This window comes from Rathayibacter agropyri (assembly GCF_013249015.1).
Classification (GTDB): Bacteria; Actinomycetota; Actinomycetes; order Actinomycetales; family Microbacteriaceae; genus Rathayibacter; species Rathayibacter agropyri.
In genome coordinates this window covers 1-55827 of the sequence record NZ_JABRPL010000002.1, presented here as the reverse complement: position 1 = coordinate 55827, position 55827 = coordinate 1, and the positions used below count along the sequence as shown (strand labels likewise).

Sequence of the window (55827 nt, the reverse complement as noted above, 5' to 3'; positions counted from 1 at the left end):
CAGCACCCTCAATGACGACGCGAGGGGCCGGGGGAGGGCCGGGCTCAATCGTGCGCACCAGCACGGGGCGCAGCGCCGCGAGCACCTCATCGACGCGGGTGTCGGATGCTCCCGCGCGTCGTGCGATCAACCGGACGGTGCCCGCGCTCGTGCCGATCCGCAGGGCGTCGAGGAGCAGCTCCTCGGGATAGCCGACCCCCTCGAGGATCACGTGCGGCCGGTCGAGCCCGAGCTGCACCGAGTTCGCGGAGCGCCACAGCAGGGGGAGTCGGGGATCGAGTCGGAGCACCATCGCCCGATCATGGCGGACATCGGCCCGGCGCCGCGCGAGTTGTCCACAGGCGGGCGCCGGGCGCCGGATCAGACGGGACGGTCGCCGGTCGGCGCGGGACCCTGGTCGTCTCCCGGGTCGCCGGAAGCGCCCTCGCCGGGATCCTCCGCATCGCCCTCGTGCGGCATCGTGCCGTTGAGCAGATCCTCTAGAGCGCGATCCATCTCGTCCGGCTCCGGAGTCTCGCCGCGGGCCTCCGCGGTGAGTCGGGCGACCAGCGCGCTCGAGTCGTCGAGGTCATCCGACCCAGGCAGGAGGTCGGGATGCGACCACAGGGCGTCCCGCGCCTCCGGTCCGACCGCGTCGGTGACGGCCTGCCACATCGCGGCGGCCTCGCGCAGGCGCCGCGGCCGCAACTCCAGCCCGACCAGCGTCGCGAAGGCGGATTCGGCGGGCCCGCCGGACGCACGCCGGCGACGGACCGTCTCGGCAATCGCGCCGGCGCTGGGCAACCGGGTGGTCGCCGCGGCCGTCACCACGTCGACCCAGCCCTCGATCAGCGCGAGGACTGTCTCGAGGCGGCCGTGCGCGGCACGCTGCTCCTCCGTCTTTGGCGGGATCAGCGCGCCCGAGGTCATCGCGTCGCGCAGCTCCTCGGGGTTGGCCGGGTCGAAGGTCTCGGCCAGCTCCTCAAGGCGGGTGGTGTCGATGCTGATCCCTCGCGCAAAGTCGGTGATCTGCGAGATCAGGGCCAGTCGGAGCCACTTGCCGTGGCGGAACAGGCGCGCGTGCGCGAGTTCGCGCACCGCGAGGTAGAGCTGGACCTGATCGAGCGGAATGTCGAGACCCTCGCCGAACGCGGCAACGTTCTGCGGCACGATCGCCGCGTCGTTCTCCTCGAGCAGCGGAATGCCGATGTCGCCGCCCGAGACGACTTCGGCCGCCAACTGCCCGACGACCTGGCCGAGCTGCAAAGCGAACAGGGTGCCGCCGATCCCGCGCATCATGCCCTCGGCGCCGGCAATCATCGCCTGCATTTCCTCGGGCGCCTGGTCGCGCAGCACTCGGGTCAGCGCGTCCGAGATGCTCAGGGCGACCGGCTCGGCGAGTTGAGTCCATACGGGCATGGTCAGCGTGATCCACTCCAGCCGGCTGATCGAGCGCGGCGTGCGGCTCAACTCCGAGACGTAGGCGACCTCATCGAGCCAGAGCGCCGCGACGTGGAACGCACCGTCGAACGGTGCGCGGACGGAGTCGGACACCGGCGTGGACTCGGCGCGCGCCAACTGCTTTGCCTGCTCCAGCGAGAGCGTCCAGTTCACGCCTCCTGCACCGTTGTGCTGCATCGCGCTCTGGAGCTGCGCGAGCAGGTTCGCTAGCGCGGCAGGATCGTTCGGAAGACCCGCGGCCCCCGCGAGCTGCGCGGGATCGACCGGTCCGTTCCCCGAGAGGAACTGCCGCAGCATCTCCCGGAACTCGTCCTCGGAGCCGCCGCCCGCTCGGTCCGCACTGTCGCCATCGGCCATCGGATCAGCCCTCCGTCATTCGGTGGAATCGGTCCTCGCGCAGCCTCCGCCGCCCTGCATCGGGCGCTTGTTCCGGCGCGACTCCCAGTCGTGCAAGCTACGTTAGCCCGAGCGCCTCGGGCCGCGTCGTGCAGAGCGCCACCCGGGCCCAGCCCACTTCCGCCCGCCGCGAACATCCCGGTGGAGCCGCTTCACCCGCAGTCAGAAAGGCCCCCGTGTCGCTGTTTTCCGACGGCCCGCGCCCGTCGTCCTCCCCTCGCCGCGCGTGGGTGGGTCCGGTCGTCCTCCTCTCGGGAGTCGCGCTCGTCGTTGGTCTCGGCGTCACTCCCGCTCCCTATGTGATCGAGCAACCCGGCCCCGTCTTCGACACCCTGGGCACCAGCAAGGACATTCCCCTGATCTCGATCCCGGACGAGACGACCTATCCGACCGGCGGCACCCTCGACATGCTGACCGTCTCGGTCGTCGGCAATCCGCAGAGCCTTCCGAACTGGTTAGAGGTCGCGGGCGCCTGGTTCGACCGCACAAAGGCTGTTGTCCCGGTCGACGCGATCTTCCCGCCGTCGACCACGGTCGAAGAGCGCGACGAGATGAACCAGGCCGAGATGACCGACTCGCAGCAGGAGGCGATCGCGGCGGCGCTCACTGAACTCGGCTACGACGTCCAGCAGCGCGTCTCGGTGGTGCAGGTGCCGGAAGGATCTCCCGCCGAAGGTGTTCTGGAGCCGGGGGACGAGATTCTCGCCGTAGCAGGCACCGCGGTCGCTGATGCGGCCGCCCTGCGCTCGACGCTGCAGACGCTCGGCACCGGTGCACCGGTGCAGCTGAGCATCGAGCGCGGCGGAGCGCAGCAGGAGGTGCAGGTGACGCCCCGCGAGTCCAATGGCGCCGCCGTGATCGGAGTTCTCCCCGGGGCGGCATTCGACTTCCCCTTCCAGGTCGACATCCAGCTCGACGACGTCGGCGGACCCAGCGCGGGAATGATGTTCGCGCTCGGGATCATCGACAAGCTCACCGAGGGCGAGCTGAACGGCGGCCAGAACGTGGCGGGAACCGGGACGATCGACGCCGCGGGTGAGGTCGGCCCGATCGGCGGGATCCGGCAGAAGCTCTATGGAGCGAGGGGCGCCGGTGCGGCATATTTCCTCGCTCCGAGCAGCAACTGCACCGAAGTGGTCGGTCACATCCCCGACGGACTCGGCGTGCTGGCGGTTTCAACCCTCGACGACGCGCTCGCCGCCCTCAAGGCCGTCGCTGCCGGCGACACGTCCGGCCTCCCCACCTGCAGCAGCGCCACTCCGATCAACTGACGCCCGCCCTCGACCCACCGCCTTCCCACACTCCGGCACCCCCCACTGTCCAAAAGTTGTCGCACTCGGCGCCGAGTGCGACAACTTTTGAGTTCTCGACGGGGCCGGGGGCGGGGGACGGGGCGGGTGACGCTCAGGTGCCCCGGGCACACGTCGCATAGCATGGGTCTCTCCCCTCACATCTCGACAGCAAGAGGCCCCTACGTGAGTTCCACAGCAACCGAAACCCCGCAGCGGAAGAGACGGAGCGTCCTCGCCGTCACTGTCGTGGTGGTGGCCGTCCTGGTGGTGGCGTTCTTCGTCTTCGCCAGTTTGTACACCGACATCCTCTGGTATGACCAGCTCGGCTTCCTGTCCGTGCTCACGACGCAGTGGGCGGCCGCCGGCGGGCTCTTCATCATCGGTTTCGTCGCGATGGCCGTGCCGGTGTTCGTCAGCCTGATGCTCGCGTACCGCCTCCGGCCGGTCTACGCGAAGCTCAATCCGCAGATCGACCGCTACCAGCAGGTCGTGGAGCCGCTGCGGCGCCTGGCCACTTTCGGGATCCCCGCGGTGCTCGGCCTCTTCGCCGGCGTCTCCTCGGCCACCCGCTGGCAGACGAGTCTCACGTTCTGGAATCGCACGCCCTCGGGGGTCGCGGATCCGCAATTCGGCCTGGATACGTCGTTCTACCTCTTCGAACTGCCCTTCTATCAGAGCATTGTCGGATTTGCTTCGGCGGTTCTGCTCATCTCGGCGTTCGCGGCTCTCGCCACCGGCTATCTCTACGGAGCTATCCGGATCAACGGCCGCGAGATTCGCATCTCGAAGGCGTCGCGCGTCCAGCTCGCGATCACGGCGGCTCTGTATCTCGCCGTGCAGGCCGTCAGCTTCTGGCTCGACCAGTACGCCACGCTCGCGAAGCAGGGCCCGCGCATCACTGGAGCAACCTACTCGACCGTCAACGCGACAATCCCGGGCCTGCAGATTCTCGCCGGAATCGCCGCGCTGGTCGCAATCCTTTTCGTGGTTACCGCCTTCGTCGGCCGCTGGCGTCTCCCGGTCATCGGCACGGCGCTGCTGATCGTGTCAAGCCTGCTGGTGGGCTCCCTCTACCCGTGGATCGTGCAGAAGTTCCAGGTTGAGCCGAACGAGCGCACGCTCGAGCAGCCGTTTATCCAAAACAACATCGACATGACCCGGCAGGCGTACGGGGTGAACGACGTCCAGGTCATCCCGTATGACGCCACCACCGACGCCGAGCCGGGAGCGCTCCGCTCCGACGCGGAGACGACGGCGAACATCCGCATCCTTGATCCCGCTGTCGTTACCGACGCGTTCGCGCAGCTTCAGCAATTCCGCCAGTACTACAAGTTCGGCGACACGCAGAACGCCCTCGACGTCGACCGTTACTCCATCAACGGCTCCACTCAGGACGCCGTCGTCGGCGTTCGCGAGCTGAACCTCAACGGCCTCGGCACGAACCAGACCTGGTACAACCAGACGCTGGTCTACACCCACGGTTACGGCCTCGTCGCCGCGTACGGCAACCAGCGCTCGGCTGACGGCGAGCCCGTCTTCATCGAGTCGGGCGTCCCCACCACCGGAGACCTGGGCGACTACCAGCCGCGCATTTACTTCGGCGAGAACTCGCCGCCATACTCGATCGTCGGCGGCAACGACTCGCGCGACATCGAACTCGACTACCCGTCGGGCACCGATGGGGCGCAGCAGACGTATACGACCTTCGATGGCAAAGGCGGACCTTCGCTCGATAACGTCTTCAAGAAGCTCGTTTATGCGATCAAGTTCCAGTCCGAGCAGATCTTCCTCTCTGACGGCGTGAACGACGATTCCCAGATTCTTTACGACCGCGATCCCGTGCAACGTGTGCAGAAGGTCGCTCCCTACCTCAAGCTCGACTCCGACGCCTACCCGACCGTTGTCGATGGCCGCGTGGTGTGGGTCGTCGATGGGTACACCACCTCTGCCGACTACCCGTACTCGGAGGTGCAGAGCCTCTCGCAGGCGATCGCCGACACCAGCACGCAGCAGCAGTTCCCGGCCGATGACGTCAATTACATCCGCAATTCGGTGAAGGCTACCGTGGACGCTTACGACGGTAAGGTCACTCTCTACGCGTGGGACACCAAGGATCCGATTCTGCAGACCTGGGAAAAGATCTTCCCGACGACGGTTAAGCCGGTGAGCGACATGTCCGCGCAGCTACTCAGCCACGTCCGCTACCCGGAGGACCTCTTCAAGGTCCAGCGTGCGGTGCTCGGCACGTACCACGTGACCGACGCCGGATCGTTCTACTCCCGTGAGGACGCCTGGGCGACTCCCAACGACCCGACCAGCGGAGCCGCAACCACAGCCGCCGCATCAGGTGCCAGCCTGCAGCCGCCGTACTATCTGACGCTGCAGACTCCGGATCAGGGGGTGCCGTCCTACTCGCTCTACTCGACGTATATCCCGGCGAGCGTCCAGGGTGCGCAGGCGAGCCGTAACGTGCTGACCGGCTATCTCGTGGCCGATTCGGACGCCGGATCCCAAGCGGGCTCCGTGGCTGACGGCTACGGCACGCTCCGCCTGCTCGAGCTGCCCAAGGACGACACGGTCCCGGGCCCTGGCCAGGTGCAGAACGCGTTCACGACCGACCCCACAGTCGCCAACGAGCTCAACATCCTCTCGCGTGGTGATACGACCGTCACGAGGGGCAACCTGTTGACGTTGCCGGTCGGCGGCGGCCTGCTCTACGTCCAGCCGATCTATGTGCGCTCCAACGGCGACACGAGCTTCCCGCTCCTGCAGAAGGTCCTGGTCGCGTTCGGCGACGACATCGCCTTCGAGGACACCCTCGACGCGGCCCTCGACAGCCTCTTCGGCGGCGACTCGGGAGCGAACGCAGGCGACACCGGCACGCCGACGACTCCGGGCGCAGGCACGGGTACCGCTGGTGGAAACACCGGCGGTGACGCGGGCGGGACCGCGGGAGGCACCGGCGGCACCGGGACGGGTGACCAGAGCGCGCTGCAAAAGGCCCTGAGCGACGCTCGGACCGCGCTCACGGCTCGCGAGGCGGCTCTCAAGTCAGGCGATCTTTCCGCGTTTGCCACGGCGGACAAGCAGCTGACCGAGGCGCTCGCGCGGGCGCTCCAGGCCGAGGGGCAGTAGTCCGGATGGTCCAGGTCGACCGCGGCGAGCACCTGCGCTCGGGAGAGTGGCTCGACCTAAATCGCATGTACTGGGAGGAGCGCACCGGCGAGGGTGCGCTCCGACCGGCGCTAGTGGATGCTGTGCTCACCTCCACGGTCAGCCGACCGCGAGTTCTGCATCTCGGCTCCGGCGACGGCCTCGACGCGGGAGAACTTGCGGGGCGGGGCGCGCATGTCGTCGGAGTGGACTTTTCAATGCCGGCTGTACGCCGCGCCCGCGCTCGTGCTGCCGAGCGCGACCTGTCCGAGCGGACCCGCTTCGTCTGCGCGAACCTGTACGAGCTGCGGCACATGCTGCCCGAGCCGGACTCCTTCGACGTCGTGCTCACCTCCGAGGGCGTTGTCTCGTGGCTGCCTGACCTGGAGGAGTGGGCGCGGCTCACCGAATGGTTCGTGGCCCCCGGTGGCGTCGTTCTGGTGTGGCCTCACTCCGGCGGCTCGAGAGAGGCGGCGGACGTGCGCACCTGGGCTCGATCCTCGGCGGACCTCGCGGCGGCCCTGGCGGAGGTCGCTCTCCTTGTCGATCGGCGTGACGTGTTGCGCGCGACGAAGCCCGCCTGAACGGAGAACTCCACCCAGCCGAAGCGTCGATTTGCACCAGCTTCGCAACGCCTGTAGTGTCTTCTCTTGTGCCGCGGGGTGGAGCAGTTCGGTAGCTCGCTGGGCTCATAACCCAGAGGTCGTAGGTTCAAATCCTGCCCCCGCAACAGGAAAGCGAAAGCCGGTCCCGAAAGGGATCGGCTTTCGTCGTTTAAGCAGCTCTCTTCTGAGAGGGGTTGTCGCAGATCCCGCGCTTCTGGTCAACGCGATCCGGTCGTCGTCTCCGTCCTGCGCCGGGTGACCGCGGGCGATGCCGGGCACAATGTCGGCTCCGGGATGCTCCTCGCCGAGGTCTCGGACCGACCCGTGCTCGTGCTGTCGATGGGGGTTCCGGTACCGTGCGGTGACGGCGGGTGACGGGTTCAGCCCGTGCTGCGCGGGCTGTGTTTCCGTGCGCGAGCGGCTCGGACGCTGAGGACCCGTCATTTCGCGCCAGATGAGTTCGGCGTTCTTGGACCGCGTATCCTCCTGGTCACTGACATTCCGTCAGGTCGAGACAAAGGAGACAGCGATGACGATCACAGCGGTGAAGAAGAGCGGGGCGGCGGGGTCCGCGGCCTGGGCGAGAATCGCCCTGCTGGGTGTCGTGGCCACAGCGGCGATCACCGGGGCCGCACCGGCGGGCGCCGATACCTTTTCGGACGGCTGCGTGTACGTCTGCCTGTTCGAACACGACAATTTCGGGGGGAAGATGACCCAGCAGAATCCGAACCGAGAGTCGCTCGGTGGTGACTGGTGGAACGATCAGGCTTCCAGTGTGGCCACCAACAAATACCCCACGCGCTTCTACTCGGACAAGGACTACAGCGGGTGCAGCATGTTCCTCAGGGAACAGTCGTCCGAGCGATCCCTCCCCAGCCGGCTCTGTGACCGCGGGCCGCACGATCTGAATGACCAGATCACCAGCTGGAGGATCAACGGCTAATGCGCGGTGCTGTCCTAGGGTCGTGTGGAGTCGTCGTCGCCGGGATCTCGCTCGTGCTGGTCGGCTGTTCTCAGGAAGCCGTCGACGTCAGCGGGTCGCCTGCCCCGGAGTCGACTGAAGGCCAGGTTTATGAGCAGGTCGCTCCGGACGGTTCGGTGCATGCCGTTCTTCACGAGGAGCTGGAGTCGGTTCGTCTTCCCCTCGACGAGTTTCTGCCCTCCAACGCTGAGATGCTCCTGGTCACGCATGCGAATGACCTGCTCATACTTGACTGCCTGCAGCAGTCCGGTCGTGATTATTCGCCAGCGCATGTGGACTGGCAGGGGGGCTGGGATGAGCCGTCCAATCGGGAGTACGGCAGTTGGAGTGTGTCTCGGGCCGCAGCGTATGGCTATGGCGTCCCGGAGTCGCCGTATGAGAAGAGCGTGATGGCCGCGGTTGCCGCGGACGGGACGCCGTCGGCGGAGCAGATGGCTGCCGAGAGCCGGTGCAACAACTCGGTCGAGCGGATCCCGAATCTCACAGAAGACGCGGGCCACAGCGATAACCCCACCGAAGCGTTGATGGTGGTTGTCGATGAGGGTCGCCACGGGGGTGGGGTGGCGGCGGCGGAGAGTGAGGAGTTCCCGAAGGTTCGGGCGGCTCTTGCCGAGTGCTTCGCGACCAACGGGCTCTCGATGAGTGATAACCCGTCGTCGTTTGAAGTGACAGATAAGCCGGAGGATCCCGAGGGTCGGGTGAGGACGGCGGTTGCGGAGGCGAAGTGTCATCAGGAGGCGAAGGTGGAGCAGACTTTGTATGACATTCAGGCTCAGTATCAGGCCGGGTATATCGCGGCGCATGAGGCGGAGTTGGCGGCGGTGAAGCAGAAGCAGGCGGAGGTGCTCGAGCGAGCCAAGCAGGTGATCGCTGAGCATGGAAGCTGAGCCGGACGGCGACGACCTCGCCCGGCCTGGGCGTGTAGCGCGTCCCGCTCTGATCGGGGTCTTCGTCGCGGTCGTGCTGCTCGCCGCCGGCAGCGCGTTCTGGTGGGGCCGATCGATTCAGACTCCCGAGTCGGTGGCCGTCGATGCGTCCACCGCTGTCGTTCCGGTCGACGTCGCGATCGAATCACGGGTGGTTGCCGAATCCGCTCGCCTTCAGGGAGAGGTGGTCGCGGGCACGACTCTCCCAGTCGAAGCAGTCCGCCCGCGGTCTGCGGCTCGTGCTGTGGTGACCGCAGTTCACGTCGAGGTCGGGCAGGAGGTCGGCGCCGGGATGCTCCTCGCCGAGGTCTCGGACAGACCCGTGTTCGTGCTGTCGATGGACGTTCCCCCGTACCGCGCGCTCACAGCGGGCGACAAGGGGGAGGACGTCTCGCGCTTCCAGGACGCGCTCGCGGAAGCTGGCCTGGATGTCGTGGACAGCGGTGTCGTCGACGCGCAGACACAGCGGGGGATCCGCGACCTCTACGACCGGGCGGACGCGGAGCCGCCTGGGGGTATTGGGCCGGGAACGAGCGTTGACCTCGGCGAGCTTGTCATCCTTCCCGGCCCGAGTGCCATCGTCGCCTCGGTCGCCCCCGTCGGGACCGTCCTGCCGGAGGGCGGCTCCGGCGCAGGCTCTTCGCCCGCGTCCGCGGCTCCCGTCGAGCCTGGCGGGGGCACCGGGCACACGCTTGCCGAACTCCGCACCGCTCCCGACGCTGTCCGTGCGCGGGCGAGTGTCATCAGTGTGGAGGAGTTTAAGGTCGGCACGGCGGTAACCCTCACCGGGGAGGCGGGCGCATCCGCCACGGGAACCGTGTCGTCGATCGGAGCCTTTTCCACAGACTCCTCGTCTGGCGCCGGCTACGACGTGAACGTGACCTTCTCGCAGAGGCCGGACCAGGGTTTCGCGATCGGTCGTGCCGTCACCGTCGCGACCGGCCGGACGGGCGAGGAGGTTCCGGCCGTTCCTCTCGTTGCGGTGCTTCAGGAGGATGGGAAGACCTTCGTTCAGCCGACAGGCGACCCGAGCGCGCCGCCGCCGCGAATCGAGATCGGCTTGCGCGCACAGGCGGATGGCTGGGCGTCCTTTGATCCGACCGACGCGCTTCCCGTGGGCACGATGGTCCGGGTGCCGCAGTGACTCCGCTGCTCGAACTGCGCGATGTGGGACGCCGGTACGGGGACGGTGCGTCCGCGACGACCGCTCTGTCTGGGGTCGATTTGGTCATCGAACGCGGTGAGTTCGTGGCAGTGATCGGTCCCTCAGGAGCGGGCAAGTCGACTCTCCTCAACGTCCTCGGGCTCCTCGATCAGCCGACCTCGGGCAGCTACTGCATTGATGGCACTGACGTGAGTGCGTTGCGGGACCACCGTCGTGATCAGTTGCGGTCTCGAGTGTTCGGCTTCGTTTTCCAGGCGTCTCACGTGCTTCCCGATGATTCGGTCGAGCGCAATGCCGCGGTGCCGCTGCGCATCGGCGGCCGGAGCGCCGAGGAACAGAGCGAGCGCGTGACGAGGGCGCTCGCGCGCCTGGGCCTCTTGCACCGGCGCGGGGCTGCCGGAAGGTCGCTCTCGGGTGGGGAGCGTCAGCGGCTCGCGATCGCCCGCGCCGTCTGTACTGACCCGGAGGTCGTCCTCGCGGACGAGCCGACCGGCAACCTCGACTCGGCGAACGGTCTTGAAGTGATCCGGCTGCTGCAGGAGCTTCACGACGAGGGCAGGACGGTCGTAGTGGTCACCCACGACGAACGAGTGGCGCGCGCCGCGAGCCGGAGAATCGAGGTTGCCGACGGGACGGTCGTCGCCGATACAGGAGACAGCCGCTCTCGCCTCGCTCCTGCACAGCCAGCGGAGCGGCGCCCTGCCCGGCAGCGGGTGCGAGCGCTCCTCGGCATCGTGGGTGATGCGCTCTCCTCCATCACGCTGCGCCCAGGTCGAACGGCGCTCCTCCTCCTCGCCTTCCTCGTCGGTACCGGAGGTCTGGTCGCCGCAACGGGCCTCGCCGAGACGGCCTCCCACCAGATCTCGCAGCGCCTCGTCCGGGCGGCGCTCGACGAGGTGACTGTGTCGCTCCCGGAGGAGCGCAGAATGGCCGAGCGCGTGGACGCTGAGCAGGTCGCCGTCGAGCGGATCGACGCTCTCCCCGGAGTCGTCGGCGTCGCGCGTTCCATCTCCGTCTCTGCAGTGGACGCGGGCCTGGCCAGGTTCCGTCCCGGCTCCGTGGTCGTCCGCCAGAGCGCACCCCTGCGGGTCGTCGGTGGAGACTCTGCCCTGCTCGCGCTCAACGATGTGCGCACCCGGCCGTCGACGGCGCGCTCGTTTTTTCATCCGGCCGTGCCGGGTCGCTTCGCTGTGCTAGGCGCACAAGCCGCCACGACACTCGGCGTCTCCGCCGCCGCGCCGGGCGTCGAGGTCTGGGTCGGCGGCCAACCTGTCGAGGTCGTCGGTCTGATTGAGGACTCTGGCCGCGCGGATCTCGACTCCGCAGTCTTCGTCTCGGCGGCGGTCACGGACGATCTGCCCGGAGCCGATCACTCGCTCGTCGTGCGCACCGAGCCGGGTCGACCGGCCGCGGTTGCGGAGGCAATCCCCGTCGCCGTCGCTCCGGGTGCCCCCGGATCGGTGAACGTCGAGACGGTCGCCGATCTGCGGAACCTCCGCCGAGGGGTTGCAACCGACCTGAGCGCCCTGGTCGCCACGATCTCGCTCGTCCTGCTCGGGCTGGCGACGGTCAGCGCCGCCGCGATCCTGTTCGTCTCTGTCCAGTCCAGGGTCGCCGAGATCGGACTGCGCCGCGCCGTGGGTGCAAGTAGGGCGGCGACGGCTCTGCTCTTCCTCCTCGAGGGGGCGCTCGTCGGCGGCGCGGGCGGAGCGGCCGGGGCAGCGAGCGGTCTCCTGACGGTGTTGGCTGTCAGCGCTGGTCAAGGCTGGGAGCCGGTGCTCTCCTCTTCCGCACCGCTGCTCGGACTTGCGACGGGGCTCGTCACGGGGACGCTCGCGTCCGTCGCTCCTGCGGTGCGAGCGGCGTCAATCGACCCGGCTCGGGCGGTGCGGGCGTGACCTCGTCGTCAGTCGCCCTCGATCACGCTCAGCACGTTGCCCGCAGGGTCACGGAACCAGCAGATCGTCGGTCCGTGGCCGCGCATCACTCCGGTCGCGTCGGTCGGAAGGGCGGGATCGTCATAGATGGCCGTGACGACTCCCGCCGCGTTCAGCTCCGCCACGGCGGCATCGACGCTCTCGACCGCGAAGTTCAGAATCGTGAATCCTGCCGGCTCGTGCTCGGGCTTGGGGTAGGCAATCGCGCGTCCGCCGCCCGGCAGTTCGATCTCGAGGATGCCCATCGCGTTCACCGCGACCTCGAGTCCGAGCACGCCACCGTAGAACGCACACGCGCTCTCCACGTTGTCCACGCTGAAGCCGCTGAACGCGCGCTCGCTCCGGATCATGGCCGTCCTCCGTTCCGCGGCCGCTGCGTTGCTCCCGCTTTGTCACGGACGCTACTCCGGGCGGCGCCGCGAGTCATCATCGCGCGACGGCGCAGGTGCACCTCCGGCTCCGCCGCACCCGTGCCACTCGGTGTGTCGCCGGGCCGTGCGCGGTATCCTCGACCGCGATGTGAAGGGTGCCGGTGTGACGGACGAACAGGTGGGCGAGCTCTCGAACGACGGAGCCGGCGGCCACCCGACCCGCAGGAGCCTGCGTGAGGCGAGATCGGTTCCGCGGGCACTTCCGGCCGCACCTGTCGCCACTCCGATCCTGACCCCGATCCGCCCCGTTCGCGGTCGCTCGCGAAAGGTAGTCCGCACCGCCATTAGCATGATCGCTACCGCCGCGATCGCCGGGCTCGTCGCTGTCTCTGCTCTTCCGGCGTACTCATTCGATCCGGCTCCCGATTCGCAGGCCGCGATCGAGGCCGCCGCTCGTGTGCGAGCCCTGGGCAACCAAAAGCTCACGGTTGCGCCCGACGCCGCTCAGGAGCAGGTCATCCGCGATTCCTTTACCGCGCCGACCCAGGCGCAGCTTGACGAGGCCGCCGCCCAAGCGCGTGCTCTCGCCGCCGCCGAGCAGGCCGCCCGCGACGCCGAGGCGGCGCGTGTCGCCCAGGAGGCGCAGTCCGCCGCGACACCGAAGGGCGCTTCCGCAGGCGGCGCTGGCACGAGTACCTCGGTGACTCCGCGGCAAGAGGGCGACGACTACCCGTGGCGCGACCAGCTCACCGACGAGCAGGGCGGCGGGCTCTCGCCGCTGCGCTACTACTACCGCGAGTGCGTTGACTTCGTCGCCTGGCGCATCAACCGCGACCAGGGAGCCACGAGCGCCGCGTTCAAGTGGACCTGGGGCAATATGACCCCGGGAGGCGGCAGCGCCTACGCCTGGGCTGGCCAGTGGGCCTCGCACGGCTGGGTGACCAGCAGCACTCCTGTCCCGGGAGCGGTGGCCTGGTTCACCGGCAACCATGTGGCGTACGTTCAGGCCGTTAATGCCGACGGCACGGTCGCGCTCGAGGAGTACAACTGGGGCCACACCCACGCGTATCACACGCGGACCATCCCGGCCTCGCAGGTTGCCCTCTTCCTCTACCCGCCGAGCTGATGAGCGGCGCCGTCGGGATGGCGGTCGCGCAGTTCGCTCCGACCGCCGACCGCGAGCAGAACCTCACCACGATCGCTCGGCTGGTACGCATCGCGGCGGAGCGCGGTGCGACTCTGGTTGTCCTTCCCGAGTACAGCTCCGCCTTCACCGACCCGCTCGGGCCGGACATTGTCGCGGCGGGGGAGGCGCTCGACGGTCCCTTCGTGCAGGGGCTCGCGGCACTCGCGCGAGAGCGTCGGGTCCATCTCGTCGCCGGGATGGTCGAAGCGGTCGACGGTCGGCGGATCGCCAACACCCTTGTGGCGCTCGATCCCTCGGGGGCACTCGTCGCGCGCTACCGCAAGCTCCACCTCTATGACGCCTTTGGGCAGACGGAGTCGGAGTGGGTCGCGCCGGGCGAGATCACCGCGCCCGAGACCTTCGATGTGGGGGGCCTCGTCGTCGGCCTGCAGACCTGCTACGACCTGCGCTTCCCCGAGGTGAGCCGCTGGCTGGTCGACGCGGGGGTAGACGTTATCGCGGCGCCCGCCGAGTGGGTGCGCGGCCCGCTCAAGGAGGCGCACTGGCGGACGCTGGTCACCGCGCGCGCCCTCGAGAACACCGTGTACCTCCTCGCGGCCGACCAGACGCCTCCGATCGGGGTGGGCACGAGCATGGTGGTCGATCCGATGGGCGTCGAGATCGTGACGCTCGGCGAAGTTGAGGACGTCGCCGTCGCCTGGGTTTCCCGCGACCGGATCGAGCAGGTGCGCGCGAAAAACCCTGCGCTGGCGCTGCGGCGGTTCCGCGTGCAACCGCTCTGACGCCTCAGCGCGCCATCCGAGCGAGCCCTGCCACTGCCTCCTCGAGCACCTCGAAGCGCTTGCAGAACGCGAAGCGGACGAGGGAGCGGTAGGGCGTCGCGTCCTCCGGTCGGCAGAACGCCGAGACGGGGACAGCCACCACGCCGGCGAGCTCCGGCAGCTCTCGGCAGAGCGCGACACCGTCGTCGAAGCCGAGCGGAGCCGCGTCCGCGACGACGAAATAGCCGCTGGACGAGGGAGCGACGCCGAAGCCGGCCGCCGCCAGGCCCGCCGAGAGCAGATCGCGCTTGTGGGCGAGGGTTGCCGCAATCCCCGTGAAGAAGGAGTCGGGCAGCGCGAGGCCGAGGGCGACCGCACCCTGGAACGGCGCGCCGCTGACATAGGTGAGGAACTGCTTGACCGCGAGGACTGCGGTCACGAGCTCGCGCGGCCCGCTGATCCACCCGATCTTCCAGCCGGTGGTGCTGAAGGTCTTGCCCGCGGAGGAGATCGAGAGGGTGCGCTCGAATGCACCGGGCAGGGTCGCCAGGGGCACGTGCGAGGTGTCGAAGCGCAGGTGCTCGTAGACCTCGTCCGTGACGATCACCGCGTCGTGCCGCTCGGCGAGGCGAACGATCACGTCACGCGTGTCGGCGGAAAGGACGGAGCCGGTGGGGTTGTGCGGATCGTTCACCAGGATGATCCGGGTGCGGTCGCTGATGGCGGCGGCGAGCTCGTCATGGTCGACGGTGAAGGAGGGACCGCGCAGGGGAACGGTGCGGTGCACGCCGCCGGCAAGGGCGATCAGAGCGCCGTACGCGTCGTAGTGCGGAGTGAACGTGACGACTTCGTCGCCCGGCTCGAGGAGCGCGAGCATCGTTGCCGCGAGCGCCTCCGTCGCGCCCGTTGTGACCAGCACATCACCGTCCGGATCGAGCTCGAGGCCGTAGAAGCGGCGCTGATGCGCGGCAATCGCTTCCCGGAGTACCGGGAAGCCCGGTCCGGGCGGGTACTGGTTGACACCAGAGGCGATGGCTGCGCGCGCCGCCTCAAGGACGTCCTGCGGACCGTCCTCATCCGGGAAGCCCTGGCCGAGGTTGACCGCACCAGTGCGCTGGGCGAGTGCGCTCATTTCGCTGAAGACGGTGGCGGCGACGTCACCACTCGGGCCGAGGAGGCCCGCGCCAGCTGCGGCGCGTGACCAGGATCCGGAAATGCTCACGCTTCCAGTGTGCCCGGTCGGACGACCGTGACGATTTCATTTCGCGCTCGCAGGCTCGTCATAAGAAACGCTCAGGTAAGATCGCCAAGCTATCCCCGCTTGGAAGGAGCAGCACCCATGACCGAGAGTCACGAGGGTCCTCGTCAGCCGGAGGAACCCACCACGCCGACGGAGTCCGGCGCCCGAGAGGCGACCGAGCGCATCCCCGGCGAGAGCTCCGGAGCGTCGTCCTCGACCACCGAGCCGATCCACCAGGGCGAGATCCACCGCGAGAACCCGACCGAGCCCTACCCCTCCGCTCCTCAGCAGCCGTACACACCGAATGCGACGGTCGGCAACGAGGCACAGCCCGTTTTGCAGCCCGCCCGCTACGGCCAGTACGCGCCTCCCGCGCCGAACACGCTGCACGGCTCAGAGCAGCCGCCTGCCGCAAGTGCCTTCGGCACGGAGCAGTCAGCGGCTTCCTCCTCGGGCAAGCGCCGCGCCGGCGTCGGTGTCGTCGCGGCCCTCGCGATCGGCGCGGTCGTCGGAGGCGTCGCGGGAGCCGGCGTGTTCGGCCTGTGGTCCGCTTCCAACGGGGGCGGGACGCGCGTGGTCTCGACCGGCGGCGCGCAGACGATCACGGTGAACAATGCCGAGGACGCCACGACCGCCACCGCGGTTGCCGCGAAGGCGAGCCCGAGCGTCGTGACCATTGCCGTCAAGGATGCGACCGGGGGAGGGAACGGCTCGGGCATCGTGCTCTCCAAGGACGGGTACGTCCTGACCAACACGCACGTCGTCACTCTGGGCGGCACGACCTCGACCCCGACCATCTCCGTCTCCACCAGCGACGGCCGCATCTTCGACGCCACTGTCGTCGGCACCGATCCGACCCTCGATCTCGCCGTCATCAAGCTCACGGGAGCGACGGACCTCAGACCGATGACGCTCGCGGACTCCACGAAGGTCAATGTCGGCGACACCGCTGTGGCGATCGGCGCTCCGCTGAACCTCCCCGGCACCGTCACCGACGGCATCGTCAGCGCACTCAACCGCAGCATTTCGGTCGCATCCTCTGCACCGCCAAGCGCGTCCGGCGACAGTACGAGCGGCGGCGATGACAGCCCATTCAATTTCGACCTCCCCGGTCAGCAGCAGCCGACTCAGGCCAAGAGTTCGGTCTCGCTGCCGGTCATTCAGACGGATGCGTCGATCAATCCGGGCAACTCCGGCGGGGCCCTGCTCAATAGCAATGGCGAGCTCATCGGTGTCAACGTCGCTATTGCCAGCGCGGACAAGTCCTCCTCCGGCGCGGCCGGCAGCATCGGCGTCGGCTTCTCCATCCCCAGCTCGGTCGCCGAGCGCGTCTCGAAGGAGATCATTGCGAACGGCTCTGTTTCGCACGGCCTGCTCGGCGCGAGTGTGGGCGACTCGGTCGAGGGCGTGCTCGGTGCATCGATCGAAAGCGTGGCGGGAGGGGGCGCCGCTCAGGCCGCCGGTCTCAAAGAGGGCGACATCATCACGGCCATCGGCGGCATTCCGGTCACGAATCGGACTGATATCACCGCTCAGGTCCGCGCGCAGCCCGCGAACGCCGAGGTCGAGTTGACCTACGTGCGCAACGGCCAGACATACGAGGCGAAGGCGACGCTGGGCCAGATGGCCACGAGCTGACTCTCGACCCGTGCAGAAGCCCCCGCGGAGTCGTCCGCGGGGGCTTCTGCACGTCCTGCTGCACACTGGATGCCCCGCTGCACGCTCACATGCCGATTCCAGCGTGCTTCGCAGCGCTGGGCGCGGCTGTGTGGCTCTGAGCCGCAACGCCGGCCGCTGATAGTGTGAAAAGTCCTGCGTCCGCGCACTGTCCCGGTGCCCAAGCCCGCACGAACTGGACCCATGCAGCCCGAGACCTCGACGGACGACCTCTCCGACCTGCCGGGCGTGTCCTACGTCATGCCCGTGCTGAACGAGGTCACCCACGTGCGCGCGGCGGTCAACTCGCTGCTGGGTCAGGACTACTCCGGGCCGTTCGACATCGTGCTCGCCCTCGCGCCGAGCATTGACGGCACCGAGGAACTCGTCGCCGAACTCAGCGCGGCCGATCCGCGGATCCGCGTCGTGCCCAACGAGGTCGGTTCCACGCCCGCGGGGCTCAATGCTGCCATCCGCGCCTCGCGATATCCGGTGGTCGTCCGAGTCGACGCGCACTCCGTGCTGCCGCCCGAGTACGCGCGCACAGCCGTCGAGGCATTGCAGCGCTCCGGGGCCGCGAACGTCGGCGGGGTGATGGCGGCGGAGGGGCTCACCCCGTTCCAGCGGGCCGTCGCCCGCGCCTACGGCTCCCGGATCGGCCTGGGCGGCACCCCGCACCACATCGGCGGGCAGGAGGGGCCGGCCGACACGGTCTATCTCGGAGTCTTTCGCCGCTCGGCGCTCGAGCGCGCCGGCAACTTCGACGAACGCTTCAAGCGCGGTCAGGACTGGGAGCTGAACCGGCGCCTCCGCGAGGGCGGCGAGGTCGTCTGGTTCACTCCGCGTCTCACCGTGACCTATCGGCCGCGGCCGTCGATGCGCGCGCTGCTACGCCAGTTCCTCTCGACCGGGATGTGGCGCGGCGAGCTGACCCGGATGTTCCCGGCCTCGCGCTCGCTCCGCTACTTCGCCCCGCCGCTGCTCGTGGCGCTGCTCGCGCTCGGGCTCGTCGCGGGCCTGGGCGGAGTCGCGCAGGCGCTCTCCCACGCGGCACCGTGGCTGCTGCTCGGCTTCGCGGTCCCGGTGGGTTATCTCCTCCTGGTTGTCGCCGCGGCGATCACGATCGCGCGGCAGGATGGTACCCGTGCGATGCTGTGGTTCGCCGTGGTCATCCCGGCCATCCATGTGGCCTGGGGGACAGGGTTCGTGCTCGGCTTCGCCGGGCTGACCAGCAACATCTCCGCCCACCGCCACCAGCCGCGGTCCGACACGCCGAGGGGCGCATGACCACGAGACCCCGCTCCCTCGCCGAACTCAGGGCGGTCACGCAACCGCCGGAAGTCCGCGGGCGCCGCAATGCAGAGCACTGGACCGCCTCGCTCTACCTCCGCCGGCTCTCGCCGTACCTGACCTGGCTTCTCGTGCGGACGTCGATCTCGGCGAACGGCGTCACCGGACTGATGATCCTGGTGGGCTGGAGTGCCGCCGCCGCGCTGGTGATCCCGGGAGTCGCCGGGGCCGCGCTGGCGCTGCTCCTCGGCCAGCTGCAGATGCTCGTCGACTGCTGCGACGGCGAGGTCGCGCGCTGGCGCCGTACATCGTCGCCGGCAGGCGTGTTTCTGGACAAGGTGGGTCACTATACGACGGAGGCGCTGATCCCGATCGCCCTCGGGCTCCGCGCGGCGGGTTTCCCGTTCGAGACGCCGGGGGACTTCCTCTGGACGAGTGTGGGCTTCGCGCTCGCGCTCGTGATCGTGCTCAATAAGGCTCTGAACGACATGGTGCACGTCGCGCGGGCGAACGCGGGGCTGATCAAGCTGGCCGATACGAAGGGGGAGGCCGCTGTGTCTTCCTCCGGACTGGCGCGCCTGCGCCGCGCGGCCCGCTTCCTGCCGTTCCACCGGCTCTACCACTCCGTCGAGCTGACCATGCTGGCGTTCGCCGCCGCCCTGGTGGGCCTCGTCGTCGGAGCAGGGACCGCCGATCGCGTCCTGGTCGGGGCGCTGCTGCCACTCGCCCTGCTCGCTCTGGTGGGTCATTTTGTCGCGATCATGGCCTCTCGACGTGTTCGCTCCTGAGCCGAGGGTCGGAGTCGTCGTCCTGACGCAGGGGACTCGGCCCGATGACCTCGCCGCGGGCCTCGCGAGCGTGCTCGCGCAGGAGGGGGTCGAACTCGACATCGTCTGTGTCGGTAACGGCTGGGAGCCTGAGGGTCTGCCGGACGGGGTGCGCGCGCTCGCGCTGCCCGAGAATTTCGGCATCCCCGCGGGTCGCAACGCCGGAGCGGCCGTGGTCGAGGGGGAGTACCTGTTCTTCCTCGACGACGATGCCCGCGTGCCCTCGCCGCGCTTCCTGCTCGACTGCGTCGCCCTGCTCTCGTCGCCGCGTCGGGTTGGGCTCGTGCAGCCGCGGGTGGACAGCACCGACGGCTCGCCGAGCCCGCGGCGGTGGATCCCGCGCATTCGCAAGGGCGACGCGCGCCGCTCCGGCCCCGTCTTCTCCGTCTGGGAAGGGGCTGTCGTACTGCGCCGCGACGTGTTCGCTCAGACGGGCGGCTGGGCCGCTCCCTTCTTCTATGCGCACGAGGGCATCGAGCTGGCGTGGCGGGTCTGGGGCACCGGATGCACGGCCTGGTACGCGGGCGATCTCGTTGCGCAGCATCCGGTGATCCAGCCGACCCGGCATGCGGACTACTACCGGCTCAACGCGCGGAACCGGGTCTGGCTCGCGCGGCGCAACCTCGCCGCTCCGCTCGCCGTCGCCTATGTCGGCTCCTGGACCGCGATCCAGTGCCTGCGCTGGCGCCGCGACCCGGCCGCTCTGCGCGCGTGGTTCGCGGGCTGGCGGGAGGGCTGGCGATCCGATCCGGGAGGGCGGCGTGTGCTCTCGGCGCGCACGGTACTCCGGATGGCGTTCGCCGGGCGTCCGCCGATCGTCTAGCATCGGGGAATCCGCCCCCGCCGGGGCCCCGAAAGGACGACGGTGTTCGATTCGACCCAGCTCTCCCCGCCCGAGCGCGCCGAGCAGGAGGCGACCGCTGCCGAGGCGGATCTTCTCGCGGCTGTCCGCGGACGCCTTGGCCCTGTCGAGGACGAGCTTCGCGAGCGGCTCGACGCGCACCTCCCGCGGCTGGTCGGGTTGCTGTCCGCGGTCTATGCGGGCCGCGACGACCTCGTCGACCAGCTCGTTGCGATCGTCGAACTCGCCGCCGCCTCGTGGGAGGAGCGGTCCCAGGAGCTGCGCGCGCTCGACCGCGCCCGTGAGCTGAACCCGGACTGGTTCCTCTCGAACAAGGCGCTCGGCGGTGTCTGCTATGTCGATCGCTTCGCCGGCACTCTCGAGGGTCTGCGCGCCGAGATCCCTTATTTCCGCGAGCTCGGGCTGAACTACCTGCACCTGATGCCGCTATTCGACGCACCGCAGGGCGAATCGGACGGCGGCTACGCGGTGTCCAGTTACCGGCGAGTGCGGCCCGACCTGGGCGACATGGAACAGTTGCGCCTGCTGGCCGCCGAGTTGCGCGAGCAGGGCATCGCCCTCGTCGTCGACTTCGTCTTCAATCACACCTCGAACGAGCACGAGTGGGCGCGGCGGGCGCTGGCCGGCGAGCCGCGCTTCGAGGACTACTACTGGATCTTCCCGGACCGGGAGATGCCGGACTCCTTCGAGCGCACCACCCGAGAGATCTTCCCGGACGATCATCCCGGCTCCTTCGTGCAGCTGGAGGACGGCCGCTGGGTGTGGACGACGTTCCACCGCTACCAGTGGGACCTCAACTACGCCAACCCTGAGGTGTTCCGGGCTATGGCGGGGGAGATGCTCTTCCTCGCCAATCAGGGCATTGACGCCCTGCGGATGGACGCGGTGGCCTTCATCTGGAAGGAGCTCGGCACCACCTGTGAATCGCAGCCGCAGGCGCACCTTCTGCTGCGCGCCTTCAACGAGGTCTGCCGTCTGGCGGCTCCGGCGCTGCTGTTCAAGTCCGAGGCGATCGTGCATCCCGACGAGGTGATCGAGTACATCGACGTCGAGGAGTGTCAGCTCTCGTACAACCCGCTGCAGATGGCGCTGACCTGGGAGGCGCTGGCCACGCGGGACGTTAGCCTCCTCGCGCAGGCGTTGGAGCGTCGGCATGCGCTGCCCGCGGGCACGGCGTGGGTCAACTATGTGCGCGGTCACGACGACATCGGCTGGACCTTCGCCGATGAGGATGCGGCCGAGCTGGGGATCGACGTGGCCGGCCACCGGAGGTTCCTCAATGACTTCTACACTGGCCGCTTCGACGGGACTTTCGCCCGCGGGGTGCCGTTCCAGGAGAACCCGCGGACGGGTGACCGGCGCGTGTCGGGCACGACGGCCTCGCTGGCCGGGATCGAGGCCGGCGATCGCTACGGCATCGACCGTGTCCTCCTCGCCCATTCGATCGCGCTGAGCACCGGTGGACTGCCACTGCTCTACCTCGGCGACGAGGTCGCTCAGCTGAACGATCACAGCTACCTCGACGACCCCGAGACGGCCAGCGACTCGCGGTGGGTTAACCGGCCCCGGCGCCCCTGGGCACGCTACGCCGAGCGCGAGGTCCCGGGGACGGCCGCGAGCGAGATCTTCGGTGGGCTCGTACACCTGATCGCGGTGCGCAAGGCGACGCCGATGTTCGCGGGCATCGCACTGACCGGTTTCGATGCGATGAACGACCACGTCCTGGGCTACCAGCGCCCGGGCGACGGCGAGGCCGTCCTCGTGCTCGTGAATGTGTCGGAGGAAGTGCAGGAGGTCGCGCCCGAGCGCTTCGGCAGGTTCGCTCCGGAGGCGGTCGATCTGGTCACCGAGATCGACGTCGATCTGCGAGAGGGCTTCCGGCTGGCGCCTCTCCAGTTCGTCTGGCTGCGGGTAACCCCGGTCTGAGTGGTTCTCGGTGCCCCTGATCCGGGGGCCGCCGCCGGTAGCCTGAACGGGATGACTTCCGCCCCTCGCGCCCTCTTCGACCGTCTCCGCACCGACGCGCGTCTCGCCATCACGATGGGCGGTGAGTTGCTGGCCGCCCGGCGCGCCCGCGTCGCGGTCGCGCGCCTGCTCGCCGCGCGCGGACCCCTGCCGGAAGACCGCTTCGAGGTGGGCGTCTACTTCGCCGACGGTGACATTAACCTCTATCAGGTGCGGCAGTGGTACGGGCCACTCGCGGAGCTCGCGCGGACGCATCCGGTCGTGCTGCTCAGCCGCACCGCGAGCGCCGCCGACGTGCTGCTGCGCGAAAGCCCGCTCCCGGTCGCCTATGTCCGCTCGGTCGCCGACCTCGAGAGCACCATTGCGAGCCAGCCGCTGCGCGTGATCCTGTATGTCAACCAGAACGCGCGCAATTTCCAGATGATGCGGTACGGCCGCCGCTGGCACGTCTTCGTCAACCACGGCGAAAGCGACAAGATGTACATGACGACCAACCAGTTCAAGGCCTACGACTACAGCCTGATCGCCGGAGACGCCGCACTCGCCCGTCTGCACCGCGTGCTCTGGAACTACGACTTCGACACGCGCGCGCTGGCCATCGGTCGCCCGCAGGCCGACCACTTCGCCGGCGGGACGCCCTTCGAGCCGGACGAGCGCCGGGTCATCCTCTACGCGCCGACCTGGGAGGGCGATCGGCTGGCGGCGGGGTACGGCTCGATCCGCAGCCACGGCGTCGCGCTCGTTCGGGCGCTGCTCGCCGACCGGCGCTTCCGCTTGGTGTACCGCCCGCACCCGAGAAGCGGCGCCGTCGACTCTGACTACGCGGCGGCGGACCGCGAGATCATCGCGATGATCGCCGCCGCCAACGCCGCCGACCCCGCCGCCCGGCACGTGCATGACACCGGCGCCGAGCTCGGCTGGCAACTGGCGGTCGCCGACCTCGCGGTGCTCGACGTGTCGGCGATGGTCTACGACCGGCTCGCGACGGGACGGCCGCTGCTGGTGACTCGACCGACGAGCCCCGCGGCCGAGGTGGACGAGTCCGGCTACCTGGGCGACGCGGAGTGGCTGCTCGCCGAGGACGCCGCCGCGATTATCGCGCGAATCGACAGGGCCGAGCACGACACCGCGGCGGTCGAGCGGTTGCAGCGCTGGGTGGCGCACTACTTCGGCGATACGTCCCCCGGCGCGGCGACCCGCCGGTTCCACGCGGCGATCGAGCACCTCCTCGCCGAGTGGGAGCGCCATGCCGCTCTCCACCGCGGCGATGCGGTCATCGACGAGCACGACCCCGAGGGCTGACTCCGCGCCTCCACTCGCCCGCGCCGCCCTGGTGGTTCGCGCTCGAACACGGCGGATCGACCGTGGGACCGAACCAGCTCCCGTCAAGGGTCGGCGTCGGCGCCGGGAGGCCCGCTCGCGTTTCGATACGCTCGATCCATGATGACCCCGCGCGCCTTCGCCCGCTCCCGCCGGCGCCGGTCGGCTCCCGCTCAGCCAGCGGTTGAGCCGGACATCGTGGTCTCGACCGACCCAGAGAAGCCGGTCTTTACGATCCGCTCCTTTCGCATCGGTCTCTTCGGTGGCCTGGGGGTGCTGGTCGCTCTCGTTATCGGCGGACTCGCCGTCCAACTCGGCACCGTACTCACCTACATCTTCGTAGCGATGTTCTTCGCGCTTGGCCTGGATCCGCTGGTCTCCTGGCTCGAGAGCAAGCGCCTACCCCGGCCGCTGGCGATCACGGCGGTCTTCGCAGTGGTCGTGCTGATCTTCGCCGGGCTGCTGATTTACATCATCCCGATTCTCGTCGAGCAGCTGACGATGTTCGTCGTCAGCGCCCCGGGGATCATTACCGACGTCGCCGCGCAGCCGTGGGTGCTCGACCTCGAGCGGCAGCTACGCGGCATCGTCGACATTGACGAGCTGATCGCGAACGCGCAGGGCGTCCTCGGCAACCCGAACAATTTGCTCTCGCTCGGCGGCGGGCTGCTCGCCGTCGGCACGGGGATCGCGAGCGGGGTGACCGGCGCCATTATCGTCCTGATCCTCACCCTGTATTTCCTTGCTTCCCTCCGCTCGATGAAGGCGGTCGCCTACCGATTCGCACCCGCCTCGCACCGGGCGAAGGCGCACGAGGTCGGCGATGAGATCACCGGTGCGGTCGGCCGCTACGTCGTCGGGCAGGTGACCCTCGCCGGCGTGAACGGCGTGCTGACGTTCATCCTGCTCCTCGTCATCGGCGGCCCTGTGCCGGCGCTGCTGGCGTGCGTGGCGTTCCTCGGCTCGCTGATCCCGCTCGTCGGCACGATCTCCGGAGCGGTCATCATCTCGCTTGCGTGCCTGCTCGCTTCGCCGCTGACCGCTCTCGTCGCCGCGTGTTACTACCTCGTCTACATGCAGGTCGAGGCGTATGTCCTCAGCCCGCGGATTATGAACAGGGCCGTCTCGGTGCCAGGCGCTGTTGTCGTGATCGCGGCGGTCGCGGGCGGCACGATCGCGGGCGTGCTCGGTGCGCTCGTCGCGATTCCGGTCGCCGCTTCGGTGATCATCGTCGTGCAGAAGGTCGTCTTCCCCCGGCAGGACGCGAAGTAGCACCCGGGCTCCGGATCGGCGACGGCGCTCAGCGGTAGGGCGGCGCGGAGCCGTCGACGGCGGCGACGAAGCGCGCGACGGAGTCGGGCACGCCTGTTGCCTGTTCCTCAGCCGGCACCGGGGTGAGCGTTCGCGTGACGAGCGGCACCACTCCCGCCCAGACTCCGGGTTCCGGCTGGTCGCCGGCGCCTGCCGCGCGCACCTTCACACTCGCCTCGGCGAGCGGGAGGCGCAGCACGAGGGTCGCCGCGATCTCGCGTGCGGTGGTCGGCCGCACCTCGTCGGCACGACCGGGGAGCAGACGCGCGACCAGCAGGTCGAGGGCGTGCACTTTCTCCTCGCCCTCTACCGTCTCCGCTCGCCCGATAACCATGACCGAGCGGTAGTTCATGGAGCTGTTGAACGTCGAGCGGGCCACGACGAGCCCATCGACCAACGAGACGGAGGCGGTGAGGAGGGAGCCGCGCGCGGCCTCGCGCAGGAGCCCGCCTCCGCTCGACCCGTGCAGCAGGAGGGACTCGCCGTCGCGGGCGAAGAGGGTCGGCAGCACGATCGCTACCCCGTCGCGGACGACGGCGACGTGCGCGATCAGCGCCTCGTCGAGGATCGCGTGCAGTTCGGCGGGGTCGGTGCGCTGGCGCTCACGGTGGCGGGTCATGCGGGTGCGGTCGGTGGTGGGGAGGGTGTCCATGCAGTGATCTTCGCGTGCATTGTGGATCTGTGAGGATGCCACTGGGCGGCGATCGGAGTGGTCCAGAACGATGGTGTCCGACGATCTCAAGATCCCCTGCCGCTCGGCCCGATAGCGCGCGGAGGGGTGCGGGTGGCTCTCGCGGAGGCGCTGCGGCAGGCGGAGCTCAACGGCCACCACAGAAGAAACGCCCCCACCTCACCAAAACGGTGAAGCAGGGGCGCCCACTCATCAGATTCCGTACATCGTTTTCAACTCACCCACAACTGTGGAGAGTTGCGCGGAGGTCAAGGCGAAAGGATAATAAAAAATGTCCACAACGTCAATATTGGAATAGGTCGTTCCCCACGCGCCGACCGTGAGCGCCGAGCTAAGAGCGCTTCCCGCGTTCCCCGCCGTTTCCGTGTTGTCCATCCGGCTGACAGAAGAAGCTCCGGCGAAGACGCTAGCAAAAACATGCCATGCGGTGCCGGGCTCCTGAAGCACTTCAATACTCGAGCCGGCATTCGTGCGGAAAGTTGCGCTAGTACCTCCCTGAAAATTCAGTACGGTCGTGCTGCTACCGCTAGACGTCAGCGCTTCTAGACCCGAGGGCACCGTCCACCACCGAGCCACCGTCACGATGGTATGCGGCGACACCCGGGAGAGACTCTGCCCAAGCGCCTGCGACGACGCCCTCGTGAAGCGCACGGAGGCGGGCGTGTTGCCAGAACCTGCCACGAGAGTCGGAGCGTTAGCTACAGCCATGGTTGCGTCGGCGGTCGTCAGCGCAGTACCACTGGTCGGGTCAGGCCAGGAAGTGACGACATCACCCACGTTAGCGCCGATCGCCCGGCTATTGAACCGCCGCGTATACCCACCCACGGATACATCCGGCAGCACGATGGGTAGCAATCCCACCTGAGAGCCCATGGAGGCGGTGATAGCTCGCGCGTTGCGGGCATAGCCGGCAGTATTGAGGTGGACGCCGTCAGCGTTCGCGTATCGTGCGGCTATCGTCCCGGTCGTGGACTCGATTGCCGCCGCGAGATCGAAAAGCTGGACCGCGTCGCCGGGAAGATCGCCCAGCCAATCGTTGTACGCGACGCGTACAGCTTCCTTACCCCCTGTCGTCGCGCCCCCATTGCGGGGCAGTAGCGTCGACAAGTAAAAAGTACTTGTGAAATTCGCGCGGAGGATACCATCGATTTTCTGCTTCCTCGCCTGCACCGTCGCGAGTGCTTCGCCATTGAAAATATCATTCGCGCCGAGCGCGATATAGGCGAAGTCCGGTTTGCTGAGGGCGGAGAATTTCTGCCACTTCCACTCACGGGCTGCGTTCCACTCGTCCAAAGTCGAGCCGTGATGCGCGGCGATCTGCGCGATCGACCCGTTAGCGAGCGCCCACCGGTTGGCGTACGAGTCCCGAACGGGCAAGGCCGCACCGGTGCCCGCGGTGAGCGAGTCACCGAGGAAGAAGCCCACGGGCACATGTGAGTCGACTTCCACCTCGATCCACACGTCCAGCGGTGAGTACTGCTGCTGATCCAACGCTCTCGATGGAGCCAGCACTCCCGCATCCTCCGGCACCGCAGACGTCCAGCACCCGCCGAGCCCCTGCTGGTTGGTTTGCGCGGCGCACGTGTAGCCGAGAGAGATCATGTGCTCCGCGTACGGCTGGAGCTGCACTGCGGCGTCCGTGATCCAGCTCGACACCCATTCGGATCCGTCCGCTGCGGTCGAGAAGGCGCCCTGAACTTGCGTCGGCTGAGCTGCCCACGCACCCGCCAGCACTCCGCTAGCAGGGACGGCCTGCTTGCCGAAGAAGATACCGCCGACCGCGAGCGCGCCTGTGTAAGCGATCGAGGCGCGATCACTGTAATTACGGACGTGCAGACGCCACCGGTGCGTGGCCGTGGCAATACGTACCGGCCACCGTATCTGCTTCGCGGTGTCCGTTGACTGGAAAGGTGCCGCGCCCGTGCCCCCGGAGAGGGTCAGCGGGACGCTGGCTGTGCGGTACGTGGCCGCGACCGAGGTAAGTCCCATGACCATCACGCGGCGCAAGGAGCAGGTTGGGGAACTCGCTGAGGAGTCGCCGCGATCTCGCGCGCGGTGGTCGGTCGCACCTCGTCGGGGATCGTGCGCAGTTCGGCGGGGGCGATGCGTTGGCGCTCGCGGTGGCGGGTCATGCGGGTGCGTTCGGTAGTGGGGAGGGTGTCCATGCAGTGATCTTTGCACGAGTTGTGGATCTGTCATGATGCCCTTGGGCGGCGATCAGAGCGGTCCAGAACGGAGTGATCGATGGCGTCCGGTGATCTCGAGATCCCCCTGCCGCTCGGCCCACCAGTGCGCGGAGGAGTGCGGGCGGCTCTTGCGGAGGCGTTGCGGCAGGCGGTGCTCGATGGCCGTTATCGAGCTGGGGACCCGATCCCAGCGAGCCGTGTCCTTGCCAAGAGGCTGCGTGTTTCGCGCGGCTCCGTCGTCGCGGCCGTGGATCAGCTCGTGGGGGAGGGCTACCTGGTGGCGCACCCTCGCGCGGCGGTGACCGTCGCCTCCGACGGACTGCTGGTGCCGCCACCGCGAGTGCTGGCGGGAACCGCTCCCCGCACCGCGACCGGCGCCGTCGCCGACCTGCGTCCGGGTCGCCCCGATACCACAGCCCTGGACACGCCGGAGTGGCGGTCGGCCTGGCGGAGGGTCCTCTCGAAGCCTCCGTCCGCCGCGCCGCCCGCCTCCGGGGATCCCGGGCTGCGGGAGCAGATCGCCGAGCAGTTGCGCCGGTCACGTGGCGTCGACGTCGACGCCTCCGACGTGCTCGTGACCAGCGGCACGGCCGGAGCGGTCGCGCTGCTCGCGCGTGCCGCCTCCGCCTCGCTCGGACGGCCCGTGCGCATCGCGGTCGAGGACCCGGGCTATCCCGCTGTCCGCCGCCGCCTCCAATCGGACGGGCACGAGGTGGTCGGCGTCCCTGTGCGCGGCGACGGCATCGACCTCGACGCTCTCGCCGGCTCCGGAGCCGACGTCGTCGTGGTGACCCCCTCGCACCAGTACCCGACCGGGGGCAGGCTCGCTCTCGCCGAGCGGCTCGAGTTGGTCCGTCGTGCCTCGGGCGGCCGACTGCTCGTGGTGGAAGACGACTACGACAGCGAGTTCCGCTACGTCGGCGCGCCCCTGCCCGCTCTTGCCTCCCTCGACTCGGGCGGCGCAGTCGCGCACGTCGGCTCGTTCTCGAAGACGATCTCGCCGTGGCTCCGGATGGCGTACCTCGCCGTCCCGCCCGCGTCGTGGCTCCGGGGAGCGTTGACCGCGTTCGATGAGCGCGATGCCTCCGCCTCGGGCCCGACTCAGGCCGCGCTCGCGGAGTTCATGGCGAGCGGGGCATTCCGACGCCACCTCGCTCGCTCACGGCGGCGGTACGCGCACCGCCGCGAACTGGTCCGCGTGTTCGCCGAGGCCGTCCCGTGGGGCCGCGCGAGTGGACTCGACGGTGGGCTGCACGTCGTCCTCTCGCTGCCCGCGCCGCTCGAGTCCGCCGCGGTCGCTGCCGCGCTGCTTCGGGAGGGGCTGCTCGTCGCCACTCTGCACGACTATGCGTTCTCGGGCCGGTCAGGCACCGAGGCGCTCGTGCTCGGCTATGGCCACTCCGGCGATCTCGAGCTGACCTCTGCACTCGCCCTGATCGACCGCACCGTCCGGCACTGGGCAGGAGGGCTCGTTCCGCTGAGTCGCTGACATCGTCTCGCCGGTATCCTGAGCCGGATGCTACCTCGAGACACTGCGCGCTTACGCTTTCGCGAGATGTCCGCGGCGGACCTCGACCGGGTGGCCGCTCTTGTTGGTGATCCGAAGGTCATGCGCTTCTACCCGGCTCCGAAGAGTCGCGAGGATGCGGCCCGCTGGATCGAGTGGAGCCGGCAGAACTATCGGGAGCACGGCGTCGGGCTCTGGCTCGTCGAGACGACGGGCGGCGAGTTCGTTGGGGACTGCGGACTGACCTGGCAGAGTGTCAACGGCGCGCCCGAGCTCGAGGTCGGCTACCACGTGCGCTCGGAGCTGCACGGTCGCGGCTACGCCACCGAGGCTGCCGCGGCCTGCCGGGACCTGGCTCGTCGGAAGGCCCTCGCCGACCGCCTCGTTGCGATCATCCATCCCGACAACACGGCGTCGCGGCGGGTTGCCGAGAAAATCGGCCTTCGCTACTTCGCAGACGACCACAGCGGGGGCCTGCTCGTCCGCACGGTCTTGGCGATGCCGCTCGTCCTCACGGCCGGACCTGTTCGTCACCGAGGCTGAGCGGGCTGTTCCCCCGCTGCCGGGCGCCCCCGCTTGCTCTCGACCTCGAATCCCAGCATCCGGCGCCTAGAGCCGATCCTCCACTGCCGCGATCAGCGCGGCGCGGTCCTCGCGCAGGATCGACGCGCCGCCGCCCGGCGCAGTGCGCACCTCAACGCCATGGTCGCCGAGCAGGCCACCGAGCGAGTCATGTCCCAGCGGGTCCTCCGGAAGTACCGCGAGCGTCGGTACCGGGAAGGCGCCCGGAGCCTCAGCCGCACCGCGCGCAGCCAGCCCGTCGGCCGACGCCGGGTCCCAGAGCCCGAGCGCCGACACGTCGAGCTCGATCTGCTCGTCGGTCCAGATCGGGTGGCGATGGCGGAGGGAGTCGGCGTCGCCGGTCTCGACGTGGGCGACAGATCGACCACGACGCAGGGCGCTCGTCATACCGCGCGCGGCTGAGTAGGCGGGGTCGAGCAGGATCAGCCGCTCGGCCCGGTACTCCGGAGCGAGCCGGGCGGCGACGACGGCGCCGAGGCCGTGGCCGATGACCAGGTCGGGGGTCTGCAGCACGGAGGCCCGCACGTCTGCGGCCCAGCGCTCCGGCGAGTACACCGGCGACTTCGGTGAACCGCCGTGGCCCGCGAGGTCGGGTGCCACCACGCGATAGCCGTGCTCGTGCAGCGTCGGCACGAGTGCGTACCAGATCCGGGAGTCGGCGCCGAGGCCGTGCAGGAGCAGCGCCGTCCGCTCACCGGTTCCGCCGTAATCGCGGACGAACAGCGCCAGCGGCTCCGCTGGCGCCGCGGCCAGCGCCTTCCGCTCGGCGCGCGTGGGCTCGAGCACGAGGGTGTTGCCGAACGCCTGGGGCGCCGGGCCAAACGCGTCGCGCGCGCTCTGGATCACCTTGCGCCCGAGCATCGCGTTGCCGACCCCGCCGAGTGCCGCCCCGATCCCGAATGGCATCGCCCGCCCCACGAGCCCGGCGCCCTGCTGCGCGAGGAAGTGCTTGGTGAACGACTTCTTCGCTCGGTCGGCCAGCTCGCCGACGAGGAACGACGGCAGCCCCTTCGTCACAACCGACCCCCAGTACTGGTTGAGCCCAGTGCCTCCCCCCACGGCCTGCCCGGCGACCTGGCGCACCATTTCGCTGCCTGAGGAGCCCATCATCAGCGTCAGCACAAGGGCTCTGGCGCGGTCGGGGTCCTCGAGGGGAATGCCGTGCACCTCCGTCACCGACTGCGCGAAGAGCGCGCTGGCCTCCAGGAAGCCAGCGGCCCCGGCTCCTGAGAGAGCGACCGAGGCCGCTGTACCGATGCCCGGGACGACGGCGGTCGCACCGATCGCGGCTCCGCCGGCGGTCACGCTCGAAAGGTACTGCCGCTCGAGTGCGGTGATGAGCTGCTCGGGAGTAGCGGACGGGCGGCGGCGGCGCAGCGCGCGGATGTTGGCGAGGACAGCCGGCCGCTGCACGGCGAGCAGGCGATCCAGCATCCGGGCGAGCTGCGTGTTCTCGGCGGCGCCGGGGCCCTCGGACCGTTCGCGGGCCTTCTCGAGTGCGCGATCGCGCTTGCGGTCCTTCTGGGCCATGTCGTGCACTCCTGCGTCTTCGAGGCGCCGGAGCGGTCAGTCGTCGGCGACGGTGTTCTCGGCGAGCGCACCCTCCACGTTTGGCGCCGCGCTGCTCCGCGGGGTCGGCCTGCTCCGCGGTGTCGGCGCGTGGTCCTCAGCGTATCGCGCGAGGACCTCCTCGATCGGCGCGTCCAGCACCAGGCGGCCCTTGTCCAGGTAGAGCCCGCGGGTGCAGAAGCGGCGCAGGTCGCGTTCGTTGTGTGAGACGAAAAAGAGGGTGCGGCCGGAGGCGAGCAGCTCCTCGATCCGCGCGTAGCACTTCTCGCGGAATGCCGTGTCGCCGACGGCCAGCACCTCGTCAACCAGGAGGATCGGCTCCTCCAGCCGTGACACCACCGAGAACGCAATGCGCACCTTCATTCCGCTGGAGAGGTGCTTGTAGGGGGTGTCCAGAAAGTCGCCGATCTCGGCGAACTCGATGATCGAGTCAAAGCGGGCATCGACCTCGCGCTTGGACATCCCGTGCAGCCCAGCCGTCAGGTAGACGTTTTCGCGCACGCTGAGATCGGCGACAAACCCGCCGGTGATCTCGATGAGCGGAGCGACGCCGCCGCGCACCTCCACCGCGCCCTCATCCGGCAGCACCACGCCCGCAACCAGCTTGAGCAGCGTCGACTTGCCCTGCCCGTTGCGCCCCACGACGCCGATCGCCTCACCCGCCCGCACCTGGACGTTCAGCTCGCGCAGCGCCCAGAACTCGCCCGGCCGCGAGCGGCGGGAGCGCCCGGCAAAGAGGTCCTTAAAGGAGCGGCGCCCGCGACGGTTGCGGCGGAAGCGGATGCCGAGGCCGCGGCACTCGATCACGACGGGGGCGTCGGCCATCACAGCTCCTTCAGCACGGCGCGCTCGGAGAGGCGGAAGACGATCAGGCCCAGGGCTAGCACGAGCACCGAGATCCCCGCGGAGGCGAGAATCACCGGCAGGTCGAGCTCGCTCTCGAAGAAGGCGGAACGGTAGAGCGCGAAGATCCCGCTGAGCGGATTAAGCGCGGCGAGCGGGCGGATCTGCTCGGGCAGATTTGCGGTCGAGTAGATGATGGGCGATGCGTAGAAGAGGAAGCGCAGCACGAGCTTGACGGCCCGCTCCAGGTCGCGGAAGAACACGACGAGCGGAGCGACGAGCAGGCCGACGCCCAGCGTCAGCACCCCCTGCAGGAGGATCGCCACCGGGAACAGCAGCGCCGCCCACGTCAGGTGCGCGCCGGCGATCACAGCGAACAGCACCAGCACGGGCAGGCTTGCCACGAATTCGATGCCCTTCGAGAGCACGATCCGCCCTACCCAGATGGTCCGCGGGATGGAGGTCGAACGCACCAGCTTCGCCTCACGGAGGAACGCGCGGGTCCCGTCAGACGTGGCCTGGGTGAACCACATCCAGGGCAGCAGGCCCGCCAGCAGGAACACGATGTACGGGTCCTCGCCGACGGTCCGCTGGAAGACCACGGTAAAGACGAAGTAGTAGATGCCCGACATCACGAGCGGGTCGAGCACCGACCAGATGTAGCCGAGTGCGCTCGTCGCGTAGCGGACCGTCAGGTCGCGCTTCGTCAGCAACCAGAGCGAGTGTCGGTAGCGCCAGGCCCGCGAGCGCCGGTGACGCAGCGCCGTTTCAGAGGCGAGGATGTCGGCGGTGCTCACTGTGCGCGACTCCTCCCGACCTGCCCTGGCCGAGCCGGGAAAGGAACCGTCGGCGTCAGACGAAGAGGTTCGCGCGCTCGAGGTCCTCGGCGAAGTCCACCTCGACGGCGTAGAGGTCGGAGATGTCCATCGGCTCGACGAGCAGTCTGTCCTGCTCGATCGCCCACTCTATTCCACGCTCGAAGTAGTCCTGCGCGTCCACGCGGGCGAGCTGACGCACCAGCGCGGCCTTGTCGGAGGCAGACACATAGTTGATACCGACGGCCTCGCCGAATCCGCCGCGCACCGTCTTGGAGAGCTCATCGATAAAGCCCTCGGCGCTTGTCGTGTACTTGACCTCCTCGTCCGACACCTTCGCGGTATTGACGGTGACAAAGGAGACGTCCTTGGCGATCAGCCCGGCGGCCCGGTCGAGAATGCGCGGGTCGAAGACGACGTCGCCGTTCATCCAGAGCACCCCGCCCTGCCCGCTCGCCTGCAGTGCGCGGAGCAGGCTCTTGGAGGTGTTGGTCTGGTCGTACTGCTCGTTATAGACGAACGACGCCGAAGGGAAGGCCTCAATGATGTGCTCAAGCTTGTAGCCGACCACGATGCTGACCGGCACACTCTTGCCGAACGCGTAATGGATGTTGTCGAACTGCTGCTGCATGATCGTGCGGCCGTCGCTGAGCGGCGTGAGCGGCTTCGGGAGGGAACGACCGAGGCGGCTGCCCATGCCGGCGGCGAGGATGACGACGGAGGCGGGGTTGCGGCTCGTTGTCGGACCTGTGCGCGTCATCGTGTCTTCTCCTCGAATTCAGCTGCCAGGCACCGGAGGGACGGTTTCCGGCAATGAGACAGAGTGTACTATTCTGCACCCCCGTTTCGGGGTGGTTGACCTTTCGCCGTGTCGTTCGCCGCCCGGCGCGCGCCGGGCACTCGGAAGCGAGTTGGTACCGTAGCCGGATGACGTCCGCGACGAACGCCGAGCCCACCGAGCGCGCAGCCGAGGACACCGCAAGCCCCGAGAGCGGCTCTCCCGTCGTCTTAGAACTGACCCAGTTGACTCGGACTTTCGGGCGGACAGTGGCGGTCGACCGCATTGATCTGGCCGTTCGCGCCGGCACCTTCTCCGGGATCATCGGCCCCAACGGGGCGGGCAAGACAACGACCCTCTCGATGATGACGGGTCTCCTCCGCCCCGACACCGGCCGCGTCCTCGTGTACGGCATCGACGTCTGGAAAGACCCGACGGCTGCGAAGCCACTGATCGGTGTGCTGCCCGACCGCCTCCGACTCTTCGACCGGCTGACCGGCGCCCAGTTCCTCGCCTACTCGGCCGCTTTACGCGGTATCGACCTGCCGACGGCCAAGCAGCGCACGATCGAGCTCGCCGACGCGCTCGGCCTCACCGACGCACTGGAGCGGCTGATCTCGGACTACTCCGCAGGCATGGCCAAGAAAGTGGCGCTCGCCGGGGCGATGATCCACGCGCCGCGAGTCCTGGTGCTCGACGAGCCGTTCGAGTCCGTCGATCCCGTCTCCTCCGCCGCCGTGATCACCGTGCTCCGCCGCTTCGTCGCGGGAGGCGGCACGGTCGTGCTCTCGAGTCACGGCCTCGACTTCATCGAGCGCGTCTGCGATGACGTCGCCGTGATCGTCGGTGGGAGGGTTCTCGCCTCCGGATCGGTCGCCGAGGTCGCCGGCACCGCCACCCTCGAGGAGCGTTTCCTCGAGCTCGCGGGCGGTAAGCAGATCGCCGAGGGGCTGCAGTGGTTGCACGACTTCTCCGGCTGAGGATCGACGTCCTGCTCGGCGCCTTCCGCTCCGGGCCCGCGCGCTCGGCCGGCGCGGTACTCGGCGTGCTCGTGGTCATCGCGGTCACGGCCGGACTTCTCGCCGCGCTCGGGGCGCTGCGCTGCGCTCCTGAAGCGGCCGCAGGCGCCGTGGCGACCGGCGGCGGTCTGATCGGCCTCGGCTTCCTCGTGCTCCCGTTCCTCCTCGGCCCGCTCGATCCGATGGACCCGCGGGCCTTCCGGCTGTTCGGTTTGCCGACGATCCGTCTCGCCGGCGCGCTCGCACTCGCGGGCCTCATCTCGCTACCCGTCCTCGCGCTGCTGGTCGTGGGGGTGGCGAGCGTTCCGCTGTTCCCCGGAGCTGGAGCGTTCGCGCTGCTTGGCCCGCTGCTCGGCGTGGTGACGGCGGCCCTGTTCGCGCGCATCGGCCTCGCCGCCTCCGCCGCTCTCGTCCCTTCGCGCACGGCTCGCGAACTGCTCGCGGTCCTCGGGCTGGTCCTCCTGCTGGCCTGTCCGGCCGCTCTGGTGACGGCCGCGCTGCTCGACGCCGGCGAGTCTCCGGTGCTCGAGCGCTGGGGAGTGGCGTTCGAAGCGACTCCCTTCGGCGCTGCCTGGGCCATCGCACCCGCCGCCGTGACGGGCGATGCGGCCCGACCGCTGGTCATCGCGCTACTCACGGTGGCGGCGGCCGCCGCGCTGTGGTGGCTTGTCGTGCGGATCCTCACTGAGCGTCCCGAACGCACGTCCCGTCCGCCCCGTGGTCTGCGCCTGGGGTGGTTCGATGTGCTCGGCTCGACCCGCACAGGTGCGATCGCCGCTCGCAGCATCACCTACTGGTTGCGCGACCCGCGTTACCAGGCCTCGCTGGTGGCGGTCCCACTGCTCCCGGTCGCAGCGCTGCTGTTGCTCGGGGTGGTCGGCGTGCCGTTCCCGCTGCTTTCTCTGCTGCCGGTGCCGCTGATCGCGCTGTTTCTCGGCTGGTTCCTGCACAATGACGTGGCCTATGACGGCTCCGCCTTCTGGCTGCACATCTCGGCGGGCGTGCCCGGCTGGTCCGACCGCCTCGGCCGCGCGTTCCCGACCCTGCTGCTCGGGCTCCCGGTCGTGCTTGTCGGCTCGCTCGTGAGCAGTGCGACCTTCGGCCGCCCCGAGGCCTTCCCCGTGATCCTGGCGGTGAACGCCTGCCTGCTGCTCGTTCCCGCGGGAGTAGCCAGTGCGGTCTCGGCGGCTCTCGCCTATCCGGCGCCTCGGCCGGGCGACAGCGCCTTCGTCCAGCCGCAGGCGCCGGGCGCGAGTGGAGCCGCGTCGCAGTCGCTCGCGTTCGGCCTGGGCTTGCTTCTCTCGGCGCCCGCCGTGGTGCTCGCCGTGCGCGCGCTCTTCGTCGATCCGGAGTCGGCCGGCGGTGCCGTGCTCGTGGGCCTTGGCAGTGCCGTGGTCGTCTTCGCCCTCGGCGTACTCATCGGCGGCTGGGTGTTCGAGCGCCGGGCCACCGAGCTCGTTGCCTTCACCAGCCGCTACTAGCGGATGGCCGACCCACCGGAGCAGATCAGTCGCGGGGGAGCAGCGCCTCCAGCTCCGCCACGACGAGATCGGGGCGGGTGAGGAACGGATGGTGCCCGGTCGGCACGTCGACCGAGCGTGTCGCCCGTGCAGCGTGCGAGCGCTGCAGTGCGACGGTGGTGCTGCGATCTGCCGTGCAGACGAGGTAGGTCGAGTCGACGCCCTGCCAGCCCGCGGCCGTCGTCGGGGTCGAGAAGGCGGCCGCCGACTGGCTGGTCACGCGGTCCCACGCGCCCGCGCGGTCCTCGTCGTCGGCGTCCTGGAGGAACCGCTCGGCGAACGACGTGACGTCGTAGCCGGAAACCCGGAGGGATCCGTCGGGAAGGAGTCCGATCCGCACCGGATCCGGTTCGCCGCTCATGATCGCACCCTGCGAGAGGCCGACCTCGGGCAGGTAGGACGAGATGAGCATCAGGCCCGCGACGGCGGGATGGGTGCCGGCCTCGGCGATCACGGTGCCGCCGTAGGAGTGACCGACGAGGACCGCACCGTCGCTCTCGTCGAGCGCGTTCCGCAGAGCCGCGGCGTCGGCGACGAGGCCCGACGGTTCCTCCGGATCGCCGTCGCTCTCGCCGCAGGAGGGGAGGGCGAGCGACCGGCTGCGAACCCCCGTCCGCTGCTCGAGCAGCGTGGCAGCGCGACGCCACCACCAGGCGCCGTCGCGCACCAGCGCGCCATGCACGAAGAGCAGTTCCACTGGAGTCTCCTTCTCGGGGCTGTCGACTGACCGGAGCTGTCGGCTTGACGCTCGTCTCCGCGCGTAGGATCGTCGGCATGATTCTGCGTGCCGAGAACAGCAGTACCGATCCTCTCGAGGGCGGCGGGGGAACCGCCACCCTCGATCGCGAACTCGAAGAACTCCTCAACCAGGAGTCCATTGAGCCCGGCGACCACGAGCGTTTCTCCCACTACGTGCCGAAGGACAAGATCCTCGAGAGTGCGATCACCGGAAAGCCGGTCCGCGCGCTCTGCGGAAAGAAGTGGCTCCCGGGCCGCGACCCGGAGAAGTTCCCGGTCTGCCCGGCCTGCAAGGAGATTTACGCGAAGATGAAGTAACCGCTCGGCGCCTCACTCGTAGCGGGTTGGGATAACCGGCTCGCCCCGACCCAGGCGCAGGGCATCCTGGGGCAGTTCGAGCACCGCGTTCGCGTGGTGCGCTCGTGCCGTAGCGACGCCGTCGACGCCGAGGTGCTCGGAACGGATCTCGCCGTCCTCGATCAGCGGGACGAGGAGGGCTCGCTCGCCCTCACCGACCCTGCCCTCCGGGCCCGCACCCACGTGGACGACCTCGGCCTCGGCGACGCCGTCGTCCGAGAGGAGGCGGCCTGCGGCTTTGCGCCCGCCGATCGACGCCTTCGAGACCGACTTTTTCGCTACCGCGACCCATTCGCCCGCGTCGTCCTCGTGGGCGACGAGCTTGTACACCATTCCGGCTGTCGGGTGCCCCGAGCCGGTCGCGACCGAGGTCCCCACACCGTAGGAGTCGACCGGAGAGGCGGCGAGGGCGGCGATGCCGTGCTCGTCGAGATCGTTGGTGACGGTGATCCGGGTGCCCGTCGCGCCGAGGGCGTCGAGTTGCGCGCGCACCTGCGCGACCTGCTGCGGAAGATCGCCGGAGTCGATCCGCACAGCTCCGAGACCGGTGCCTGCTACCCGGACGGCGAGGTCGACGGCTGCGGTCACATCGTAGGTGTCGACCAGCAGCGTGGTGCCGGGGCCGAGCGCGGCGACCTGGGCGCGGAACGCCTCCTCCTCGCTGTCGTGCAGCAGGGTGAACGCATGCGCGGAGGTGCCCATGGTTGGCACCCCGAAGCTGCGGCCGGCCTCCAGGTTGGAGGTCGCACCGAAGCCGGCGATGTACGCGGCGCGGGCCGCGGCGACCGCCGAGCGCTCTCCTGCCCGGCGCGAGCCCATCTCGGCCAGCGGCCTGCCGTCGGCCGCCGAGACCATCCGCGCCGCTGCGCTCGCGATGGCACTGTCGTGGTTGAGGACGCTGAGCACCAGGGTCTCGAGCAGGACGCCATCGGCGAACGGCGCCTCGATGATCAGCACGGGGGAGCCTGGGAGATAGACCTCCCCCTCCCGGTACCCCCAAATATCGCCCCGGAATCGGTAATTGGCCAGCCAGTCGAGCGTGCGGGAATCGACCACGCGGTTCTCCCGCAGCCACGACAGCTCCTCATCGCCGAAGCGGAAGCGCGAGATCAGTTCGAGCAGCCGTCCGGTCCCGGCGAGGACGCCGTAACGGCGTCCCGGCGGGAGACTCCTGGCGAACACGTCGAACATGCAGCGACGGTCGGCGGTGCCGCTGCCGAGGGCGCCCTCGACCATCGTGAGCTCGTAGCGGTCGGTGAGGAAGGCCGTCGAATCCATCCGGACAGTGTTCCATGGCCGCCGTTGGCTGGGGGTTCCATGGCCGCCGTCGGCTGGGGGTTCCAGGGCACGTGTCCGGCTGGGGGTTCCCGGCGTCACCCTGAGGCCGGGCGCTCGGGCGCGGGTAGGCTGTCCCTCCGTGACGGACTCACCCCTGGGCATCTTCGACTCCGGAGTCGGCGGGCTCACCGTCGCCCGCTCCGTGATCGACCAGCTGCAGAACGAGTCGATCGTCTACCTCGGCGACACCGCCCACTCGCCCTACGGACCCAAGCCGCTCGCCGATGTCCGCGCCTACGCCCTCGACACGCTCGACACCCTGGTGGATCAGGGCGCAAAGCTGCTGGTCATCGCCTGCAACACGGCCTCCGCGGCGATGATGCGGGACGCCCGCGAGCGCTACACCCTCGGCCGTGGCATCCCCGTGATCGAGGTCATCCAGCCCGCCGTGCGCAGCGCCGTCCGCGACACCCGCAACCGCCGCGTCGGCGTGATCGGTACCGTCGGCACGATCCGCTCCCGCGCCTATGATGACGCCTTCGTCGCCGCGCCCGACCTGCAACTCTTCACTGCCGCCTGCCCGCGCTTCGTCGAGTTCGTCGAAGCGGGCGTGACCTGGAGCGACGAGCTGCTCGCCGTGGCGGAGGAGTACTTTGCCCCGCTCAAGGCGGCGGGCGTCGATACCCTCGTCCTCGGCTGCACGCACTATCCACTGCTGCGCGGGGCGATCGCCTATGTGATGGGCCCGGACGTCCGCCTCGTCTCGAGTGCCGAGGAGACCGCCCTCGACGTGTACCGGACGCTGGTGGCTCACGGCCTGCAACGCACCTCCGCCGAACCGCCCACCTACCGTTGGGAGGAGACGGGCTCGAGCGACTTCGTCCGCCTCGCCCGCCGCTTCCTCGGCCCCGAGGTCTCGAGCGTCGATCTCGTCGAGACCGGCACCATCAACCTGCGCGAGCTCGACCGGGCCGCGCTCCCGCACAATCGAGGGAGACCCGAGTGACCGACAGCACTACACCGCAGGCGACGCGCAAGGATGGCCGCGCACCCGACGAGTTGCGCACCGTGACGATCGAGCGCGGCTGGAGCACCCAGGCCGAGGGCTCGGCGCTTGTCTCGTTCGGCAACACGAAGGTGCTCTGCACTGCCTCCTTCACCGCCGGAGTGCCGCGCTGGTTGCAGGGCAAGGGCAAGGGCTGGGTTACCGCGGAGTACGCGATGCTGCCCCGCTCCACTAACTCCCGGATGGATCGCGAGTCGGTCAAGGGCAAAGTGGGCGGGCGCACCCACGAGATCTCGCGCCTCATCGGCCGGAGCCTGCGCGCCGTCGTCGACACCAAGGCGCTCGGCGAGAACACCCTCGTCATCGACTGCGACGTCCTCCAGGCCGACGGCGGCACCCGCACCGCCGCGATCACCGGAGCCTACGTGGCGATGGTCGATGCGATCGAGTGGGCCCGCGGCAAGAAATACGTGGGGCAGAAGGCTCAGCCGCTGATCGACAGCCTCTCGGCCGTGTCCGTCGGCATCATCGACGGCGTCCCGATGCTCGACCTGGCCTACGTCGAGGACGTCCGTGCCGAGACCGACATGAACGTCGTTGTCACCGGCCGGGGCCTCTTCGTCGAGGTGCAGGGCACCGCCGAGGGCGCTCCGTTCGATCGCCGCGAACTCGACGCGCTGCTGGATCTCGCTCTCGCCGGTGGCGCCGACCTCGCCCGCATCCAGGCCGAGGCGCTCGGCGCGGAGCCGAACGCGTGAGCCTCGACCTCGTCCTCGCCACCCACAACGCGAGCAAGGTGGAGGAGTTCCGCGCGATGCTGGCCGGCACCCTGCCCGGAGTAGGCGTGCGCGCCTACAACGGGCCCGAGCCGATCGAGGATGGCGTCACCTTCGCAGAAAACGCGCTGATCAAGGCGCGCGCCGCGGCCGCTCACACGGGCCTCGTCGCCCTGGCAGACGACTCCGGTCTCTGCGTCGATGTGCTCGGCGGCGCCCCCGGCATCTTCTCGGCGCGCTGGTCAGGCCGCGCGCACGACGCGACGGCGAACCTCGAGCTACTGCTCGCGCAGCTGCACGACGTGAAGGCGGAGTATCGCGGAGCGCACTTTTGCTGCACCATCGCGCTGGTCGTGCCCGACGCCGTGCTGCCTGGCGGCCAGGAGACGGTGGTCGAGGGCCGCTGGGACGGCGCCCTCGCGACCGCCCCGCGTGGCACGAACGGCCACGGCTACGACCCGATCTTCATCCCCGAAACGGGCGCCTGGACGGCGGCGGAACTCCTCCCCGACCAGAAGAACGCCCGCAGCCACCGCGCCCGCGCCTTCACCGCCCTGCGCACCGAACTCACCACCCTCGCCGCCCACCTCTAACGCCCGCGGGAGCAGGTTAGGAGTGCGGGTGTTTGCCGTCGAGGGTGTCGGCGTCGAGGACGTAGGCAGCTGATTCCGTGGAGTCGGTCTCGGGGTCGGCGGCGAGCTTCGCCCGGTGGCGCTGCTGGAAGAAGTGGAAGACCGTCGGGATCACGGCGAGGCCCACGGCGCTGAGCAGGATGACGTCGATGTAGTGCGAGACGAACTGCGCGACCGGCGGGATGAAAGCCAGCAACCAGCCGATCAGCGTCACGCCGCTGCCCCAGATCAGCGCGCCGATCAGGTTGTAGAGGCTGTATCTGCGGTAGTTCATGTGCGCGACGCCGGCCGCGATCGGCGCGAAGGTGCGGACGATGGGCACGAAGCGAGCGAGGACCACGGCCAATCCGCCGAAGCGCTCGAAGAACACGTTGGTGCGCTTGACGTTCTCGATGCTGAAGAAGCCTGACTCCTTGCGCTCGAAAATGCGCGGGCCGGCCTTGTGCCCGATGAGGTAGCCGACCTCGCCGCCGATGAAGGCCGAGAGGCCGATGGCCAGGCAGATGAGCCAGATCGGCACGCCCAGACCGCCGTTGGAAGCGCTCTCGTGAGCCAGCAGGCCCGTGATGATGAGGAGGGTGTCGCCCGGGAACAGGAAGCCGATCAGCAGTCCCGTCTCGGCGAAGACGATGAGGCACACCACGAGAACGCCCCACGGGCCGAATGAGGTGAGGATCGTCTCTGGGTCGAGCCAGGCGACGAGGGCGGTCTGTGTCAACGGGTCTCCAGTCGATCGGTGTCGAGCGGCCGGTCGACGGGCAGCGCGAGCGCGCTCAGCGTACTCGGCGATACCGTGCGGAAGGAGGGACTCGAACCCTCACGCCTCTCGGCACAGGAACCTAAATCCTGCGTGTCTGCCATTTCACCACTCCCGCGTGCGCGCTCCAGTGTAGAAGGCCGTCTGCCCGTGTCAGCCGCGGGAAGCGCCAGGCGGCAGATAGCGCGCTATCCAGCGGGAGAGGGCCCCGGCTCCCGCGAGTCCGAGCACGCCCATTGCGACCGCGGCGAAGGGGAGCGACACGGCGGCGGTGAGCGCCGAGACGACGATCGGCGCGGCGGCGTTGCCCGCGTCACCGGTGAAGCGGAACGCGCCGAGGAACGGGGCGGGGTCGGCCTGCGGCGCGAGGTCGGCCCCGATCGTCATCAGAATGCCCGAGCCGATCCCGTTCGCCGCCGCGAGCACGCACGCCACAGCGACGAACCAGGGCACGGGATCGGCGGCGAAGACGGAGGCGGCGAGCGCGAGGTGGCCGAGTCCGAGCCCGATCATCGAAGGGATCGCGGTGGCTCCCCGTCCGAAGCGATCCATCAGCTGGCCGCCAGCGTAGAAAAGCGCGAAGTCGAGGGCTCCGGCGACACCGATAATGATCGCCGTGTCCGTCTCGGCCAGCCCGATGCTGACCGCCCAGAGGGGGAGGATCAGCGTGCGGCTCGCGCGCAGGGCGCCGATCATGGCTGCACCAGAGCCCATCCTGGCGAGCACTCCGCGGTGCTCTCGCAACGTGGCGAGGAGTGACTGGGCCGACTCCGGGACCGGATCGAGCGCCACGGCATCCGGCACCGCCGCCTGCGCCCGCCGCAGAACCGTCGCCGGATCGGGCACCAGCAGCAGCACGACGACCGCCGCGATGCAGCAGAGGATGTGCACCCAGAACACCGACTCGATGGAACCGGTGAGGTGCACCACTCCCGCAGCGAGGAACGGCCCGATGAGCCAGCCTGCACGGAATGCTCCTGCCAGAGCGCTCAGTGCCCGCGCCCGATGGCTGACGGGCACGAATGAGGTCATGAACGCGTGTCGAGCCAGCGCGAAGACCGCGGTCGCGAGACCGATCACGAACACGCCGAGCGTCAATCCGACCCACGAGGTCGAGAGCACACACACCACCAGGCCCAGGATCGACGCCCCAGAGGCGCTGAGCATCGCACCGCGTTCGCCAATCCGCGAGACGATCCAGCCGCTCGGGATGTCACCTGCCAGCTCGCCGATCATGATCATCCCGGCCACCAGCCCCGCGAGCGCGAGCGTGGCTCCGAGATCGCCAGCGGCGGCGGGGAGGAGCGGGATGATCGCGCCCTCGCCGATCGAGAACAGAAGGGTCGGGAGGAAGGTCGACAGCAGCAGCGGCCCGACGGGAAAGGGGCGCGGTGCGGAGTCAGTCACTGTCCCCAGGGTACCGGGGACGGCGAGCGGCCCCCGGTAGTCTGGGGGCACCATGCTGGACAACGACTTCACCGAGCAGATCACTGCTCTCCGCTCCACTTTTGCCGATATCCGCTCCGTCATCGACGTGGAGGGGCTCCGCGCAACGATTGCCGATCTGAGCGAGCAGGCGGGCGTCCCCGACCTGTGGGACGACACGGCACGAGCGCAGAAGGTCACCAGCGCCCTCAGCCACCGGCAGTCCGAGCTGGCCCGCATCACGGCGATCGACCGCCGCCTGGATGACCTCGAGGTCCTGGTCGAGATGGCCAACGAAGCCGACGATGCCGAGTCCGAGCAGGAGGCGATCGCCGAGCTCACAGCGCTGCAGAAGGTGATGGGTGAGCTCGAGGTGCAGACCCTCCTCGACGGCGAGTACGACGACCGCCCCGCCGTGGTCACGATCCGAGCCGGAGCGGGCGGCGTCGACGCCTCCGACTTCGCCGAGATGCTGATGCGCATGTACCTGCGCTGGGCTGAGAAGCACAAGTACGCGGCGACCGTGATGGACGCCAGCTATGCGGAGGAGGCGGGCATCAAGTCGGCCACCTTCCAGATCGACGCCCCCTACGCCTTCGGCACGCTCTCGGTCGAGGCCGGCACCCATCGGCTCGTGCGCATGAGCCCCTTCGGCGCCGCGGGCAAGCGCCAGACGTCCTTCGCGGCGGTCGAGGTCATCCCGCTCATGGAGGAGACCGAGGCGATCGAGATCCCCGACAATGACATCCGGGTCGACGTCTTCCGCTCCTCCGGCCCGGGTGGCCAATCGGTGAACACCACCGACTCCGCCGTGCGCATCACCCACCTGCCCACCGGCACGGTGGTCTCGATGCAGAACGAGAAGAGCCAGATTCAGAACCGAGCCGCCGCGATGCGAGTGCTCCAGTCCCGCCTGCTGCTGCTCCAGAAGGAGCAGGAGGCGGCCACCAAAAAGGAGTTGGCCGGCACGATCACCGCGAGCTGGGGTGACCAGATGCGCAGCTACGTGCTTGCCCCTTACCAGATGGTGAAGGATCTGCGCACCGACCACGAGGTGGGCAACCCTTCGCACGTGTTCGACGGCGATCTCGACGGGTTTATCGCCGCCGGCATCCGCTGGCGCAAGTCGGCGTAGCGCGCCACGGGGGAGTCGCGACCGACGCGCCGCAGGCCTGCTCGGTGGACTCTTCGGAATCGTCGCTTACCCTCGTACCGACATGATTCGCTTCGACAACGTCTCCAAGCAGTATCGCGGCGGCACGAGACCCGCCCTGAACGCCATCGATCTCGAGATCCTCCGGGGCGAGTTCGTCTTCCTCGTCGGCGCCTCCGGCTCCGGTAAATCGAGTTGCCTCCGCCTGATCCTCAAGGAAGAGCGCCCCTCCTCCGGGTCGATCCACGTGCTCGGCCAGAACCTCGGCAAGATTTCGAGCCGAAAGGTTCCCTATTTCCGCCGCAACATGGGCGTCGTGTTCCAAGACTTCCGGCTGCTGCCGAACAAGTCCGTCTTTGACAACGTCGCGTTCAGCCTGCAGGTGATCGGCAAGTCGAAGGGCTATATCCAGGAGGCTGTCCCGGACACGCTCAAGATGGTCGGCCTCGCGGGCAAGGCATCACGTCTTCCGCACGAGCTCTCAGGTGGGGAGCAGCAGCGCGTGGCAATCGCCCGCGCGGTTGTCAACAAGCCCGCCGTCCTGCTGGCGGACGAGCCGACAGGCAACCTCGACCCGACGACCAGCGCCGGAATTATGGCGTTGCTCGAGCGGATCAACGCCGGCGGCACGACCGTCATCATGGCCACCCATGAGGCCGGCATTGTCGACCAGATGAAGCGCAGGGTCATCGAGCTGTCAGCGGGCAGCATTATCCGCGACGAGAGCCAGGGCGGCTATGGCCAGACCGAGAGCATCACCGTCGTGCACGATGGCGTCGTGGTGGTGGCCGCCGACGATCACGCGGTCGCCGGGTATGCCACGCCCGCGTTGATCGACAGCGAGCTCGCACCCGCCGAGGTGCCCGAGGTAGATCTGCGCCAGGAGGAACCTGCCGCCGTGCCAGAGCCCGCGCGCCTCAGCCAGACCGGCGCGCAGCCGCGCGTCCCCGAGGGACGCCGCTCCGCCGCCGCCCCTGACGCCCCGCGTACGCCCGAGCCTGCTCCCGCCACCGAGGCCCCCGCGGCCCCGCGCGTGGAGATCCAGAGCCAGACCGGTCCGATCTTCCTCCCCGCTGATACAGGCGCCCTGCCCGAGGAGTCGCTCGCGGCCCGGCTGGGCCTGCGCGCCCCCGCGGCTGAGAGCGAAGACAACGGCGACGACGAGCAGAACGTAGGACCCGTCAAGTGAGATTCGCATTGATCTGGTCGGAGGTCGCAGGCGGCCTCCGACGCAACGTCTCCATGGTCATCTCGGTGATCCTGGTGACCTTCATCTCCCTCACCTTCGTCGGCACGGCGATCCTGCTGCAGATGCAGATCGGCCAGATGAAGAACTTCTGGTACGACAAGGCGCAGGTGGCGGTGTACCTGTGCACCGCGACGTCCGGCGGCTCGAACTGCAGCGGCTCCGACGCTACGCAGGAGCAGATCGATGCGGTGAAGGCGCAGCTCTCAGGCCAGACGCTCGCGCCGTACATCGATCGCTCCTACTTCGAGGACCACGACCAGGCCTACGCGAACTTCCAGGCGCAGTTCGCGGGCAACCCGGTTGCCGAGTACGTCACTCCGGACCTGCTCAACCAGACCTTTTGGATCAACCTGAAGGATCCGACGCAGTCCGACGTGATTGTCGAGAGCCTCTCCAGCGTCTCAGGAGTCGAGAGCGTCACCGACCAGCGGCGCTATCTCGACCAGATCTTCTCCACGCTCAACGCCGCAAGCTACACCGCCATCGGCATCGCGGTGCTCATGCTCGTCGCGGCCGTCCTGCTCATCGCCACCACGATCCGCCTGTCGGCGTTCTCGCGGAGACGGGAGCTGGGCATCATGCGGCTCGTGGGAGCCTCGAACCGGTTTATCCAGACCCCGTTCATCCTCGAGGGGGTCTTCGCCGCGCTGATCGGCTCGATCCTCTCGGGAGCCGCCATCGTCGCGATCGTGCAGTTCTTCGTGCACGGCTTCTTGGCTGACCGGATCCAGTCCGTGTCCTTTGTCGGCCTCGACGATGCGATCCTGGTTGTGCCGATCCTGATCGTGGTGGGCATCGTCCTCTCGGCTGTGTCGGCGAATGTGGCGATCGCCCGGTACCTGCGGGTCTGATCCGCGGTCATCCGTATACTGATGGGCTGTCCCGTTCGGGGCAGCCCATCAGTGCATCGTCCTGGTGAGACACCCATCCGCTCGCGACCCGAGGAGCAGCCGTGCCCAGAGAACAGGGACAGAAGGTCGTCGCGACCAATCGCAAGGCGCGCCACGACTACCTCATCGAGGACACCTATGAGGCGGGGCTCGTGCTCACCGGCACCGAGGTGAAGTCGTTGCGGGCCGGTCGGGCCTCGCTGGTCGACGGCTACGCCTTTGTGGATGCAGGAGAGGCGTGGCTCGACGCGGTCCACATCAACGAGTGGGCGCACGGGACCTGGACGAATCACCCGCCCCGCCGGAAGCGGAAGCTGCTGCTGCACAAGGCGCAGATCCTTAAGATCCACAACAAGGTGAAGGAGGGCGGGTACACACTGATTCCGTTGTCGCTCTACTTCAGCGACGGCAAGGCCAAGGTTGAGCTTGCGGTGGCGAAGGGCAAGAAGGACTACGACAAGCGCCAGGTGCTCCGTGAGCGCCAGGATCGTCGAGAGGCCGACCGCGCGATGGCGACCCGCCGCCGTCTCGGGGAGTAGACGCCCCGGGGCACTCGCCCGTCCAGGAGTGTCCATCGGGTGCAGCGCAACCCTCTATTCCACGGCTGTTGGACAGTGCAACACTGGCGAGTGTGACCACTCCGAAGAACAGCGCACCCGCCGCCCTGAGTGCCGTCGAGGAGAAGGCCCGCTGGCGAGCTTTCGCCGTGAGTGTCGCGGTTGCCGCGATCACGATCCTCGACCTCTCGAAGGTCAATGTCGGTCTCCCCTCCATCGAGGCCTCGCTCTCGGCCGACGCGAGCCAACTCCAGTTGATCGTCGCCGGGTACGCGCTGGCCTTCGGCCTTGCGCTCGTCCCTTCGGGGCGTTTGGGCGACATCCGCTCTCGACGCCTGCTCTTCCTGATCGGGCTCTCGGCGTTCACCGTGACGAGCCTGCTCTGCGCCGTCGCTCCCTCGATCGAGATGCTCGTCGTTGCGCGCTTTCTCCAGGGAGTCGCCGCGGGGATCCAGATGCCGCAGGTTCTTGGCCTAGTGCAACAGATGTTTACGGGCGCCGAGCGCGCGCGGGCCTTCGGGGTTTTCGGCGCAACCATCGGAGTCTCGACCGCGTTCGGTCCGACCCTCGGTGGGCTCCTGATCGCGATCGGCGGCGCAGAGGACGGCTGGAGGCTGCTGTTCTGGATGAACATTCCGCTCGGCATCGCCGCGTTCGTCTTCGCCTGGAAGCTCATCCCGCGCCGGCGGAACCAGCCGAGCGGCGACGCTTCGCTCGACCCAGTTGGCCTCCTGCTGCTCGCTGTCGCGATCTTCGCTCTGATGCTGCCGTTCTTGCTCACGACGGGCTCGTCCCGCGACTCGCCCTACCGCTGGTTCTGGCTCCTGCTCGCCGCCGCGGCAGCCGTCGGCTTCGTGCGCTGGGAGGCGCAGTACGCCGCTACGGGCCGCACTCCGGTCATCGATTTCCGGATCTTCCGCACGAGCTCCTACCGCAACGGGATCCTCGTCGCGACATCGTATTTCGCGGCGATCCCTGCAACCTTCCTCCTGACGACGCTGTTTCTGCAGCAGGGGCTTGGACTCGAGCCGGTTTTCGCGGGTATGGTCAGCATCCCGTTCGCCCTGACGTCGGCGGTCACCGCCTGGTACGGCGGCAAGCTGGTGCAGCGCTACGGTCGGGGGCTTGTCGTGCTGGGGATCGTGCTGGTGGTCGTCGGTTTTACGCTGGTGCTGCTCGCAGCGGAGCTGCTCCCCGCCGAGACGGCGGCGTACGGCATGGGTGCGGCGATGCTGGTCGCGGGCGCCGGCGGCGGATTCGTCGTCTCGCCGAATCAGACGCTCACTCTCGCCGAGATCTCGCCCGAGCAGGGCGGAGTCGCGGGCTCGGTCGGGCAGCTCGGGCAGCGGGTAGGGACCGCGGTCGGTACGGCTTGTGCCTCCGCCGTCTTCTTCGCCACCCTGGCGAGCGAGAAGGGGATGACAGGGGGACTGGACCGGTACCACGACGCGTTCCGCAACGGCTATCTCGTCACTCTGGGGCTGATCGCACTCGCTCTAGTGCTCGGTCTGGTCGACTTGCGGCGCCGCCGGACGAGTGCCCGGAGCTGAGGTAGACTGGTCGGCGTAACTCCACAGTGTGCGACGACGACCCACTCCTGCGGCCTCCGGGCCAATGAGTGCTCGCGGGGATGATCGGTTTCGACATTGCCTGCGAAACTGCGAGAAGCGGGTCGAGGATCCAAGGTTATCTCGTTAACGATCCTTGGAAAACACAGGTGCCGAACAGAAGCGCACCGACTTCGCTCTCGCTGCCTAAGCCAGAGTAGATAGTCCGTCAGCCCGTGGGTGTGTCCTCGCCCCGGATCCTGGCGTCATTGAGAGGACTTGCTGCGTCGTTACGCCTGAGGGCGACGCGGGACTTGAACTCGGGCTGGGCCCGTCGACCGATGCGCCGATGGTAACGGTCGGGGCCGAGCAGAACGCTCTCATCGGCTACACCCGTAGAAGGCGCAGAATCACAGCGATGGACGGGGGTTCGATTCCCCCCATCTCCACCACCGGTCGTCGTCGCGCACGTCGAGCTGTCGCACCCTTCCGTAGAGGGTCAGCAGCGCGAGGCGCTCGTCGTCGTCTCGAGCGTGCCCGGGCAGGGCCGTTGGTGGAGCCCAGTCGCGGTAGAGCAGCCCCGGTGTCAGGAAGGCCGTCGCCGCTCCCGCCGGGTACTGCGCGTGCGGTGCTGGAAGAAGCTCGGCGAACGCGTCGGGCAGCAGCGTTGCCAGCGACCGCAGCAGCCGCTCCAGGCGCCGGGCGCGCTCCTCGTCGAGGGTGAGCGTGACGGCATTCATCGCGGCCAGGGCGGCCGTGAGATGTTCGACGGCGTCGGAGTCGTCGCAGGCCTCGGTGACGAGGAGGGAAATGATTCCACGCGGCCTCAGCCACTCCAGGGTCGAGGCCTCGGTGTCGCCGTGCACGGAGACGACGCGGTCGGCGGCGCGCGTGTAGTCGCGCAGGAACTGAGACCAGAGGCCCCCGGGGCCGTCCTCGGCGACTGCGTCAGCGGCGGCGAGGAGAGCGGCCTGACGGCGGAGACGGGTTTCGACGGTGTCGGCAGGGCCCCAGTGCGGTTCGGCCGTCCTGGCCCGCTCCAGGGGATCCTGATCGCGCTGGTTTTGCATGTCGACTCCCGAGCCGCCGGCCTCCGCGCTCCCTTGCGCCTGCCGGTCGTCCTCACACAGTGCTCGCGGTCGTCTCAGCTGTCAATCCGTTCAGGGAGGGATTGACCTCACCGAAGCCTCAGCGGTTGGCGCCGACCAGACTGCCCGTTGTCGCGCCAGCAGCGGGGTCGCTGACCGCGCAGACGATCGTGCGGTCGCCGTGTTGCCAGCTCACCTCAGACGGAACGAGAGCCCGGTACTCCAGGGCCGAGTCGCCGTAGGCGGTCCCCATCACCGCGCCGAACTCCGGCTCACAGCCGGCTTCGGCCTGAGCGAGGAGGGTGTTGCGGCTCGTGTAGTCGTCGCCCGACTGCACGAATGAATGGAAGACCTCGAGCCCGTGTTCCTGCTCGCACGGCACGACCTCCACGTCATCGATCCCGTCGTCGCCTGGGTCCAGTAGGCAGTCGCCGCGGTGCAGAGCGAAGACGTCGGTCACTCCGGCGGTGACGACGGTGCCGCCGTCGTCGCGCACCGCCTCGGGCCCGTCTGGGCCGATGACCGAGGCGCAGCCCGAGAGGAGCACCAGCAGTCCGGCACCGGCCAGCGCGGCGGCTCTGCTCCTCATCGCCGCGCCACTATCCCGAGGATCTCGTCGTGCAGCGCTCCATTGGTCGCGATCGCGCTGCCGTGCCAGGGGCCGTCTTCGCCGTCGGCAGAGGTGAAGCGTCCGCCCGCCTCCTGAACGATGGGCACCAGCGCCGCGAGGTCGTAGGGCTTCACATCGAATTCGCCCGCGCCGTCGAGCAACCCCTCGGCGACGAGCATGTATGGCCAGGCGTCGCCGTAGGCGCGGTCGCGCCAAACGGTGCGCGCGAGTTCGAGCAGTTGCGGGAGGCGTCCGGCGCCGTCCCACTGCTGAATGCTGTTGTAGCTGAAGGTCGCCTCGGCGAGGGTGTCGATGCCCGAGACCCGGAGACGGCGCGGCAGGCCCGCGGGTGCGGCTCCCGTGGCGGTGGATCGTGTGTCGACCGCCCAGGCGCCGGAGCCCGCCGCAGCCCACCAGCGCGTGCCGAGCGCGGGAGCGGACACCACTCCGACCACGGGGACGCTGTTGACCGCGAGCGCAATCAGCGTCGCCCAGATCGGCACGCCGCGCAGGAAGTGCGCCGTTCCGTCGATCGGGTCGAGGATCCACTGGCGTGTGGCAGCGCCCGACGTGCCGAACTCCTCGCCGCGGATGGAATCGTCCGGGCGCTCGGCGGCGAGCAGCGAGCGGATCGCCTCTTCGACGGCGCGATCGGCGTCGGTCACGGGAGTGCTGTCGGGCTTGGTATCGATCATCAGGTCCAGCGCACCGAACCGCTCACGCGAGATCGCATCGGCGGCGTCCGCGAGGCGGAGGGCGAGGCGGAGGTCGTCGTCGAGGCTCGGGCGCTCGCTGCTCAGGGTCACAGGTTCACGATACCGGCGGCCTCCACCCGGGGTCCGGCGGCACCGGCTCCGATTTGACGGGCAGGGGGGAGCCGCTGGTAGTGTGACTCCTCGGTTCGGCACGCACCTTCAGCCGTATGCCACGCACCTCTAGCTCAATCGGCAGAGCAACTGACTCTTAATCAGTGGGTTCTCGGTTCAAGTCCGAGGGGGTGCACGGAAAGCCCCGGTCAGACGGCATATACAGCCCGAAGGTCGGGGCTATTTTGGTACCTTGGTCAGAAAGTAGTCAGTAGCACTTTCAGTCAGTGCTCTCGTCCTGGCCGACTCCATCGCCCCGACAACCTCGTCCAGCCTGTCCGGGAAGAGGTGGCCGTACACGTTCAGCGTCATCTTCACGTCGCTGTGGCCCAGCATCCGCGCGACGACGAGCACGTCGGCCCCGGCTGCAATCGCATGAGACGCCGCGGTGTGACGGAGGCTGTGGGGGGGTGAAGCCGAAGGCGTCGAGTCCGGCCACTCTGATCGCCTTGGACCACACTCGATTCCGCCAGTTCGCCACGCTGAGGGCTCCTCCACTCGCGGACGTGAGGACGGGCTCCTCCGCCTTCCTGCCCTTGGTCAGTAGCTTCAACTCACTGACGAGACTCACGGTGAGCGGAACCTCCCTGATGCTCCCGTGCTTCGCCTTCCCGATCACCGGGGTTCCTTGCAGATCGATCGTGACGGTGGACGAGATGCGCGCTCGCTTCTTCTCAAGGTTCAGATGACCGACACGGAGGGCAGCAGCCTCCCCGATGCGCGCGCCGGTCGTGCCCATGAACGTCACCATGATGCGGTCGCTCACGTTACCGGCGACGCCCTCGGCGGCTTCCTCCAGTGCGGAGAGTTGGGCGTACGCCAGCGCCTTCACGAGGCCGTCGTCCTCGCGATCTGCCCTCGGGAGTTCGATCCCTTCGGACGGGTCGATGCGGAGCCAGCCCGACCTCTTCGCGTAAGCCAGAGACGCCCTCAGCGGCACCCAGACGGCCTTGATCGTGGCTGGAGCTAGAGGTGCGGGGATCATCCCTTCCGCGACCGGAGCGGAGCCTGTAGCGAGGTCGGACACCCAGCGGTCGAGGTCGGGCCTCGTCACCTTCGAGAGCTTCGTACTACCCCATCGCGGCAAGACGTAGTTGTCGATGCTGTCGGTGTACCGCTTGATGCTGGCTGGTGTCGGTGTCTTCCGTGAGGCCAGCCACAACTCGACCACTTCTGCCACCGTACGCGCGTCGGCGCTGGGAGCCAGGAAGCCCTCTCCGAGCTTCCGAGTGACTTCAGCAGCGTAGTACTCGGCATCTACCTTCTTCGTGAAGGCCTTGGTGACCGAGCGCAGGGTGCCGTCGCCCGCATCCTCCTGCCACTCTACGCGCCACCGACGACCCTACGGCAACTACGAAGCTCCGATACCAGTCGGAAGCCGACTTAAAATTACTCCTAGAGGCGTGGCGGTGGCGTTGCCCGCAGGAGGCCTCAAGCTCTACGGCCCCAAGGCTCGCGTCCTGTTGACGCCCACGGAGGAGGCCGCGCTGCTCTCTCAAATACCCAAAGACCCGCGCGGTCACTAGTACCGGCGCTGTCGTCCTTCCCGGAGATTCCACAAGCCCGCTCCGGGGAGGTCGGGGGCGCCGGACCCTGGGTGGCGACCAGCACGCCAGGCCTCGTGCTGGTCGTCATCATGCCTGTTCTCTAAAACCATGGTTTGGTGAGAAGTTTCTGACGGAGCCGCCGACGACGTCGGACAACCCCGACAGGGCTCTCAGAACTCGATTCCGAAACCTCGCGTCGGGTGGGGGGTCAAGGCTGGTTCTGAGAGACGGGTTTTGATAATCTAAGGCCATGGGATCAGTCATCGGTTACGCCCGAGTTAGCACGTCGGACCAGAATGCACAGATGCAGGTGGACGCGCTCGAAGCAGCGGGAGCTACACGCATCTACGTCGATCACGGCGTGAGCGGCATGAAGGCCAGCCGCCCTGAGCTTGACCTCGCACTGGACCGGTTGAAGAAGGGTGACGTACTTCTGGTATGGCGGCTGGACCGTCTCGGGCGTGGCACCGTGAACACCTTGACCCTGATTGACTCACTGATCGCAAAGGGGGTTGGGTTCCGCTCGATCACTGAGGGACTGGACTCGACCACGCCGACAGGGAAGGCCATGCTCGGAATGGTCAGCATCTTTGCTGAGTTGGAGCGAGAGACGATCCGTGAGCGGACCTCGGCAGGACTGGCGGCGGCGAAGGCGCAGGGTCGCACCGGTGGCCGTCCTCGTGCTTTGGACAACAAGAAGGTCAAGCTTGCTCAGCACATGTACGACTCCGGAGAGCACACCAAGGCTGAGATTGCATCCATTCTCGGCGTCGGCGTAGCTACGGTGTACCGGTACCTCGGAGCCGCGCAGAAGTAGTCGTCCGCCCGGGCGTGTCGCTCCGAAAGTGCCCTTCCGCGCGATGGACCCCTTGTGTTTGCTGGGATGCAAGGCCCTCTGAGGCTGTCTCGCGCGCAGGGGTGTTCTCCGTATTACTACAGCGAGGGTGCTCTAGGAGGGCTGAGGAGGTCAGAGACGACAGCCTCGATCCTCGCTTGTGGCTTGGAGATAAGGGAGCCGTCCTCCTCCATCCGCGCTACCCATCCACCATCCGGCCTCCGGTTCAGGTAGGCGACCCTGCCCGCAATGGGATATCCCCCGTCCGGCCCGATGCGGTCGAGGTCGGGTGCTGTCCGGCAGATCGACCACTGAACACTTGAAACCTTTTCTATGAACACGACAGTGCCGTCATCGAGCATCAGTAACCACTCCGGCAGGGAGTCGAGGTCGTCGGCGGCGTCTACCCATCCCGCGTCGAAGTCTGCCCTGACCTTCATGCTCTACCCACGAGAGCGCGGACTGCCTCATCAAACGTCCTGACCTCGACGCCGATGCCAGAGCCGAGAGGACCGGTACCGACGCTGTAGGACTTGATCGCGTAGAAGGTCCCCTTGGCGCTTGCGTCGATCAACCCCAAGGAACGCATGGGACCGTCGCCCTGCACCGTCACGTCGTAGTGACGGCCGGGCGTGATCCGGCGTCCCTCGTAGGTTCGATCCTGGTAGGCCGTGACGTAGACGATCCCGCCGTCCACGTCGAGTTCGACTGTTCCACGCTGGTCAACTCGCTAGGTGTCATAGCCAACTTCTCCCCTTACGTCGTCGCGGGTGGATTCGTCAATTGCAGCGAAGCAAGTCGTTCTGGAAGTGGCCACTCATCGACGGGCGCGTAATTATTCTCCGGGGTCAGGATGGCCACTCCACTAGCTTTGCCCATACCGAATCCCCAATTCAACAGCTCGACCCCTGCCACTGAGGGTGCAAAAACAAAAGTCGTCCCCTGGAAGCGACTCGGGTCCTGTGTAGCACGCCATACTCGCGACACGTCGTCGCCCCAACCGATATCCCGTACTAGGTTCTCCCGTTCGAGAGTCACCATTGCTGACAGGAGCGATGCATGATCTAACGTGCGAGCCGGGTGCACACACGCTGCGAGGTCGGCTGCCGTGAAAGCGAAGTGATTCAAAATAAAGTCGTTATATTCGAGAGCGTGTCGAATTGCGATTGTCCGAGCCGACGCGTACAGCAGGTAATGAATTTGAAGGTCGAGTGACGAAAGTCGTGCCGCAAGAGCGGTCCAGCTCACGCTCGTGTCGTCGCCGTTGCCATCGGAGGCGCTAGCAAGAATTCCCGACATGTATTCAGATACAGTATCGCTCTCAGCTAGGAGAGACTCTTCGAATAGTTTCGTTCCAGCCCGGAGGGACGGCGCCCCCTTCGGATTACGCTTCTGCGCCTTCTTGGCTACCCTGGCTGCGTACTTCAACTCATATTCTTCTAGGCTGTGGCGCCCCTTCGCGCGCGCGACCAAGTTAAATCGCTCGTACACCAAGGCAGACAGACCTTTCGACACTTCCCCAGTCGCCGTGTTGAGTGCGGACGCCCCGGCGCCCAGCGCTGCGCCCCCAAGGTCCACGCCGTCATCCTCTTTCTCGCTCACAACTTGACTCTATCGAACGGTGCAGGCGCACGCTAGATCAGTTCTAGAAAGCGCTGTCGCAGATACTTGAAAGGAGTTTCCTCACCGTCTTTCCGGGCGTTCACCAGCACCTTCAAGTCCTCATCATCCAGAGCAATAACGAAGCCCCGCCCATCGAGCGCAGCGTCTCGAAAGTGCTGGACAACCTCCGCTTTATCCTGGCCGTATCCTCGATAAAGGAGCATCCCAAGGTTGCCGCGCCTGGTCGCAAATCGACTCGTTATTTGGTCATACTCGGGGTTGGCGACGGCCTTTGTGTAGTTTTTGCACTCGACGACCACGTTGGCGCTCACAACTCCTGGCGTCCGGTTCACCCAGGAGAAGAATCCCTCAGAAGCTAAGTTTGCGAAGAAGATGTCGATGCGCTTGCGACCCTCATGAATCTCCTCCTCCCTCCGAGCATGGTCGAGCGCGGGATAGAAGAGCGCTGTGAGCAAATCCTGCACCGCTCGGTGGTACATGTTTGCTCCGGGGGGTCCAGGGGATACATCTAACACCTTTCGCAAAAGATCATCCCAGTCCGGCAAGGGCGTACCTGCCACAGCCGCTAGCGCATCATGGCTAAGCGGCTCAGACTTCTCACCAGCCGCCTCCCTATACCTTCGAAGGACCTCGGCCTTTTCTTCCGTAATGGATAGATTCAGAGCGTTATTCATAAGGTCTGATTCGGGTGTGTCGCTCAGAGGCATCGGCTTCCCGTTTGAGAGAATAGAAGTTCC

The 55827-nt window shown here is 68.2% G+C and carries 53 protein-coding genes, 3 tRNA genes, 1 other RNA gene and 1 pseudogene (1 of these 58 only partly in view); 33 read left to right on the top strand and 25 right to left on the bottom strand.

Features of this window, described 5'->3' with window-relative positions:
* Positions 1-292, bottom strand: partial view of a hypothetical protein gene (locus HRF29_RS05860; RefSeq protein WP_173246191.1) — the beginning only. 512 nt of this gene lie to the left of the window's left edge; the window shows 292 of its 804 coding nt (coding positions 1-292); the start codon lies at positions 290-292; its stop codon lies beyond the left edge, outside the window.
* A 68-nt stretch (positions 293-360) separates the two neighbouring features.
* Positions 361-1797 carry a zinc-dependent metalloprotease gene (locus tag HRF29_RS05855; RefSeq protein ID WP_173246188.1) on the bottom strand — a complete coding sequence of 479 codons (1437 nt, stop codon included), beginning with the start codon at positions 1795-1797 and terminating at the stop codon, positions 361-363.
* Positions 1798-2012: 215 nt separating this feature from the next.
* Between HRF29_RS05855 and HRF29_RS05850 the strand changes: the two genes are divergently transcribed.
* The 8 genes from HRF29_RS05850 (at position 2013) to HRF29_RS05815 (ending at position 11857) form a co-directional block, all read left to right on the top strand.
* A complete protein-coding gene (locus HRF29_RS05850; RefSeq protein WP_173246185.1) occupies positions 2013-3107 on the top strand; it encodes a PDZ domain-containing protein in 1095 nt (364 codons plus the stop codon).
* Between the two features lie 162 nt (positions 3108-3269).
* Positions 3270-6263, top strand: coding sequence for a UPF0182 family membrane protein (locus HRF29_RS05845; RefSeq protein ID WP_173246182.1), 2994 nt, complete (start codon positions 3270-3272; stop codon positions 6261-6263).
* A 5-nt stretch (positions 6264-6268) separates the two neighbouring features.
* Positions 6269-6865, top strand: coding sequence for a class I SAM-dependent methyltransferase (locus HRF29_RS05840; RefSeq protein ID WP_173246179.1), 597 nt, complete (start codon positions 6269-6271; stop codon positions 6863-6865).
* 72 nt (positions 6866-6937) lie between these two features.
* Positions 6938-7011 (top strand) — tRNA-Met (locus tag HRF29_RS05835).
* Between the two features lie 404 nt (positions 7012-7415).
* Positions 7416-7829: a peptidase inhibitor family I36 protein gene (locus tag HRF29_RS05830; RefSeq protein ID WP_173246176.1), complete on the top strand. Its 414-nt coding sequence runs from the start codon at positions 7416-7418 to the stop codon at positions 7827-7829.
* Positions 7829-8755 (top strand): hypothetical protein, encoded by a 927-nt coding sequence (locus HRF29_RS05825; RefSeq protein WP_173246173.1) that lies wholly within the window; start codon positions 7829-7831, stop codon positions 8753-8755. The genes HRF29_RS05830 and HRF29_RS05825 overlap by 1 nt, the downstream gene beginning before the upstream one ends.
* Positions 8745-9938 carry an efflux RND transporter periplasmic adaptor subunit gene (locus tag HRF29_RS05820; RefSeq protein ID WP_173246170.1) on the top strand — a complete coding sequence of 398 codons (1194 nt, stop codon included), beginning with the start codon at positions 8745-8747 and terminating at the stop codon, positions 9936-9938. Before HRF29_RS05825 ends, HRF29_RS05820 begins: the two co-directional genes overlap by 11 nt.
* Complete coding sequence (locus HRF29_RS05815) at positions 9935-11857, top strand: ATP-binding cassette domain-containing protein (RefSeq protein WP_173246167.1); 1923 nt, start codon at positions 9935-9937, stop codon at positions 11855-11857. Before HRF29_RS05820 ends, HRF29_RS05815 begins: the two co-directional genes overlap by 4 nt.
* Before the next feature lie 8 nt (positions 11858-11865).
* Here the strand turns inward: HRF29_RS05815 and HRF29_RS05810 are convergent, their stop codons facing one another.
* On the bottom strand, positions 11866-12246 hold the full coding sequence (locus HRF29_RS05810) for a VOC family protein (RefSeq protein WP_173246163.1): 381 nt from the start codon (positions 12244-12246) through the stop codon (positions 11866-11868).
* 184 nt (positions 12247-12430) lie between these two features.
* On the opposite strand from HRF29_RS05810, the gene HRF29_RS05805 reads away from it, so the two are divergent.
* Entirely contained in the window at positions 12431-13393 is a 963-nt protein-coding gene (locus tag HRF29_RS05805; RefSeq protein ID WP_222929606.1) for a CHAP domain-containing protein, read from the top strand.
* Positions 13393-14196, top strand: a complete 804-nt coding sequence (locus HRF29_RS05800) for a carbon-nitrogen hydrolase family protein (protein ID WP_173246157.1) — start codon at positions 13393-13395, stop codon at positions 14194-14196. Before HRF29_RS05805 ends, HRF29_RS05800 begins: the two co-directional genes overlap by 1 nt.
* A 4-nt stretch (positions 14197-14200) precedes the next feature.
* Here the strand turns inward: HRF29_RS05800 and HRF29_RS05795 are convergent, their stop codons facing one another.
* Positions 14201-15397, bottom strand: a complete 1197-nt coding sequence (locus HRF29_RS05795; protein WP_173246154.1) for an aminotransferase class I/II-fold pyridoxal phosphate-dependent enzyme — start codon at positions 15395-15397, stop codon at positions 14201-14203.
* 117 nt (positions 15398-15514) lie between these two features.
* On the opposite strand from HRF29_RS05795, the gene HRF29_RS05790 reads away from it, so the two are divergent.
* The 7 genes from HRF29_RS05790 to HRF29_RS05760 all read left to right on the top strand — a co-directional run bounded on the left by HRF29_RS05790 (position 15515) and on the right by HRF29_RS05760 (position 24607).
* Complete coding sequence (locus HRF29_RS05790) at positions 15515-17053, top strand: S1C family serine protease (protein WP_173246151.1); 1539 nt, start codon at positions 15515-15517, stop codon at positions 17051-17053.
* A gap of 222 nt (positions 17054-17275) precedes the next feature.
* Positions 17276-18358 (top strand): glycosyltransferase family 2 protein, encoded by a 1083-nt coding sequence (locus HRF29_RS05785; RefSeq protein WP_173246148.1) that lies wholly within the window; start codon positions 17276-17278, stop codon positions 18356-18358.
* Positions 18355-19149 (top strand): CDP-alcohol phosphatidyltransferase family protein, encoded by a 795-nt coding sequence (locus HRF29_RS05780; RefSeq protein ID WP_173246145.1) that lies wholly within the window; start codon positions 18355-18357, stop codon positions 19147-19149. Before HRF29_RS05785 ends, HRF29_RS05780 begins: the two co-directional genes overlap by 4 nt.
* On the top strand, positions 19136-20011 hold the full coding sequence (locus HRF29_RS05775; protein WP_173246142.1) for a glycosyltransferase: 876 nt from the start codon (positions 19136-19138) through the stop codon (positions 20009-20011). The genes HRF29_RS05780 and HRF29_RS05775 overlap by 14 nt, the downstream gene beginning before the upstream one ends.
* 42 nt (positions 20012-20053) lie before the next feature.
* Positions 20054-21976 carry an alpha-amylase family glycosyl hydrolase gene (locus HRF29_RS05770; RefSeq protein ID WP_173246139.1) on the top strand — a complete coding sequence of 641 codons (1923 nt, stop codon included), beginning with the start codon at positions 20054-20056 and terminating at the stop codon, positions 21974-21976.
* Positions 21977-22027: 51 nt separating this feature from the next.
* Positions 22028-23317: a hypothetical protein gene (locus HRF29_RS05765; protein ID WP_187698290.1), complete on the top strand. Its 1290-nt coding sequence runs from the start codon at positions 22028-22030 to the stop codon at positions 23315-23317.
* Positions 23318-23455: 138 nt separating this feature from the next.
* Entirely contained in the window at positions 23456-24607 is a 1152-nt protein-coding gene (locus HRF29_RS05760) for an AI-2E family transporter (RefSeq protein WP_246226782.1), read from the top strand.
* Positions 24608-24635: 28 nt separating this feature from the next.
* On the opposite strand, the gene HRF29_RS05755 is transcribed toward HRF29_RS05760, so the two are convergent.
* The 3 genes from HRF29_RS05755 to HRF29_RS05745 form a co-directional block, all read right to left on the bottom strand.
* Positions 24636-25298, bottom strand: a complete 663-nt coding sequence (locus HRF29_RS05755; RefSeq protein ID WP_173246135.1) for a pyridoxamine 5'-phosphate oxidase family protein — start codon at positions 25296-25298, stop codon at positions 24636-24638.
* A 231-nt stretch (positions 25299-25529) separates the two neighbouring features.
* The gene (locus tag HRF29_RS05750; RefSeq protein ID WP_246226838.1) at positions 25530-27332 is read right to left on the bottom strand and encodes an SGNH/GDSL hydrolase family protein; all 1803 of its coding nucleotides are present in this window, start codon (positions 27330-27332) and stop codon (positions 25530-25532) included.
* Positions 27332-27502: a hypothetical protein gene (locus HRF29_RS05745; RefSeq protein ID WP_173246129.1), complete on the bottom strand. Its 171-nt coding sequence runs from the start codon at positions 27500-27502 to the stop codon at positions 27332-27334. The genes HRF29_RS05750 and HRF29_RS05745 overlap by 1 nt, the downstream gene beginning before the upstream one ends.
* A gap of 79 nt (positions 27503-27581) precedes the next feature.
* Here HRF29_RS05745 and pdxR point away from each other — a divergent pair, with 79 nt between their 5' ends.
* Positions 27582-29012 (top strand): MocR-like pyridoxine biosynthesis transcription factor PdxR, encoded by a 1431-nt coding sequence (pdxR, locus tag HRF29_RS05740; RefSeq protein ID WP_173246126.1) that lies wholly within the window; start codon positions 27582-27584, stop codon positions 29010-29012.
* Positions 29013-29039: 27 nt separating this feature from the next.
* Entirely contained in the window at positions 29040-29573 is a 534-nt protein-coding gene (locus HRF29_RS05735) for a GNAT family N-acetyltransferase (protein ID WP_173246123.1), read from the top strand.
* A 66-nt stretch (positions 29574-29639) separates the two neighbouring features.
* On the opposite strand, the gene HRF29_RS05730 is transcribed toward HRF29_RS05735, so the two are convergent.
* Genes HRF29_RS05730 through HRF29_RS05715 form a run of 4 tightly spaced genes read right to left on the bottom strand, consistent with a single transcriptional unit; the run spans position 29640 to position 33599 of the window.
* The gene (locus HRF29_RS05730; RefSeq protein ID WP_173246120.1) at positions 29640-31142 is read right to left on the bottom strand and encodes an alpha/beta fold hydrolase; all 1503 of its coding nucleotides are present in this window, start codon (positions 31140-31142) and stop codon (positions 29640-29642) included.
* A 36-nt stretch (positions 31143-31178) separates the two neighbouring features.
* Positions 31179-32006, bottom strand: coding sequence for an ABC transporter ATP-binding protein (locus tag HRF29_RS05725; protein ID WP_173246118.1), 828 nt, complete (start codon positions 32004-32006; stop codon positions 31179-31181).
* Positions 32006-32821 carry an ABC transporter permease gene (locus tag HRF29_RS05720; protein ID WP_425503107.1) on the bottom strand — a complete coding sequence of 272 codons (816 nt, stop codon included), beginning with the start codon at positions 32819-32821 and terminating at the stop codon, positions 32006-32008. Before HRF29_RS05720 ends, HRF29_RS05725 begins: the two co-directional genes overlap by 1 nt.
* Positions 32822-32876: 55 nt before the next feature.
* Positions 32877-33599 (bottom strand): phosphocholine cytidylyltransferase family protein, encoded by a 723-nt coding sequence (locus tag HRF29_RS05715; RefSeq protein ID WP_173246115.1) that lies wholly within the window; start codon positions 33597-33599, stop codon positions 32877-32879.
* Positions 33600-33766: 167 nt separating this feature from the next.
* Between HRF29_RS05715 and HRF29_RS05710 the strand changes: the two genes are divergently transcribed.
* Both HRF29_RS05710 and HRF29_RS05705 read left to right on the top strand, forming a co-directional pair.
* Entirely contained in the window at positions 33767-34597 is an 831-nt protein-coding gene (locus tag HRF29_RS05710) for an ABC transporter ATP-binding protein (RefSeq protein ID WP_246226780.1), read from the top strand.
* A complete protein-coding gene (locus tag HRF29_RS05705; RefSeq protein ID WP_173246108.1) occupies positions 34573-36117 on the top strand; it encodes an ABC transporter permease in 1545 nt (514 codons plus the stop codon). Before HRF29_RS05710 ends, HRF29_RS05705 begins: the two co-directional genes overlap by 25 nt.
* Positions 36118-36142: 25 nt before the next feature.
* Here HRF29_RS05705 and HRF29_RS05700 read toward each other — a convergent pair whose 3' ends face one another.
* Entirely contained in the window at positions 36143-36853 is a 711-nt protein-coding gene (locus HRF29_RS05700) for an alpha/beta fold hydrolase (protein ID WP_173246105.1), read from the bottom strand.
* Between the two features lie 77 nt (positions 36854-36930).
* Between HRF29_RS05700 and HRF29_RS05695 the strand changes: the two genes are divergently transcribed.
* Positions 36931-37212 carry a DUF3039 domain-containing protein gene (locus tag HRF29_RS05695; protein ID WP_173246102.1) on the top strand — a complete coding sequence of 94 codons (282 nt, stop codon included), beginning with the start codon at positions 36931-36933 and terminating at the stop codon, positions 37210-37212.
* A 12-nt stretch (positions 37213-37224) separates the two neighbouring features.
* On the opposite strand, the gene HRF29_RS05690 is transcribed toward HRF29_RS05695, so the two are convergent.
* Positions 37225-38529: a nicotinate phosphoribosyltransferase gene (locus HRF29_RS05690; protein ID WP_173246098.1), complete on the bottom strand. Its 1305-nt coding sequence runs from the start codon at positions 38527-38529 to the stop codon at positions 37225-37227.
* Positions 38530-38668: 139 nt separating this feature from the next.
* Between HRF29_RS05690 and murI the strand changes: the two genes are divergently transcribed.
* From murI to rdgB, 3 genes are read left to right on the top strand one after another with little or no spacing between them, the layout of a single operon-like run.
* Positions 38669-39535 (top strand): glutamate racemase, encoded by an 867-nt coding sequence (gene murI, locus HRF29_RS05685; RefSeq protein ID WP_173246095.1) that lies wholly within the window; start codon positions 38669-38671, stop codon positions 39533-39535.
* Positions 39532-40293 (top strand): ribonuclease PH, encoded by a 762-nt coding sequence (gene rph, locus HRF29_RS05680; protein ID WP_173246092.1) that lies wholly within the window; start codon positions 39532-39534, stop codon positions 40291-40293. The genes murI and rph overlap by 4 nt, the downstream gene beginning before the upstream one ends.
* Complete coding sequence (gene rdgB, locus HRF29_RS05675; protein ID WP_173246089.1) at positions 40290-40904, top strand: RdgB/HAM1 family non-canonical purine NTP pyrophosphatase; 615 nt, start codon at positions 40290-40292, stop codon at positions 40902-40904. Before rph ends, rdgB begins: the two co-directional genes overlap by 4 nt.
* A 16-nt stretch (positions 40905-40920) precedes the next feature.
* Here the strand turns inward: rdgB and HRF29_RS05670 are convergent, their stop codons facing one another.
* The 3 genes from HRF29_RS05670 to HRF29_RS05660 form a co-directional block, all read right to left on the bottom strand.
* On the bottom strand, positions 40921-41661 hold the full coding sequence (locus HRF29_RS05670; RefSeq protein ID WP_173246086.1) for a DedA family protein: 741 nt from the start codon (positions 41659-41661) through the stop codon (positions 40921-40923).
* Between the two features lie 76 nt (positions 41662-41737).
* A tRNA-Leu gene (locus HRF29_RS05665) sits at positions 41738-41818 on the bottom strand.
* A 35-nt stretch (positions 41819-41853) separates the two neighbouring features.
* Positions 41854-43107, bottom strand: a complete 1254-nt coding sequence (locus HRF29_RS05660; RefSeq protein ID WP_343043664.1) for an MFS transporter — start codon at positions 43105-43107, stop codon at positions 41854-41856.
* Between the two features lie 52 nt (positions 43108-43159).
* On the opposite strand from HRF29_RS05660, the gene prfB reads away from it, so the two are divergent.
* The 6 genes from prfB (at position 43160) to ssrA (ending at position 48973) form a co-directional block, all read left to right on the top strand.
* On the top strand, positions 43160-44260 hold the full coding sequence (gene prfB, locus HRF29_RS05655; RefSeq protein WP_173246080.1) for a peptide chain release factor 2: 1101 nt from the start codon (positions 43160-43162) through the stop codon (positions 44258-44260).
* Positions 44261-44342: 82 nt separating this feature from the next.
* Positions 44343-45467, top strand: coding sequence for a cell division ATP-binding protein FtsE (ftsE, locus tag HRF29_RS05650; protein WP_173246077.1), 1125 nt, complete (start codon positions 44343-44345; stop codon positions 45465-45467).
* A complete protein-coding gene (gene ftsX / locus HRF29_RS05645) occupies positions 45464-46378 on the top strand; it encodes a permease-like cell division protein FtsX (protein ID WP_173246074.1) in 915 nt (304 codons plus the stop codon). The genes ftsE and ftsX overlap by 4 nt, the downstream gene beginning before the upstream one ends.
* 101 nt (positions 46379-46479) lie before the next feature.
* A complete protein-coding gene (gene smpB, locus HRF29_RS05640; RefSeq protein WP_104263848.1) occupies positions 46480-46956 on the top strand; it encodes an SsrA-binding protein SmpB in 477 nt (158 codons plus the stop codon).
* A gap of 92 nt (positions 46957-47048) precedes the next feature.
* Positions 47049-48524, top strand: coding sequence for an MFS transporter (locus HRF29_RS05635; protein ID WP_173246071.1), 1476 nt, complete (start codon positions 47049-47051; stop codon positions 48522-48524).
* Between the two features lie 76 nt (positions 48525-48600).
* Positions 48601-48973: a transfer-messenger RNA gene (ssrA, locus tag HRF29_RS05630) on the top strand.
* Here ssrA and HRF29_RS05625 read toward each other — a convergent pair.
* The 3 genes from HRF29_RS05625 to HRF29_RS05615 all read right to left on the bottom strand — a co-directional run bounded on the left by HRF29_RS05625 (position 48932) and on the right by HRF29_RS05615 (position 51019).
* Positions 48932-49591: a hypothetical protein gene (locus HRF29_RS05625; protein WP_173246069.1), complete on the bottom strand. Its 660-nt coding sequence runs from the start codon at positions 49589-49591 to the stop codon at positions 48932-48934. The genes ssrA and HRF29_RS05625 overlap by 42 nt on opposite strands.
* 118 nt (positions 49592-49709) lie before the next feature.
* The gene (locus HRF29_RS05620) at positions 49710-50198 is read right to left on the bottom strand and encodes a septum formation family protein (protein ID WP_173246065.1); all 489 of its coding nucleotides are present in this window, start codon (positions 50196-50198) and stop codon (positions 49710-49712) included.
* A complete protein-coding gene (locus HRF29_RS05615) occupies positions 50195-51019 on the bottom strand; it encodes an inositol monophosphatase family protein (protein ID WP_173247622.1) in 825 nt (274 codons plus the stop codon). The genes HRF29_RS05620 and HRF29_RS05615 overlap by 4 nt, the downstream gene beginning before the upstream one ends.
* A 129-nt stretch (positions 51020-51148) precedes the next feature.
* Between HRF29_RS05615 and HRF29_RS05610 the strand changes: the two genes are divergently transcribed.
* Positions 51149-51221, top strand: a tRNA-Lys gene (locus HRF29_RS05610).
* Positions 51222-51265: 44 nt separating this feature from the next.
* Here the strand turns inward: HRF29_RS05610 and HRF29_RS15125 are convergent.
* Together HRF29_RS15125 and HRF29_RS05605 are read right to left on the bottom strand one after the other, a co-directional pair.
* Positions 51266-51439, bottom strand: coding sequence for a hypothetical protein (locus HRF29_RS15125; protein WP_343043663.1), 174 nt, complete (start codon positions 51437-51439; stop codon positions 51266-51268).
* A 133-nt stretch (positions 51440-51572) separates the two neighbouring features.
* Positions 51573-52256 (bottom strand): annotated as a pseudogene (locus HRF29_RS05605) (tyrosine-type recombinase/integrase); the annotation flags it as partial.
* A gap of 626 nt (positions 52257-52882) precedes the next feature.
* Between HRF29_RS05605 and HRF29_RS05600 the strand changes: the two are divergent.
* Positions 52883-53449: a recombinase family protein gene (locus HRF29_RS05600; RefSeq protein ID WP_173246057.1), complete on the top strand. Its 567-nt coding sequence runs from the start codon at positions 52883-52885 to the stop codon at positions 53447-53449.
* 116 nt (positions 53450-53565) lie between these two features.
* Here the strand turns inward: HRF29_RS05600 and HRF29_RS05595 are convergent, their stop codons facing one another.
* From HRF29_RS05595 to HRF29_RS05580, 4 genes are all read right to left on the bottom strand, one after another.
* Positions 53566-53907, bottom strand: coding sequence for a hypothetical protein (locus HRF29_RS05595; protein WP_173246055.1), 342 nt, complete (start codon positions 53905-53907; stop codon positions 53566-53568).
* A complete protein-coding gene (locus HRF29_RS05590) occupies positions 53904-54164 on the bottom strand; it encodes a hypothetical protein (RefSeq protein WP_173246052.1) in 261 nt (86 codons plus the stop codon). Before HRF29_RS05590 ends, HRF29_RS05595 begins: the two co-directional genes overlap by 4 nt.
* A 59-nt stretch (positions 54165-54223) precedes the next feature.
* The gene (locus HRF29_RS05585) at positions 54224-55069 is read right to left on the bottom strand and encodes a hypothetical protein (RefSeq protein WP_173246049.1); all 846 of its coding nucleotides are present in this window, start codon (positions 55067-55069) and stop codon (positions 54224-54226) included.
* Positions 55070-55101: 32 nt separating this feature from the next.
* Positions 55102-55827: hypothetical protein (locus HRF29_RS05580; RefSeq protein WP_222929605.1), on the bottom strand; the 726-nt coding region annotated here is incomplete at its 5' end.

What these genes read in the sequence shown, in the direction of transcription:
- HRF29_RS05625 (WP_173246069.1), bottom strand. Translation starts at nt 49,591, where the DNA reads ATGCAAAACCAGCGCGATCAGGATCCCCTGGAGCGGGCCAGGACGGCC.
- HRF29_RS05725 (WP_173246118.1), bottom strand. Translation starts at nt 32,006, where the DNA reads ATGGCCGACGCCCCCGTCGTGATCGAGTGCCGCGGCCTCGGCATCCGC.
- HRF29_RS05845 (WP_173246182.1), top strand. Translation starts at nt 3,270, where the DNA reads ATGGGTCTCTCCCCTCACATCTCGACAGCAAGAGGCCCCTACGTGAGT.
- HRF29_RS05690 (WP_173246098.1), bottom strand. Translation starts at nt 38,529, where the DNA reads ATGGATTCGACGGCCTTCCTCACCGACCGCTACGAGCTCACGATGGTC.
- HRF29_RS05595 (WP_173246055.1), bottom strand. Translation starts at nt 53,907, where the DNA reads ATGAAGGTCAGGGCAGACTTCGACGCGGGATGGGTAGACGCCGCCGAC.
- ftsE (WP_173246077.1), top strand. Translation starts at nt 44,343, where the DNA reads ATGATTCGCTTCGACAACGTCTCCAAGCAGTATCGCGGCGGCACGAGA.
- HRF29_RS05785 (WP_173246148.1), top strand. Translation starts at nt 17,276, where the DNA reads ATGCAGCCCGAGACCTCGACGGACGACCTCTCCGACCTGCCGGGCGTG.
- HRF29_RS05800 (WP_173246157.1), top strand. Translation starts at nt 13,393, where the DNA reads ATGAGCGGCGCCGTCGGGATGGCGGTCGCGCAGTTCGCTCCGACCGCC.
- HRF29_RS05600 (WP_173246057.1), top strand. Translation starts at nt 52,883, where the DNA reads ATGGGATCAGTCATCGGTTACGCCCGAGTTAGCACGTCGGACCAGAAT.
- HRF29_RS05695 (WP_173246102.1), top strand. Translation starts at nt 36,931, where the DNA reads ATGATTCTGCGTGCCGAGAACAGCAGTACCGATCCTCTCGAGGGCGGC.
- prfB (WP_173246080.1), top strand. Translation starts at nt 43,160, where the DNA reads ATGCTGGACAACGACTTCACCGAGCAGATCACTGCTCTCCGCTCCACT.
- HRF29_RS05745 (WP_173246129.1), bottom strand. Translation starts at nt 27,502, where the DNA reads ATGGACACCCTCCCCACTACCGAACGCACCCGCATGACCCGCCACCGC.
- pdxR (WP_173246126.1), top strand. Translation starts at nt 27,582, where the DNA reads ATGGCGTCCGGTGATCTCGAGATCCCCCTGCCGCTCGGCCCACCAGTG.
- HRF29_RS05750 (WP_246226838.1), bottom strand. Translation starts at nt 27,332, where the DNA reads ATGGTCATGGGACTTACCTCGGTCGCGGCCACGTACCGCACAGCCAGC.
- HRF29_RS05710 (WP_246226780.1), top strand. Translation starts at nt 33,767, where the DNA reads ATGACGTCCGCGACGAACGCCGAGCCCACCGAGCGCGCAGCCGAGGAC.
- HRF29_RS05715 (WP_173246115.1), bottom strand. Translation starts at nt 33,599, where the DNA reads ATGACGCGCACAGGTCCGACAACGAGCCGCAACCCCGCCTCCGTCGTC.
- HRF29_RS05780 (WP_173246145.1), top strand. Translation starts at nt 18,355, where the DNA reads ATGACCACGAGACCCCGCTCCCTCGCCGAACTCAGGGCGGTCACGCAA.
- HRF29_RS05735 (WP_173246123.1), top strand. Translation starts at nt 29,040, where the DNA reads ATGCTACCTCGAGACACTGCGCGCTTACGCTTTCGCGAGATGTCCGCG.
- HRF29_RS05840 (WP_173246179.1), top strand. Translation starts at nt 6,269, where the DNA reads ATGGTCCAGGTCGACCGCGGCGAGCACCTGCGCTCGGGAGAGTGGCTC.
- HRF29_RS05760 (WP_246226782.1), top strand. Translation starts at nt 23,456, where the DNA reads ATGATGACCCCGCGCGCCTTCGCCCGCTCCCGCCGGCGCCGGTCGGCT.
- HRF29_RS05825 (WP_173246173.1), top strand. Translation starts at nt 7,829, where the DNA reads ATGCGCGGTGCTGTCCTAGGGTCGTGTGGAGTCGTCGTCGCCGGGATC.
- HRF29_RS05790 (WP_173246151.1), top strand. Translation starts at nt 15,515, where the DNA reads ATGACCGAGAGTCACGAGGGTCCTCGTCAGCCGGAGGAACCCACCACG.
- HRF29_RS05765 (WP_187698290.1), top strand. Translation starts at nt 22,028, where the DNA reads ATGACTTCCGCCCCTCGCGCCCTCTTCGACCGTCTCCGCACCGACGCG.
- HRF29_RS05755 (WP_173246135.1), bottom strand. Translation starts at nt 25,298, where the DNA reads ATGGACACCCTCCCCACCACCGACCGCACCCGCATGACCCGCCACCGT.
- HRF29_RS05820 (WP_173246170.1), top strand. Translation starts at nt 8,745, where the DNA reads ATGGAAGCTGAGCCGGACGGCGACGACCTCGCCCGGCCTGGGCGTGTA.
- HRF29_RS05730 (WP_173246120.1), bottom strand. Translation starts at nt 31,142, where the DNA reads ATGGCCCAGAAGGACCGCAAGCGCGATCGCGCACTCGAGAAGGCCCGC.
- HRF29_RS05620 (WP_173246065.1), bottom strand. Translation starts at nt 50,198, where the DNA reads ATGAGGAGCAGAGCCGCCGCGCTGGCCGGTGCCGGACTGCTGGTGCTC.
- HRF29_RS05830 (WP_173246176.1), top strand. Translation starts at nt 7,416, where the DNA reads ATGACGATCACAGCGGTGAAGAAGAGCGGGGCGGCGGGGTCCGCGGCC.
- HRF29_RS05855 (WP_173246188.1), bottom strand. Translation starts at nt 1,797, where the DNA reads ATGGCCGATGGCGACAGTGCGGACCGAGCGGGCGGCGGCTCCGAGGAC.
- HRF29_RS05810 (WP_173246163.1), bottom strand. Translation starts at nt 12,246, where the DNA reads ATGATCCGGAGCGAGCGCGCGTTCAGCGGCTTCAGCGTGGACAACGTG.